Origin of the sequence: Pseudomonas sp. MWU12-2345, from assembly GCF_023242385.1 — a bacterium.
GTDB classification, from domain to species: Bacteria; Pseudomonadota; Gammaproteobacteria; order Pseudomonadales; family Pseudomonadaceae; genus Aquipseudomonas; species Aquipseudomonas gingeri_D.
In genome coordinates this window covers 1-50,826 of the sequence record NZ_JALLJA010000029.1, presented here as the reverse complement: position 1 = coordinate 50,826, position 50,826 = coordinate 1, and the positions used below count along the sequence as shown (strand labels likewise).

At 62.4% G+C, this 50,826-nt stretch carries 45 protein-coding genes and 1 pseudogene; 25 read left to right on the top strand and 21 right to left on the bottom strand.

Annotated elements, in window-relative coordinates; translation table 11 throughout:
* Window positions 1–99: 99 nt before the first annotated feature.
* From M5C71_RS32300 to M5C71_RS32280, 5 genes and pseudogenes are all read left to right on the top strand, one after another.
* The gene (locus M5C71_RS32300; protein WP_248769598.1) at window positions 100–1,920 is read left to right on the top strand and encodes a monovalent cation:proton antiporter-2 (CPA2) family protein; all 1,821 of its coding nucleotides are present in this window, start codon (window positions 100–102) and stop codon (window positions 1,918–1,920) included.
* 13 nt (window positions 1,921–1,933) lie between these two features.
* Window positions 1,934–2,056, top strand: a pseudogene (locus M5C71_RS32295) (phage antirepressor protein); the annotation flags it as partial.
* A gap of 283 nt (window positions 2,057–2,339) precedes the next feature.
* Window positions 2,340–2,804, top strand: a complete 465-nt coding sequence (locus tag M5C71_RS32290) for a mobile mystery protein A (protein ID WP_103497686.1) — start codon at window positions 2,340–2,342, stop codon at window positions 2,802–2,804.
* Window positions 2,795–3,382, top strand: a complete 588-nt coding sequence (locus M5C71_RS32285) for a mobile mystery protein B (RefSeq protein ID WP_248769597.1) — start codon at window positions 2,795–2,797, stop codon at window positions 3,380–3,382. Before M5C71_RS32290 ends, M5C71_RS32285 begins: the two co-directional genes overlap by 10 nt.
* A gap of 334 nt (window positions 3,383–3,716) precedes the next feature.
* Window positions 3,717–5,210 carry a YifB family Mg chelatase-like AAA ATPase gene (locus tag M5C71_RS32280; protein WP_248769596.1) on the top strand — a complete coding sequence of 498 codons (1,494 nt, stop codon included), beginning with the start codon at window positions 3,717–3,719 and terminating at the stop codon, window positions 5,208–5,210.
* Window positions 5,211–5,276: 66 nt separating this feature from the next.
* Here the strand turns inward: M5C71_RS32280 and M5C71_RS32275 are convergent, their stop codons facing one another.
* From M5C71_RS32275 to M5C71_RS32265, 3 genes are all read right to left on the bottom strand, one after another.
* Window positions 5,277–6,491: an aldose 1-epimerase family protein gene (locus M5C71_RS32275; RefSeq protein WP_248769595.1), complete on the bottom strand. Its 1,215-nt coding sequence runs from the start codon at window positions 6,489–6,491 to the stop codon at window positions 5,277–5,279.
* A 137-nt stretch (window positions 6,492–6,628) separates the two neighbouring features.
* Window positions 6,629–8,605, bottom strand: coding sequence for a methyl-accepting chemotaxis protein (locus M5C71_RS32270; RefSeq protein WP_152736683.1), 1,977 nt, complete (start codon window positions 8,603–8,605; stop codon window positions 6,629–6,631).
* A gap of 182 nt (window positions 8,606–8,787) precedes the next feature.
* A complete protein-coding gene (locus tag M5C71_RS32265; RefSeq protein ID WP_103497704.1) occupies window positions 8,788–9,708 on the bottom strand; it encodes a LysR substrate-binding domain-containing protein in 921 nt (306 codons plus the stop codon).
* A 152-nt stretch (window positions 9,709–9,860) separates the two neighbouring features.
* Here M5C71_RS32265 and M5C71_RS32260 point away from each other — a divergent pair, with 152 nt between their 5' ends.
* Window positions 9,861–11,264 carry a NorM family multidrug efflux MATE transporter gene (locus tag M5C71_RS32260; protein ID WP_152736681.1) on the top strand — a complete coding sequence of 468 codons (1,404 nt, stop codon included), beginning with the start codon at window positions 9,861–9,863 and terminating at the stop codon, window positions 11,262–11,264.
* A 24-nt stretch (window positions 11,265–11,288) separates the two neighbouring features.
* Here the strand turns inward: M5C71_RS32260 and M5C71_RS32255 are convergent, their stop codons facing one another.
* Complete coding sequence (locus M5C71_RS32255; RefSeq protein WP_248769594.1) at window positions 11,289–12,959, bottom strand: bifunctional diguanylate cyclase/phosphodiesterase; 1,671 nt, start codon at window positions 12,957–12,959, stop codon at window positions 11,289–11,291.
* Between the two features lie 266 nt (window positions 12,960–13,225).
* Between M5C71_RS32255 and rep the strand changes: the two genes are divergently transcribed.
* Window positions 13,226–15,235, top strand: a complete 2,010-nt coding sequence (gene rep, locus M5C71_RS32250) for a DNA helicase Rep (protein WP_100942151.1) — start codon at window positions 13,226–13,228, stop codon at window positions 15,233–15,235.
* A 55-nt stretch (window positions 15,236–15,290) separates the two neighbouring features.
* Window positions 15,291–15,860, top strand: a complete 570-nt coding sequence (locus tag M5C71_RS32245) for a xanthine phosphoribosyltransferase (protein WP_103499758.1) — start codon at window positions 15,291–15,293, stop codon at window positions 15,858–15,860.
* Window positions 15,861–15,874: 14 nt separating this feature from the next.
* Here M5C71_RS32245 and M5C71_RS32240 read toward each other — a convergent pair whose 3' ends face one another.
* Complete coding sequence (locus M5C71_RS32240; protein WP_152736883.1) at window positions 15,875–16,543, bottom strand: response regulator transcription factor; 669 nt, start codon at window positions 16,541–16,543, stop codon at window positions 15,875–15,877.
* A gap of 301 nt (window positions 16,544–16,844) precedes the next feature.
* Here M5C71_RS32240 and M5C71_RS32235 point away from each other — a divergent pair, with 301 nt between their 5' ends.
* The 7 genes from M5C71_RS32235 (at window position 16,845) to M5C71_RS32205 (ending at window position 23,986) form a co-directional block, all read left to right on the top strand.
* On the top strand, window positions 16,845–17,408 hold the full coding sequence (locus tag M5C71_RS32235; RefSeq protein ID WP_103499760.1) for a fimbrial protein: 564 nt from the start codon (window positions 16,845–16,847) through the stop codon (window positions 17,406–17,408).
* 61 nt (window positions 17,409–17,469) lie between these two features.
* A complete protein-coding gene (locus M5C71_RS32230) occupies window positions 17,470–18,240 on the top strand; it encodes a fimbria/pilus periplasmic chaperone (protein ID WP_103499761.1) in 771 nt (256 codons plus the stop codon).
* Between the two features lie 19 nt (window positions 18,241–18,259).
* Window positions 18,260–19,045 carry a fimbria/pilus periplasmic chaperone gene (locus tag M5C71_RS32225; RefSeq protein WP_248769593.1) on the top strand — a complete coding sequence of 262 codons (786 nt, stop codon included), beginning with the start codon at window positions 18,260–18,262 and terminating at the stop codon, window positions 19,043–19,045.
* Between the two features lie 136 nt (window positions 19,046–19,181).
* The gene (locus tag M5C71_RS32220) at window positions 19,182–21,776 is read left to right on the top strand and encodes a fimbria/pilus outer membrane usher protein (protein ID WP_248769592.1); all 2,595 of its coding nucleotides are present in this window, start codon (window positions 19,182–19,184) and stop codon (window positions 21,774–21,776) included.
* Between the two features lie 74 nt (window positions 21,777–21,850).
* A complete protein-coding gene (locus M5C71_RS32215) occupies window positions 21,851–22,795 on the top strand; it encodes a fimbrial protein (protein ID WP_177100806.1) in 945 nt (314 codons plus the stop codon).
* Between the two features lie 76 nt (window positions 22,796–22,871).
* Entirely contained in the window at window positions 22,872–23,405 is a 534-nt protein-coding gene (locus M5C71_RS32210) for a fimbrial protein (RefSeq protein ID WP_248769591.1), read from the top strand.
* Between the two features lie 59 nt (window positions 23,406–23,464).
* The gene (locus tag M5C71_RS32205) at window positions 23,465–23,986 is read left to right on the top strand and encodes a fimbrial protein (protein WP_248769590.1); all 522 of its coding nucleotides are present in this window, start codon (window positions 23,465–23,467) and stop codon (window positions 23,984–23,986) included.
* A gap of 30 nt (window positions 23,987–24,016) precedes the next feature.
* Here M5C71_RS32205 and M5C71_RS32200 read toward each other — a convergent pair whose 3' ends face one another.
* From M5C71_RS32200 to dadA, 6 genes are all read right to left on the bottom strand, one after another.
* A complete protein-coding gene (locus tag M5C71_RS32200; RefSeq protein WP_248769589.1) occupies window positions 24,017–25,939 on the bottom strand; it encodes an acetyl-CoA hydrolase/transferase C-terminal domain-containing protein in 1,923 nt (640 codons plus the stop codon).
* 145 nt (window positions 25,940–26,084) lie between these two features.
* A complete protein-coding gene (locus M5C71_RS32195) occupies window positions 26,085–26,504 on the bottom strand; it encodes a c-type cytochrome (protein ID WP_248769588.1) in 420 nt (139 codons plus the stop codon).
* Between the two features lie 183 nt (window positions 26,505–26,687).
* Window positions 26,688–27,236 (bottom strand): cupin domain-containing protein, encoded by a 549-nt coding sequence (locus tag M5C71_RS32190; RefSeq protein WP_100942162.1) that lies wholly within the window; start codon window positions 27,234–27,236, stop codon window positions 26,688–26,690.
* Between the two features lie 128 nt (window positions 27,237–27,364).
* On the bottom strand, window positions 27,365–28,438 hold the full coding sequence (gene alr / locus M5C71_RS32185) for an alanine racemase (RefSeq protein WP_248769587.1): 1,074 nt from the start codon (window positions 28,436–28,438) through the stop codon (window positions 27,365–27,367).
* Between the two features lie 86 nt (window positions 28,439–28,524).
* Entirely contained in the window at window positions 28,525–28,878 is a 354-nt protein-coding gene (locus M5C71_RS32180; protein WP_103497910.1) for a RidA family protein, read from the bottom strand.
* Window positions 28,850–30,154: a D-amino acid dehydrogenase gene (dadA, locus tag M5C71_RS32175; RefSeq protein ID WP_248769586.1), complete on the bottom strand. Its 1,305-nt coding sequence runs from the start codon at window positions 30,152–30,154 to the stop codon at window positions 28,850–28,852. Before dadA ends, M5C71_RS32180 begins: the two co-directional genes overlap by 29 nt.
* 159 nt (window positions 30,155–30,313) lie before the next feature.
* Here dadA and M5C71_RS32170 point away from each other — a divergent pair, with 159 nt between their 5' ends.
* Window positions 30,314–30,802 (top strand): Lrp/AsnC ligand binding domain-containing protein, encoded by a 489-nt coding sequence (locus M5C71_RS32170; RefSeq protein WP_017125528.1) that lies wholly within the window; start codon window positions 30,314–30,316, stop codon window positions 30,800–30,802.
* Window positions 30,803–30,804: 2 nt separating this feature from the next.
* On the opposite strand, the gene M5C71_RS32165 is transcribed toward M5C71_RS32170, so the two are convergent.
* Both M5C71_RS32165 and M5C71_RS32160 read right to left on the bottom strand, forming a co-directional pair.
* A complete protein-coding gene (locus M5C71_RS32165) occupies window positions 30,805–31,158 on the bottom strand; it encodes a YkgJ family cysteine cluster protein (RefSeq protein WP_103497907.1) in 354 nt (117 codons plus the stop codon).
* 170 nt (window positions 31,159–31,328) lie between these two features.
* Entirely contained in the window at window positions 31,329–31,574 is a 246-nt protein-coding gene (locus M5C71_RS32160) for a DUF1127 domain-containing protein (RefSeq protein ID WP_248769585.1), read from the bottom strand.
* Between the two features lie 182 nt (window positions 31,575–31,756).
* Here M5C71_RS32160 and M5C71_RS32155 point away from each other — a divergent pair, with 182 nt between their 5' ends.
* Together M5C71_RS32155 and M5C71_RS32150 are read left to right on the top strand one after the other, a co-directional pair.
* Window positions 31,757–33,190, top strand: coding sequence for a PLP-dependent aminotransferase family protein (locus M5C71_RS32155; protein ID WP_103497903.1), 1,434 nt, complete (start codon window positions 31,757–31,759; stop codon window positions 33,188–33,190).
* A 58-nt stretch (window positions 33,191–33,248) separates the two neighbouring features.
* Entirely contained in the window at window positions 33,249–34,802 is a 1,554-nt protein-coding gene (locus M5C71_RS32150) for a phospholipase D family protein (protein ID WP_248769584.1), read from the top strand.
* 104 nt (window positions 34,803–34,906) lie between these two features.
* On the opposite strand, the gene M5C71_RS32145 is transcribed toward M5C71_RS32150, so the two are convergent.
* Both M5C71_RS32145 and M5C71_RS32140 read right to left on the bottom strand, forming a co-directional pair.
* Window positions 34,907–36,058 carry an MFS transporter gene (locus M5C71_RS32145; protein WP_103497900.1) on the bottom strand — a complete coding sequence of 384 codons (1,152 nt, stop codon included), beginning with the start codon at window positions 36,056–36,058 and terminating at the stop codon, window positions 34,907–34,909.
* Window positions 36,059–36,295: 237 nt separating this feature from the next.
* Entirely contained in the window at window positions 36,296–37,789 is a 1,494-nt protein-coding gene (locus M5C71_RS32140; protein ID WP_103497899.1) for an aldehyde dehydrogenase, read from the bottom strand.
* A gap of 237 nt (window positions 37,790–38,026) precedes the next feature.
* On the opposite strand from M5C71_RS32140, the gene M5C71_RS32135 reads away from it, so the two are divergent.
* Window positions 38,027–38,389 carry a cupin domain-containing protein gene (locus tag M5C71_RS32135; protein ID WP_103497897.1) on the top strand — a complete coding sequence of 121 codons (363 nt, stop codon included), beginning with the start codon at window positions 38,027–38,029 and terminating at the stop codon, window positions 38,387–38,389.
* On the opposite strand, the gene M5C71_RS32130 is transcribed toward M5C71_RS32135, so the two are convergent.
* The 3 genes from M5C71_RS32130 to rpmB form a co-directional block, all read right to left on the bottom strand.
* Window positions 38,390–39,778 (bottom strand): hypothetical protein, encoded by a 1,389-nt coding sequence (locus tag M5C71_RS32130; protein WP_103497896.1) that lies wholly within the window; start codon window positions 39,776–39,778, stop codon window positions 38,390–38,392.
* A gap of 161 nt (window positions 39,779–39,939) precedes the next feature.
* Window positions 39,940–40,095: a 50S ribosomal protein L33 gene (gene rpmG, locus M5C71_RS32125; RefSeq protein WP_003177274.1), complete on the bottom strand. Its 156-nt coding sequence runs from the start codon at window positions 40,093–40,095 to the stop codon at window positions 39,940–39,942.
* A 12-nt stretch (window positions 40,096–40,107) separates the two neighbouring features.
* On the bottom strand, window positions 40,108–40,341 hold the full coding sequence (rpmB, locus tag M5C71_RS32120; protein ID WP_007921114.1) for a 50S ribosomal protein L28: 234 nt from the start codon (window positions 40,339–40,341) through the stop codon (window positions 40,108–40,110).
* Between the two features lie 450 nt (window positions 40,342–40,791).
* On the opposite strand from rpmB, the gene M5C71_RS32115 reads away from it, so the two are divergent.
* Window positions 40,792–42,381 (top strand): ABC transporter substrate-binding protein, encoded by a 1,590-nt coding sequence (locus M5C71_RS32115; protein ID WP_103497894.1) that lies wholly within the window; start codon window positions 40,792–40,794, stop codon window positions 42,379–42,381.
* Between the two features lie 62 nt (window positions 42,382–42,443).
* Here the strand turns inward: M5C71_RS32115 and radC are convergent, their stop codons facing one another.
* Window positions 42,444–43,118 carry a DNA repair protein RadC gene (gene radC, locus M5C71_RS32110; RefSeq protein ID WP_100942176.1) on the bottom strand — a complete coding sequence of 225 codons (675 nt, stop codon included), beginning with the start codon at window positions 43,116–43,118 and terminating at the stop codon, window positions 42,444–42,446.
* A 134-nt stretch (window positions 43,119–43,252) separates the two neighbouring features.
* On the opposite strand from radC, the gene coaBC reads away from it, so the two are divergent.
* The 4 genes from coaBC to argB all read left to right on the top strand — a co-directional run bounded on the left by coaBC (window position 43,253) and on the right by argB (window position 48,557).
* A complete protein-coding gene (gene coaBC / locus M5C71_RS32105; protein ID WP_103497893.1) occupies window positions 43,253–44,461 on the top strand; it encodes a bifunctional phosphopantothenoylcysteine decarboxylase/phosphopantothenate--cysteine ligase CoaBC in 1,209 nt (402 codons plus the stop codon).
* Window positions 44,462–44,466: 5 nt separating this feature from the next.
* On the top strand, window positions 44,467–44,922 hold the full coding sequence (gene dut / locus M5C71_RS32100) for a dUTP diphosphatase (RefSeq protein WP_100942178.1): 456 nt from the start codon (window positions 44,467–44,469) through the stop codon (window positions 44,920–44,922).
* A gap of 1,267 nt (window positions 44,923–46,189) precedes the next feature.
* Entirely contained in the window at window positions 46,190–47,587 is a 1,398-nt protein-coding gene (locus tag M5C71_RS32095) for a phosphomannomutase/phosphoglucomutase (protein ID WP_247263089.1), read from the top strand.
* Between the two features lie 64 nt (window positions 47,588–47,651).
* The gene (argB, locus tag M5C71_RS32090) at window positions 47,652–48,557 is read left to right on the top strand and encodes an acetylglutamate kinase (RefSeq protein ID WP_103497890.1); all 906 of its coding nucleotides are present in this window, start codon (window positions 47,652–47,654) and stop codon (window positions 48,555–48,557) included.
* Window positions 48,558–48,692: 135 nt separating this feature from the next.
* Here argB and M5C71_RS32085 read toward each other — a convergent pair whose 3' ends face one another.
* Together M5C71_RS32085 and pyrE are read right to left on the bottom strand one after the other, a co-directional pair.
* Window positions 48,693–49,250 (bottom strand): DUF4124 domain-containing protein, encoded by a 558-nt coding sequence (locus M5C71_RS32085; RefSeq protein ID WP_103497918.1) that lies wholly within the window; start codon window positions 49,248–49,250, stop codon window positions 48,693–48,695.
* A gap of 36 nt (window positions 49,251–49,286) precedes the next feature.
* Window positions 49,287–49,928 (bottom strand): orotate phosphoribosyltransferase, encoded by a 642-nt coding sequence (pyrE, locus tag M5C71_RS32080; RefSeq protein WP_152736668.1) that lies wholly within the window; start codon window positions 49,926–49,928, stop codon window positions 49,287–49,289.
* Between the two features lie 83 nt (window positions 49,929–50,011).
* On the opposite strand from pyrE, the gene M5C71_RS32075 reads away from it, so the two are divergent.
* The gene (locus M5C71_RS32075; protein ID WP_003176915.1) at window positions 50,012–50,791 is read left to right on the top strand and encodes an exodeoxyribonuclease III; all 780 of its coding nucleotides are present in this window, start codon (window positions 50,012–50,014) and stop codon (window positions 50,789–50,791) included.
* Window positions 50,792–50,826 lie beyond the last annotated feature (35 nt).

The following is a 50,826-nucleotide window of genomic DNA, read 5'->3' as shown; positions in this document are numbered from 1 at the left end:
ACCGCAGCGCACCCTGAGCTGATTCTTCCGACAATTTGCCCGCCAGGCTGCATGCTGGCGGGCTTGCATTGTATCTTCCAGAATCAAGGGAGCTCTCCCATGCCACATGAAGGCAGCCTGCTGCAGGCCTCGGTCATTCTCCTGATGGCCGCCGTCATCATCGTTCCCCTGGCCAAGCGCCTTCAACTCGGTGCCGTGCTCGGGTACTTGCTGGCTGGCGTACTCATCGGCCCACAGGCGCTGAAATTGCTGGGCAACGCGGAAAACGTCGCGAGCTTCTCCGAGATGGGGGTGGTATTCCTGCTGTTCATCATTGGCCTGGAGCTATCGCCCAAGCGCCTCTGGCTGATGCGCAAGGCGGTGTTCGGCGTCGGGCTGGCCCAGGTGCTGCTCACCGGATTGGTGATCGGCACGCTGGCCATCGTCGCCTTCGGCCAGACCCTCCAGGCGGCGGTCATCCTCGGCTTGGGCCTGGCACTGTCATCGACGGCACTGGGATTGCAGAGCCTCGCCGAGAGCCGCCAATTGAACAGCCCCCATGGTCGGCTCGCCTTCGCCATCCTACTGTTCCAGGACATCGCCGCCATCCCCCTCATCGCCCTGGTACCACTGTTGGCGGTCACCGGCGCGCAGGCCACCGGCGAAAGCGTCCTGGCCCACGGGCTGAAGGTGCTCGGCAGCATCGCCGTAGTGGTGGTGGGGGGTCGCTACCTGCTGCGCCCGTTATTCCGCGCCGTGGCTCGCACCGGCCTGCCGGAAGTCGCCACCGCCACCGCACTGCTGGTGGTGCTCGGTACCGCCTGGCTGATGGAACTGGCGGGAGTGTCGATGGCGCTGGGGGCATTCCTTGCGGGCCTGCTGCTGGCCGACTCGGAATATCGCCATGAGCTGGAGTCACAGATCGAGCCATTCAAGGGTCTGCTGCTGGGCTTGTTCTTCATGAGCGTGGGCATGGGCGCCAACCTGGCGCTGCTGTTCGAGAATCCCGGCCTGATCGTCGGCCTGACCCTCCTGCTGATCGCCCTCAAGCTGCCCTTGCTGATGTTCGTCGCACGCATGGCCGGTGGTCTGTCGCGCATCGCGGCACTGCGCCTGGGCCTGGTACTGGCCGCCGGCGGGGAGTTCGCCTTTGTGGTATTCAAGCTTGGCCAGAACCTGGGGCTGTTCGATGCCCGCACCTACGATACCCTGATCATGACCATCACCCTGTCGATGGCCGTCACTCCGCTGCTGCTGGCCTGCGCGCGAGGGCTGAAGACGCGTCCACAGCCGACCAGGGAGGTGCCGGAAAGTCTCAAGGCGATCCAGAGCGAAGGGCCGCGAGTGGTCATCGCCGGCATGGGTCGCGTCGGCCAGATCATTGCGCGGATCCTGCATGCGCAGGACATTCCCTTCGTCGCGCTGGACACCTCGATCGATACCATCGAGATGACCCGCAGCTTCGAGCACGCGCCGGTGTTCTATGGCGACCCCCTGCGCCCGGAAATCCTGAGTGCCGCCAAGGTCGGCGAGGCCGAATATTTCATCGTCGCCCTGGACGACCCGGAGAAAGCCGTGAAGACCGCGCAAGCGGTGCAGCGCCTGTATCCACAGGTCAAAGTCCTGGCCCGGGCCCGCAATCGACAGCACGTACACCAACTGCTCGATGCCGGTGCCGAGCCCGTGCGAGAGACCTTTTATTCGAGTCTGGAGATGACCCGCCGCACCCTGGAAGGACTCGGTATCTCCCCAACCCAGGCCGAGCACCGGATCCAGCAGTTCATGGCACATGATGAACAGGTGCTGGCCGCCCAACGGCTGGTACGCGACGACACCTCGAAGATCAGGCAGACCGCGCAGGAAGCCCGCCTGGAGCTGGCCCGGCTGTTCGAAAGCGATACAGGCGAGCCGGAACAGGCGGTGCCACTCGATGTCCGGTAGATCGGCGCAAATAAATCAGCCGTGGACCAGACGGCAAGATGTTCCCCATATGCTGCCGGAGGGAGAACAGCCACGTAGCACGCGAAACGCGCCGTGGTGGAAACGAACGTCACGCCTACTTCCATCGTTGTCGTAAGGTTGGGGCTCTGGGGTCTCCTCGATGCGCCGCAGGACTGCACAGAGCCACCGGCACCAGCTTTCACACCCAAGCCATTGTCAAAATTGTTAGCCTATAGGCATACATAAATCATAAAAATGTATGCCTATACGCATACAAAATCTTTATTTTTGTATGCCTATGGGCTATCAAAAACATTATTTTGTTAGCCTACAGGCTAACAAAAATGATAAATTGTTAGCCTATAGGCATACATAAATGCCTATTTTGACAGCTTATAGGCTGTCAAAAAGGAGATCTCATGCGTAATTCCTCACTCAGCAACCTGCGTCTGGCTCAGGTGGAACGGGCTCTCGAGCCCTTCGTAACCCTCAAAGGGAAAACTACCCCTCGTGGTGGCTGGCTGCGCTCGATTCGAGAATCCCTGGGCAGAACTGTACGCAGTCAGGCTGCTCTGCTCGGCGTGGCGCCCGCCACGCTTCAAAAATCCGAGCAATCGGAGGCAGATGACCGAATTACCCTCGGTCAACTGAGAAAACTGGCCAACGGGCTGGACTGCGAGCTGGTCTATGCACTGATACCGAAGAAGCCTTTGCATGACATGGTCGAAGAGCGCGCAGAATCGTTGGCCCGGAAAGAGGTCATGGGGGTTTCGCACATGATGGCCCTTGAAGACCAGCGCCCGTCCGACTCATTCATCGAACGCAAGGTAACTGAACGACGCCAGGAACTGCTGGCAGGAGCGTGGGCTCGACTATGGCGGTAGAACTCGAACTGAAACCCGGGCAAACCCCTCTCGACCATGACGAAGCCGCAGGTATCAAGCCAAAACACATCAGTACCCAGGGCGAGCTTGACGAGTGGGAAGCGGAAAACCTGCTCAAGGCCAGGCAGTGGCTGAATCGCCAGAAAAAGCTTGATGTGCTTAACGAACACTTCTGCCGCGACCTTCACAAGAAAATGTTCAGTGACACATGGAACTGGGCTGGCACATTCCGCAGAACTGAAAAAAATATCGGCTGCGATCCGATACAGATCTCGATCAAGCTGAATCAGCTTCTAGGCAATGTGGCGTACTGGGTAGAGAACAAGACCTTCACACCTGATGAGATAGCGGCTCGTTTTCATCACCAGCTCGTGTCGATACACCCCTTCCCAAACGGAAATGGCCGCCATGCTCGTTACATGACCGATGCTCTTCTCAGGCAGTGCGGTTGCCTTGATTTCTCCTGGGGTAATGGGAATCTGGTTTCAACCAATGAGGTCCGTGATCGCTATATCCGGTCCCTCCGTGACGCCGATGCCGGCGATTACGCCCCACTTATGGTCTTCGTACGTAGTTGAGCCCCCCCTTGGGAACTACGTATCAAGCGCAGTGAGCGCCGGCCCGCTGTTGCCATCACTACCAAGAGAAAAAAGATTCCAATACAATTTCTTCGCAGCCCTGGCCATTCCACTCCCGGGTTACTGAAACGGTGAAGAACCTAGGTATATATGGCCCCGCTATGCGGGGCCTACTCGTTTCTGACGACCTCGCTGGCCGATGCTAACCCTGCTTCCCGCCCCCCACGAACAGACATCGAATCGTCTGGACACATAAAAGCCCCCAAGCCCCTCCCCCGCTCAACTAATCTTCCAGAACCGCAGGAAGCGGCCCCTTCGCGTTCAAGGAAAGAACATGTCCCTGGCCATCGTCCACAGTCGCGCCCAGGTGGGCGTGGAAGCCCCCGCCGTCACCGTCGAAACCCATCTGGCCAACGGCTTGCCGATGCTGACGCTGGTCGGGCTGCCCGAAACCGCCGTGAAGGAAAGCAAGGACCGGGTCCGCAGCGCGATTCTCAATTCGGCCCTCGATTTTCCGGCACGACGCATTACCCTGAACCTCGCTCCGGCGGATCTGCCCAAGGACGGAGGACGCTTCGACCTGGCAATTGCCCTCGGTATCCTGGCCGCCAGCGTGCAGGTGCCCGCCCTGACACTGGACAACCTGGAATGCCTGGGCGAACTGGCCTTGTCCGGCGCCATTCGCCCGGTGCAAGGCGTGCTGCCGGCGGCACTGGCCGCTCGCGCCGCCGGACGTACGCTGGTGGTGCCACAAGCCAACGCCGAGGAGGCCTCGCTGGCCTCCGGGCTGACGGTGATTGCCGTCGACCATCTGCTGCAACTGGTGGCCCATCTCAATGGACATGCGCCGATCAAACCCTTCGAATCCAACGGCCTGCTGCACTTGAGCAAGCCCTACCCGGATCTGAGCGAAGTGCAAGGCCAACTCGCCGCCAAACGCGCCCTGCTGATCGCCGCCGCCGGGGCGCATAACCTGCTGTTCAGCGGCCCACCCGGCACCGGCAAGACCCTGCTCGCCAGCCGCCTCCCCGGATTGCTACCGCCGCTGGACGAACAGGAAGCCTTGGAAGTCGCGGCCATCCAATCGGTCGCCAGCCATGTGCCGTTGAGCTGTTGGCCCCAGCGGCCTTTTCGCCAACCGCATCACTCGGCCTCGGGACCCGCGCTGGTGGGTGGAGGATCGCGGCCACAGCCCGGTGAAATCACCCTGGCCCATCACGGCGTGCTGTTTCTCGATGAACTGCCGGAATTCGACCGCCGGGTATTGGAGGTCTTGCGCGAACCGTTGGAGTCCGGCCATATCGTGATTTCCCGCGCCCGCGACCGGGTGCGCTTCCCGGCACGCTTCCAGCTGGTGGCGGCGATGAATCCCTGCCCCTGTGGATATCTTGGCGATCCCAGTGGACGTTGCCGCTGCACCCCGGAACAGATCCAGCGCTACAGCAACAAACTCTCCGGCCCGCTGCTGGATCGCATCGACCTGCACCTGACCGTGGCTCGCGAAGCCACGGCGCTCAGCCCCAGCCGGCAAGACGGTGACAACACCGCGCAGGCCGCCGCCAGAGTCGCCGAAGCTCGACAACGTCAGCAACAGCGCCAGGGATGCGCCAACGCGTTTCTCGATTTACCGGCATTGCGCGTGCACTGCAAGTTATCCACAGGCGATGAAAAATGGCTGGAGACAGCGTGCGAACGACTGACGCTTTCTCTGCGGGCAGCCCATCGGCTGCTCAAGGTAGCGCGCACTTTGGCGGACCTGGAGCAGGTGGAAAATATCGAGCGCGGACACTTGGCCGAAGCACTCCAGTATCGGCCAGCGTCCCAATAGACAAGAGATCGCTTGAACAAGGCCAAGCCGAAACATTGCGTTATCGGCCAGCCCATCCCAACCGGGTTATTCCTTGCTCAAATCCACCAACGGCGTGCCCCGCACCTCCGTCTTGCGCCCGTCCTGAATCTGCGTCACCCGCTGCACCGCCTTATCCACAGCCGCCTTGTCCGCCAGCAGACTGTAGCTGATCTGGAACTGGCGTTTCTGCCCGGCCTCGATGGTCGGCACCAAGCCCAGCGGGCGCTGGTAATGGCGGTTATAGGAGAAGCTGGTTCCCGGCTCCAGCCCGGTGACATAACCCTGCCCCTGGGTATCGGTGTTTTTCCACAGGGAGAACACCGGCAACTGTTGGGTATTGAACCCGAGCGAAACCCCGAGACTGCCGGCCTTGTTGTGCAACACCGCCAAGGTGTCGCCCTTGGCATCGGCATACGGCACGACGTTGTAGACGGTCTCGTCATAGTCCTTGGTCGGCGCGCGATAGGTCTGCCAGTCCGGCAGGTCGCCCTTGGCCTTGTCGTTGAACGGCGAGACCTGCTTCACCGGCGCCACGAAGCGCGCGCCCTGCTCCAGGAACGGAGTGCTGAAGTTGCTGTGGTACAGCGCCTGGTATTCCTTCGGATAATCGCCGTTGTTGGTCAGCGTGTCGTTGAGCGCAAAACTCACGCTGCCCGGCACCGTCAACAGTTCGGTAACCACCGAGAAGTCGACCTTCTTGAACGCCTGCTCCTTCAGCTCGCCTTGCAAACGAATGGCATAAGGCGGCTTTTCATCGATATGCAACGTGACCTTGCTGGCCGGAATATTCGCCGCCCGCCCGTGCAAGGTGAGCAGTTCACCGTTATCGAGCCCCGGATGCCCGACCCACTCATAGCCGCAACGCACCACCAACTCGTTGAAGCCCTCCAGCCAGCCCAGGCCGCCACGGCCGTTGAGCTCGATAAAGGCCGGGTTGACCACTTCCTTGACCGGCGAGTCCCAGCCCAGGCGCACATTGCCCACGGACGCGTGCAGGACGTTCATGCCCCGCGTCGGGACCACCGAGAGTTTCATCGTGCCGTTGTCGATATCGACGATGCTGACCCCTTCCTGGCGGCCGCCATGCAAGGTGCGCATCGTCACGGAAAAAGGTTTGTCGGTCTTGATCCCCAGTTGTTGGCTGGTGATCTGCCGGTTCTGCGCGGGCGTGTCGCTGTCGAGCAGCACGTAGTCCCAGGCCATGGCGTGGGAAGCAGCGGTCAGGGCGGTGACACCGAAGAGCAAGCGGAGGGAAGTCATGGGCGGTCCTTGTTGGAATTGTCCGACTTTTATAGCGCTGATGAAACGATTCAGCAAGTCGACCAGAAAAATTCCCGTCAGCTCGATGAGCGCATGTACTACCACCCGTATTTCAGCGCCTGTGACGAGGCGCCGCCTCAGCGAAACTGATCCACTTCCTGGCGCAGCTCCGTAGCCAGGGTCTCCAGCTCCCGGGCCGTGAGCGCCAGGTTGGAGACGACTTCGCGCTGCTCGCTATTGGCCAGGGCAATACCCTGCAGGTTGCCGCTGAGCTGGGTCGCGGTGTTGCTCTGCTCCTGCGTTGCACTGGTGATGACGGCGAACTGCTGCCCGGCCGACCGGCTCTGCTCGTCGATCTGCGCCAGGGCCGACGCCACATTGGCATTGCGTGACAGGCCTTCCTGCATCAGCCGATTGCCCTCTTCCATGGTGCTGATGGCGTGGCCGGTCTGTTGCTGGATGCTCTGGATCATTCCGGAAATCTGGTCGGTGGCTTCACGGGTACGCCCCGCCAGGCTGCGCACCTCATCGGCCACCACGGCAAAGCCGCGACCTTGCTCGCCGGCACGGGCCGCTTCGATAGCCGCGTTCAGCGCCAGCAGGTTGGTCTGGTCGGCAATCGAGGTAATCACCCCGACAATCCCGCCGATTTCCTCGGAACGTTGCCCCAGGGCGTTGATCACCTCTGCCGTGCCACCGAGGGAGCCGGCGATCTGCTCCAGGGAGGCCGAAGCCTCCTCCATGGCGGTGCGACCGATTCGTGTCTGCCGGGCATTTTCCTGGGCCAGCCGCTCGGTATTGCCCATGTTGTCGGCGATATTCAGCGAGGTGGCACTGAACTGCTCCACGGCACCGGCCATGCTGCTGATCTCGCCGGATTGCTGTTCGATCCCTTCATAGGCTCCGCCAGACAAACCGGTGAGCACATGGGCACGCGCGCTGACCTCGGCAGCCGCCTTGCGAATGTGCTCGACCATGGAGGACAACGCCTGCCCCATCTGGTTGAAACTCTCGGCCAACTGGCCGATCTCGTCATGGCTGGACACGTTCAACCGTACACTCAAATCCCCCGCCCCCAGGGCTTGCGCCTGGCGTACCAGATCGCCCAGGGGCCGCAACTTGCTGCGCAACAGCCAGATCGCCGCGCCGACCGCCAGCAGCATCGCCAGCAGGCTGCCGATCACCAGTTGAATGCCGACGCTCCAGGTCACGGCGCGGATCTCGGCCTTGGGCATGCTCGCCACCACGGTCCACGGCCCGCCGTCAAAGGTCGCCGCGACGCTGTAGAAGTCCTCGTTCTTGTCACTCCAGAAGCGCCCGTGGCCCGGTTGCCGGACCAGATCGACAATCACCGGGATCGCCTGTGCAGGGTCCGTCACCCCGGCTGGCGGCACCAGCCAATGCTTCTGCTCATCGAGCAAGGCCAGGGAGCCGGCCGTGCCGATACGAAAGCGCTTGAGGTTGTCGAACTGCGCATTCTGCGCATCGGTGTAGTCGAAACCGACGAACAATACCGCAATCACCTTGCCGCCGGCATCGCGTACCGGTGTGTACTGGGTCATGTAGGATCGGTCGAACAGCAGCGCCCGCCCGACGTACGCCTGGCCCGCCAGCAAACGCTGGTAGGCCGGATGCTGGTGATCGAGCAAGGTGCCGATGGCGCGACTGCCGTCCTGCTTGGTCAGGGAAGTGCTGACCCGGACGAAGTCCTCTCCACTGCGCACGAACAGGGTCGCGACACCCGCGGACATCTGTTTGAACGCATCCACCTCGGTAAAGTTGTTGTTCAGCAGTTCATTGCCCAGGTACAAGCCCGGAGCTTGCACGCTGCCCACGGCGATCATTTGCTCGGGGCGCACGCTCATGCCACTGCTGAAACGCTTTTCGAACAACCCACTCAGGCGCTGGGTACTGTCGCGCAGGGTGCTGTGGAAAGTGTTCAGTTGATCAGCGAGCAAACGCGCTTCACTGGCCAGGTGCTCTTCACGGGTGTCGAGGTTGGCGGAATCCAGCGAACGCAGGGCAAACACGGTGCTGCCACTGATCACCAACGCCAGGATAACGGCGAGCGCCAGCCCCAGTTGCGAGGCGATTCGAGCACGGGGTCGAGACATGGTACGGCTCCTGACCGGGCGGCGAATCCTGTGGAGACTGTCAGACCGCGCGGAAACATTTCCAATGAACAAAGTATGAGCAAACCGTTTTTTGACGCCGGTTCCCTGTCGGTAGATTCGGCGGCGCCGACGAATACTTGAGTCATTTGGGCGGATATCAGTGGCCCCCCAAAAACAGCGTATCAGCCCAGACGCTCGACTTCGGGCAAGACCATGGCCGCGACCTCACCCTGGAGGAAATCACTGAGCCGCCGCAGACGCTCCCCACCCGGTCGGGTTTTCGGCCAGACCAGGTAATATTTCTCACCGCTGTCGACGGCGGTCGGCCACGGCAAACTCAGACGCCCCTGGGCTACATCCTCGGCCACCATCAGCAAGTCGCCCATGGAAACCCCATAACCCCGCGCAGCGGCAATCATCCCCAGCTCCAGGGTATCGAACAGTTGGCCGCCCTTGAGGGAGACCCGTTCGGACAGCCCCATGCGCCCCAGCCAACTGCGCCAGTCGCGCCGATCGGGCGTCGGGTGCAGCAGCTCGACGCTGGCCAGACGCTCGGCATCCCAAGGCTGCTCATTGAGCAGCGTAGGTGCTCCCACCGGAATCAACCACTCGGAAAACAGGTAGCTGGCCTCCCAGTCGGGCGGGAAATGGCCGTTGCTGAGCAGCACCGCACAATCGAACGGCTCCTGGTTGAAGTCCACGCTGTCGATATCCATCCAGGCGCTGGTGAGCTGCACCTCATTGCCTTGCTGCAAATGCCGGAAGCGGCTCAGCCGCGCCAGCAGCCAACGCATGGTCAGGGTCGAAGGGGCCTTCATGCGCAGGATGTCGTCTTCGGCGCGCAAGGTATTGCAGGCCCGCTCCAGGGCACCGAAGCCCTCGCGGATACCCGGCAGCAGCAAACGCGCGGATTCGGTCAGTTGCAGATTGCGCCCGTTGCGCTGGAACAGCCGGCAGGCGAAGTGCTCTTCGAGCGTACGAATATGTCGGCTGACCGCACTCTGGGTAATCGACAGTTCCTCCGCCGCCCGGGTAAACGAGCTATGGCGTGCCGCCGCTTCGAAAGCGCGCAAGGCATACAAGGGAGGCAGACGACGGGACATGGGAAGCGCTCCGATAACGCAATGCGCCAACCCTAGCAGAAAGCGCCTTGCATGAGTTTTTATCATGCGAGCAATCGGTTTTATCCCTTTGTGCAAATGCCCGGGAACCCTGAGAATCAACGGTCCTCACTGCCTTGCACCTGTCGAGCCTGATGATCATGAAGCATTCAGCACGCACCGAACTCTGGGCCATCCTGCGGCTATCCGGGCCGCTGATCGCCTCGCAGTTGGCGCATATGCTGATGGTGCTGACCGACACCCTGATGATGGCCCGGCTCAGCCCCGAGGCCCTGGCCGGCGGCGGCCTGGGGGCGGCGAGTTATTCGTTCGTGTCGATTTTCTGCATTGGCGTGATCGCGGCGGTCGGCACCCTGGTCTCCATTCGCCAGGGCGCCGGCGATATCGAAGGCGCCACCCGCCTGACCCAGGCCGGGCTCTGGCTGGCCTGGGCAATGGCCCTGCTCGCCGGCCTGCTGCTGTGGAACCTCAAGCCGGTGCTGCTGATGTTCGGCCAGACGCCGAGCAACGTGCACGCCGCCACGCAGTTCCTGACCGTGCTGCCGTTCGCCCTGCCCGGCTACCTGAGCTTCATGGCCCTGCGCGGTTTCACCAGCGCCCTGGGCCGCGCCACCCCGGTGATGGTGATCAGCCTGTGCGGGACCCTGGCCAACTTTGCCCTCAACTACGCCCTGATCACCGGGATGTTCGGCCTGCCCAAGCTGGGCCTGGTGGGGATCGGCCTGGTCACCGCGCTGGTCGCCAGCTGCATGGCCCTGGCGCTGGCCTGGCATATCAAACGGCATCCGGCGTACCGCAACTACCCTTTGCTGCGGGGCCTGTCGCGACCCAACTGGCAGTATCTGCGCGAGCTCTGGCGCCTGGGCCTGCCGATTGGCGGCACCTATGCCGTGGAAGTCGGGTTGTTCGCCTTTGCCGCGCTGTGCATGGGCACCATGGGCAGCACGCAACTGGCGGCGCACCAGATCGCCCTGCAGATCGTTTCGGCGGCCTTTATGGTGCCGGCGGGGATTTCCTACGCCATCACCCTGCGCATCGGCCTGCACTATGGCGCCGGGCAATTGCTGGACGCACGCCTGGCCGGCCGGGTCGGTATCGCCTTCGGCGCGGCCGCCATGCTGGCCTTTGCCGCGCTGTTCTGGCTGGCACCGAATCAATTGGTCGGGCTGTTCCTGGATCGCAACGACCCGGCGTTCCAACCGGTCATCGAACTGGCCGTCAGGCTGCTGGCGGTGGCCGCCTGGTTCGAGCTGTTCGACGGCACCCAGACCATTGCCATGGGCGCGATCCGGGGCCTGAAAGACGCCAAGACCACCTTCCTCGTCGGTCTTGCCTGCTACTGGCTGATCGGCGCTCCGGCGGCGTGGTTGCTGGCGTTCGACTTCAACGGCGGACCGACCGGTGTCTGGTGGGGCCTGGCGCTGGGCCTGGCCTGCTCGGCGGTGAGCCTGACACTGGCGTTTGAATGGCGGATGAAGCGGATGCTCGGACGCCATACGGCGCAAAGCCCACAGCCTGGCGTCATGGATGCAGCCTGAGTCGACAGGCTGCCTCCAGCGGCGTCAAACCACTTCCTGCACCGCCGGCTGGGCGGCGTCAAAGGTCAGGTATTCCACCAGTTCAGCCAGCGGCAACGGCTTGCTGATCAGGTAACCCTGGACCTGGTCACAGCCGAACTCACGCAGCAAAGCCAGTTGCCCTGGCGTTTCCACCCCTTCGGCCACCACTTCCAGATGAAGGTTGTGGGCCAGGTTGACCATGGCATGCACCAGCTTGCGGTTTTCTTCGCGCTGCTCCATGCCGCCGACAAAACTCATGTCCACCTTGAGCAAGGCAATCGGCAGGCTGTTGAGGTGCACAAAGGAAGAAAACCCGGTGCCGAAGTCGTCCAGGGAAAAACGCACCCCCAGCCGCCTCAGGGCATCCATGGTCTGCTTGACCAGGTCGCTGCGACGCATCACCGCGGTTTCGGTGAGTTCAAATTCCAGCCATTGCGCCTCGACACCGCGCTCGCTAATCAACCGGCTCAAGGTCGGCAGCAACTGGCTGTCCTGGAACTGCCGGAATGACAGGTTGACCGCCATGTGCAACGGCGCCAGGCCACGCTCGCGCAGGGCCTGCATATCCCGCAGCGCCCGGGAAATCACCCAGTAGCCCAACGGCACGATCAGGCCGCTTTGTTCGGCCAGGGGCACGAACTCGCTGGGCGGCAGCAACCCGCGCTCGCCATGGCGCCAGCGTACCAGGGCTTCGAGCCCGACGATCTTGCCGCTGCCCAGATCGAGGCGCGGCTGGTAGTGCAATTCCAGTTCATCGCGGCGCAGGGCCCGGCGCAGTTCGCTTTCCAGGTCGGCGAGGCTGCGGGCGTTGCGATTGATCCGTTCATTGAAGATATGAAAGGTGCAGCCCTGGGTGCTCTTGGCCTGCTGCATGGCGATATGCGCATGCCACATCAACGGGTCGGCCCCGGCGTTGGCACGGGTATGGGCGATGCCCAGGCTGCAACCGATCAGCAGGCTCTCGCCGTCGACCCAGTAAGGTTCGGCCATGGCCTCGACAATCCGTTCGGCCACCCTCCCGGCCCGTTGGGGCGCGCGACGGGTGTCGATCAGCAGGGCGAATTCATCGCTGCCCAGGCGCGCCAGCTGGTCACCGGCCTCGAGCTGGCTCTTGAGCCGCGCGACCACCTGCAGGATCAGCCGGTCGCCGGCCTGGTGACCCAGGGCGTCGTTGGCATGGCGGAAATTGTCCAGGTCCAGGTGCCCGAGGGCCAGGCCGCGCCCCTCATTCTCGGCCAACCGCGCCGCCAGCAGGGTCTGGAACCCCTGGCGATTGGCGATACCGGTCAGCGGATCCTGCTCGGCCAGGCGTTGCAAGGTGTTTTCCAGCACGCCCCGTTCCCGCACATGACGCAGGCAGCGGCGCAAGGTCGGCGCATCGAGGCCCTGGCGAACCAGCCAGTCACTGACGCCCAACGGCGCGATCAAGGGTTCTTCGTCCAGCAACAGGATGGTCGGCAGGTGACAGCGTCCCGGCGCCGGCTGCAGGTTCGGCACCGTCAACAACAGTGCCGTGCGGTCAGCCTCGAACAGGCGGCTGACCACCTCCCAGGACGGCGCATGGATCAGCACGGCCGAATCTCCCAACGGAGCCAGACACTCGCGCAACAAGGCCGCCCACTCCGGCTCATCGGCCAGTAGCAGCAAACGCAAGGGTTCCACAGGCGTAGACAAGCTGACTCCCTAGACTCTGCAAATAACGTTGACGATCAACATTGCGACACGCTTCAGGGCGACTCTAAATACGAATGATTATCAAGTGCTTTGCTGTGTAGCACAAAGGTGAACAATAGCTGTAATTACGCCGCGCATCCTGCGTGAAAGTAACAAAACCGGCAAATTTAGATAGCGCGGCACGTCACAGTGTCGGAGAGTCGCGGCAGAATCCCTCCAGCCTGTTAAAATGCCCGCCCTTTTCGCAACAGACTCCTGACTCCGTCATGTCCCGACTCAATCCCCGGCAGCAAGAAGCCGTGAACTACGTCGGCGGCCCTCTTTTGGTGCTCGCCGGCGCCGGCTCCGGCAAGACCAGCGTGATCACCCGCAAGATCGCCCATCTGATCCAGAACTGCGGCATCCGCGCCCAGTACATCGTCGCCATGACCTTCACCAACAAGGCCGCGCGGGAAATGAAGGAACGTGTCGGCACCCTGCTCAAGGGCGGCGAAGGCCGTGGCCTGACGGTGTCGACCTTCCACAACCTGGGGCTGAACATCATCCGCAAGGAGCATGCGCGGCTGGGCTACAAGCCGGGTTTCTCGATCTTCGACGAGGCCGACGTCAAGGCCCTGATGACCGACATCATGCAGAAGGAATACTCGGGCGACGACGGCGTCGACGAGATCAAGAACATGATCGGCTCCTGGAAAAACGACCTGATCCTGCCGCCCCAGGCCCTGGAGAATGCGCGCAACCCCAAGGAGCAGACCGCGGCCATCGTCTACACCCACTACCAGCGCACGCTCAAGGCGTTCAACGCGGTGGACTTCGACGACCTGATCCTGCTGCCGGTGAAGCTGTTCGAGGAACATGCCGACATCCTCGAAAAGTGGCAGAACAAGGTCCGCTACCTGCTGGTGGATGAATACCAGGACACCAACGCCAGCCAGTACCTGCTGGTGAAAATGCTCATCGGCACGCGCAACCAGTTCACCGTGGTCGGCGACGACGACCAGTCGATCTACGCCTGGCGCGGCGCGCGGCCGGAAAACCTGATGCTGCTCAAGGACGACTACCCGTCCCTGAAAGTGGTGATGCTGGAGCAGAACTACCGCTCCACCAGCCGTATCCTGCGCTGCGCCAACGTGCTGATCTCGAACAACCCCCACGAATTCGAAAAGCAGTTGTGGAGCGAAATGGGCCACGGCGACGAGATCCGCGTGATCCGTTGCCGCAACGAGGACGCCGAGGCCGAACGCGTGGCCATGGAAATCCTCAGCCTGCACCTGCGCACCGACCGGCCCTATAGCGATTTCGCCATCCTCTACCGGGGCAACTACCAGGCCAAGCTGATCGAGCTGAAGCTGCAACACCACCAGATTCCCTATCGCCTGTCGGGGGGCAACAGCTTTTTCGGCCGCCAGGAAGTCAAGGACCTGATGGCCTACTTCCGCCTGATCGTGAACCCGGATGACGACAACGCCTTCCTGCGGGTGATCAACGTTCCGCGCCGGGAGATCGGTTCGACCACCCTGGAAAAACTCGGCAACTACGCCACCGAACGCAAGATCTCGATGTACGCCGCCACCGACGAAATCGGCCTGGGCGAACACCTGGACAGCCGCTTCACCGACCGCCTGGCGCGCTTCAAGCGCTTTATGGACCGGGTGCGCGAGCAGTGCGCCGGCGAAGACCCGATTGCCGCGCTGCGCAGCATGGTCATGGACATCGACTACGAAAACTGGCTGCGCACCAACAGCTCCAGCGACAAGGCCGCGGACTACCGGATGGGCAACGTCTGGTTCCTGATCGAAGCGCTGAAGAACACACTGGAAAAAGACGAAGACGGCGATATGACCGTCGAGGATGCCATCGGCAAGCTGGTGCTGCGGGACATGCTCGAGCGCCAGCAGGAAGAAGAGGACGGCGCCGAGGGCGTGCAGATGATGACCCTGCATGCGTCCAAGGGGCTGGAGTTCCCCTACGTGTTCATCATGGGCATGGAGGAGGAAATTCTCCCACATCGCTCCAGTATCGAAGCCGATACCATCGAGGAAGAACGGCGCCTGGCCTACGTCGGCATTACCCGTGCCCGTCAGACCCTGGCCTTCACCTTTGCCGCCAAGCGCAAGCAGTACGGCGAGGTCATCGACTGCGCGCCGAGCCGTTTCCTCGATGAGTTGCCACCGGACGACCTGGCCTGGGAAGGCAACGACGACACGCCGACCGAAGTGAAAGCCGTACGCGGCAATTCGGCGTTGGCGGATATACGCGCGATGTTAAAGCGCTAGAATTGAGCATTTTTTAATCTATCTTCAGCGCAAAAGCGCTATTCGAGGACGTTCCGTGGAAGCACTGCACAAGAAAATTCGCGAAGAAGGCATCGTGCTTTCCGATCAGGTCCTGAAGGTCGACGCCTTCCTGAACCACCAGATCGACCCGCAGTTGATGAAACTGATCGGTGACGAATTCGCCGCGCTGTTCGCCGACTCGGGCATTACCAAGATCGTCACCATCGAGGCCTCGGGGATTGCCCCGGCGATCATGACCGGGCTGAACCTCGGCGTGCCGGTGATTTTCGCCCGCAAGCACCAGTCCCTGACCCTGACGGAAAACCTGCTGTCGGCAACGGTGTATTCCTTCACCAAGCAGGTGGAAAACACCGTGGCGATTTCCCCGCGCCATCTGACCAGCAGCGATCGCGTGCTGATCATCGACGACTTCCTGGCCAACGGCAAAGCGTCCCAGGCGCTGATCTCGATCATCAAGCAGGCCGGCGCGACCGTGGCCGGCCTGGGCATCGTCATCGAGAAATCCTTCCAGGGCGGCCGCGCCGAGCTGGATGCCCAGGGTTATCGCGTGGAATCCCTGGCCCGGGTCAAGTCCCTGGCCGGTGGGGTCGTCAGCTTTCTCTGAGCCGAGCCCGGAAATCAGAGGCCTATCGCGCTCGAGTCCCGCAGCGAACCGGATAACTTGAACAGTTCGCTGTCGGTCTTGATCCCCAGCTTGCGGTAGGCCGACTGTTTCTGCGTGCTGATGGTATTGGCGCTGCGGGAGAACTTGGCGGCAATCCCGTTCACCGACATGCCATCCAGGAAGCAGCGCAACACTTCCCGCTCCCGCGGCGAAAGAATCTCATCGTGCGCACAGCCGCACGTGCGCTCGGCGGCGACCGACACCTTGCACAACGCCGCCTCCGACACCCCCACCTCCCGGGCCATGGCCGGGTGCAGGTAGATCTTGCCGCGGGCCACGGTACGGATGGCGGCCGCCAGTTCGTCCAGGCGCTGGGACTTGCCGAAGAAGCCCCAGCTTCCCGCCTGCAGCGCCAGCGACACCGTCGCCGGCGTATATTGCGCCGACAGCACCAGGGTCCGACACTCGGGATAACGTACCCGCAGCGCGCGGATCAGGTTGACGCCATCGATCTCCAGCGGACCGAGCATGAAATCGACGACCACGACATCGGGCCGTCGCTGGGCCAACGCGGCGAACAGTTCCCCACTCGTGGAAAAGGAACCGATGATCTCAAGATCGGACTCCTTGGATAACCACAAGGCCGTGCCCACCCTTATCACCTCATGGTCATCCAGCAGCATGACGGTGCGGGGACCAGGAAATACGCTACTCATCTTGGATCAGACCTCCTGAACGATAGAGCCAGGCCGGCAACGGGAGGGGCCCGGCTAAGACCTACAGAACTTTCAGACTTATAGCAGCCAGCACCGGGAGCACAAACGACAAACCATTCGAGAAATCACGAAACTGCCAGGGTTCGAGTTATCTCGATATGTCGGAAGTTTGGTTTGCACGAGAGTGATAACCCTCATCCGACAGGCTAGTACCTTCCCTGCCAGCCTGTCGGAAGAGACATCAACTGAAACCATTCAAGGTAATCCGATGAAAATCTCTCAAGTCTCTGCCGCCGTTTCCCTTGCCCTCGCCGCCCTGATCGCCCTGCCGGCTTCCGCAGCCAACGACGGCATCATCAACTTCAACGGCTTGGTGACCGACGTGACCTGCACCATTGAAGGCGAAGCGCCAGGCGGCGGTACCGTGGTCAAGAACGTCGACCTGGGTGGTGTGCCCGCCTCTCTCCTGACAAACGCCGGCGATCGTCGGAACCTCACCGGCTTCACGATTCGCGTGGGCGCTCCAGGCGAAACGGCCTGTACCAACGGCCGCACCGCCATGGTCGCATTCGATCCGAGCAGCCCGGCGATCGATGTCGCCACCGGCCGCCTGAACATCGATGCAACCGCGAACGCCGCCAGCAACGTCCAGGTCGAGGTGACCAAGCGCGACGGCACACCGATCCACGTCTACAGCGAAAAATCCGAAGGCGTGGTCATCGCCAACAACCAGGCACTCATTCCCCTGGCCGCCCAGTACTACGCCACCGGCGCCGCGGGCGAAGGCGAGGTCGCCACCCGGGTCGGCTTCATGGTCGAGTACGCCGACTAAGCATCATCCAATGGACCTGCGCCCTGTCGTGGGTCCAGCCTTCAACACGAGAGCTTCGCCAATGAACAACCTGACTCGTTCGGGCATGGTCATCTGTGCCCTTCTGACGGCATCGCTGCACGCTACGTCCTCGTTTGCCGCCGTGATCATCCATGGCGCGCGCGTGATCTATCCCGCCGAACAACAGGAAGTCGTGGTCCGACTGGAGAACAAGGGCGAACGCCCCGCCCTGGTCCAGCTCTGGCTCGACGACGGCGACAAACGTGCGACACCCGCAACCGCGAAGGCACCCTTCACCGCGCTACCGCCGATGCTGCGCATCGAACCGAAAAAGCAGCAGGCCCCGCGCCTGCGTTATACCGGCGAGCCGTTGCCCACGGACCGCGAAAGCCTGTTCTGGCTGAATGTGCTGGAAGTGCAGCCGACCGCAGCCGACGCCAAGGACAAGAACCTGCTGGAGCTGTCGTTTCGTTCCCGTCTGCGGGTGTTCTTCCGACCCGAGGGGCTGCCCTATTCGAAGGCCGCCGCAGCACCGAAGCTGAGCTGGAAGCTGGTGCGCCACGAAGGCGGTCACGCCCTGGAAGTCGTCAACCCGACGCCTTATCACGTCTCCCTGGGCTCGGTCGAACTGGTGGGCAAAGGTGGCAACGAACGTTATCCGAAAGCCCCGAACAAGGAGGCCAACGACAGCCTGTTGCTGCCGGCCGGCGATATCAAGCGCTTCGCCCTGCCCGCCCTGCGGACCCCGCCCCCGGGAGCACTGAAGGTCGAGTTCAGCGCCATCAGCGATTTCGGCGCACGGGTCAGCCATACCGCCGACATCCCCTCTTGAACCGGACCGACGATTGCCCATGAACACCCTCAGATCCCAGCACACCGCCCGTTTCACTCGCCTCGCCGCCCGGCTCGTCCTGGCGACCCTGACGTTGATCACCTGCTTCACGGTGCAGGCCAGCGTCGTTATCACCGGCACCCGCGTGGTGTATCCGGCGAACCAGAAGGAGATGAGCATAAGGTTCGAGAACAAGAACCAGAAACCGGCGCTGGTGCAGGTCTGGCTGGACAGCGGCGATGAGGAGGTGACGCCGGAACGGGCCAAGGTTCCGTTTGTCGCCACGCCACCGATCTTTCGGATGGAGCCGGACAAGCAGCAGGTCGTGCGCCTGACCTACACCGGTGAACCGCTGCCCAAGGATCGCGAGAGCCTGTTCTGGCTGAACATGCTGGAAGTCCCGCCCAAGGCCCCAGATTCGGAGCAGAGCAACCAGCTGCAACTGGCGTTCAAGACCCGCATCAAGGTGTTCTTTCGACCCCAGGACCTGCCGTACGAGGCGGTACAGGCCACCGAAAAACTGCGCTGGACGCTGGTGAAAACCGAACAGGGGCCGGTCCTGGAAGTGCATAACCCGACGCCCTACCACCTGAACTTCGATTCGGTGGAGCTGCTGGCGGCGGGCCAACGCCATGCCAAGCCGGTCGGTGAGACGGCAGTCGCGAACATGGTCAATCCGCAGGCCAGCAACCGTTTCCCCCTGCCCAGCCTGAAGTCGACGCCGAGTGCCGGCGCCCAGGTCGAATTCCAGGTCATCGACGACTACGGCGCCCGCCACACGCACAAGGCCCAGGTCATGCTTTGACGGGCTGAATCCAAAACCGGCGTCCCTCGAACGCCCACCCGTAACGACACCTCCGGCCCCGTCGCGATCCACAACGCGCGACGGCAGGGAACGGCTTGCCCGAATCCGGCAATACACAAGGTTTGGAACGTTAGTGATGAGATCGAAGACACAACCTGTAGCCGGCGGATCGCACCCTGCGCGCAGCCGCCTGGCCCACGTCATTCACAGCCTCCTGCTGCTGGCCGCCGGCAGCGTCCTGGCCGCCGACGAGGTCGAGCAGGTGGAGTTCAACCCGGCCTTCTTTCCGGGAGGTGGCGGGCAGATCGACATCTCGCGCTTCAACGAAGGCAATGTGGTCCTGCCGGGACATTATCGTGCCGATATCAGCGTCAACGGCGGCTGGATCGGCCGCGACGAACTGACTTTCGCCGGTGTCGAGGGCCAGAAAAACGCGCAGCTGTGCCTGGATCGCGCCCTGCTGATCAGGCTCGGGATCGACCTCGACGGGGTGGCACAAAAGGCCGCCGACGCTGGCGAAACCGTTCCGCCGCCGTTACCGAGTACACCGGCCTGCGGCGATATCAGTACCTATCTACCCGGCGCCAGCGCCCGCTTCGATGCCGGCGAAAGCCGCCTGGACCTGCAAGTCCCGCAGATCTACCTGTCACGCAAGGCGCGCGGTTATGTCAGTCCCGAGCACTGGGACACCGGCGTGAACGCGGCGTTCGTCCGCTACGACGCCAACGGCTTCATGAACAACAACCAGGGCCGCTCATCGTTCTCCAACTCCCTGCGGCTGAACACCGGTCTCAATCTGGAGGGTTGGCACCTGCGGCACAACGGCGCCTACAGCAGCAACGATGCCGGCAGCAGCTACCAGAGCAGCGCCACCTATGTGCAACGGGAACTGCCCGGGCTGCAATCGCAATTCATGACCGGCGAGATCTACACCACCGGCGAGTTGTTCGACAGCCTGCGCATGCGCGGCGCCAGCCTGGCCACCGACGATCGCATGCTGCCCGACTCGCAGACCGGCTATGCGCCCATCGTCCGTGGCGTGGCCGAGACCAACGCCCGGGTCAGCGTACGCCAGCGCGGCATCCTGCTCGACGAAACCACGGTGGCCCCCGGGCCGTTCGTGCTCGATGACCTGTTCCCCACCGGCTACGGCGGCGACCTGGAAGTCACCGTCACCGAGGCTGACGGGCGCCAGCGGCAATTCATCGTGCCTTTCGCTTCCGATGTGAAACTGCTCCGACCGGGTTACAGCCGCTACTCGTTGAGCGTGGGCGAAATGGCCGAGCTCGGCGTCAACAGCAATCCCTGGCTGAGCCAGGGCACTTTCCAGTACGGCCTCAACAACCTGCTGACCGGCTATGCCGGGGCCCTGGCCTCGGAAGGCTATAACTCGCAAATCCTCGGCACCGCCCTCAACACCCCGGTGGGAGCGATTTCGCTGGATCTGACCACCTCCCATGCCGAGCTGCCGGGGAATGGCAAGCGCCGGGGCCAGAGTCTGCAGGCCCGCTACAACAAGAACTTCGCCGACACCGGGACCAACTTCGCCCTCGGGGCCTTCCGTTACTCCACCGACGGTTTCCTCACCGCGCGGGATACCGCGCGACTGCGCGAACTGGCCCGCGACGGCGGCAACCTGGACAATATCAGCCGGGTACGCGAACGCCTGGATATCAGCATCAACCAGAGCCTGGAGCGGGGTTCACTGTTCCTTACCGGCTCGTCGCAGAACTACTGGAACCGCAAGGGCGGCAGCCTGAGCTTCAGCGCCGGCTACAGCAGCAACTGGCAACGCCTGAACTACACCCTTAGTGCCCAGCGCACCCGCGACCTGCTGACCGAGCGCAGCAGCAACCAGATCGACCTCACCGTCAGCCTGCCGCTGGGCTACTCGAACCGTGCGCCCAACCTGTCGAGCACGCTGACCCACGGCGACCGGCAAAACAGCATCCGCACTGGCCTCAGCGGCACCTGGGGCGAACGCAACGAGATCAACTACGGCGCTTCGGCCAGCCACGCCGACAATGGCATCGGCAACAGTTTCAACGCCGACCTGCAGTACCGCAGCCGCTACGCCCAGGCCTCCACCAGCTACAGCCAGGGCAACGGCTACCACTCGCAATCCCTGGGCCTGTCCGGCGGACTGGTGGCCCATGCCGACGGCCTGACCCCGGAACTGGGCGACACCTTCGGCCTGGTCAACGCGCCCGGAGCCAAGGGCGCCTGGGTCGGCGGCAATAACGCGCAGGTGGACGATAACGGCTACGCGGTGGTGCCACACCTCACGTCGTACCGCCAGAACGTGGTCGAGCTGGACCCCAGGGACATGTCCCACGACGTGGAGCTCAAGTCCGCCTCGCACAACGTCGCGCCCCGGGCCGGTTCCGTGGTGGTGATGAAGTACGAGACCAGCAGCGGGCGGGCCTTGATCATCAATGCCCTGCGCGAGGATGGCAGCCCGTTGCCCTTCGGTGCCGATGTGTTCGATGAAAGCGGCGTCAGCACAGGCGTGGTCGGGCAGAGCAGCAAGGCGTTTGTCCGGGTACCGCGCGATAGCGGCCAACTGACGGTCAAGTGGGGCTCGGCCAGCACGGACGTCTGCCGGATCACCTATGACCTGGGCACGCTCGCCGACTCGAACGGTTTACGTCAGATGGATGGTGAATGCCGGGCCGCCATGACCGATACGCCTCGGTCGGGTCCGTCGGATACCGCTGCGGATGAGGCTTGATCATGGTCGCCCATACCTGCTCCGCAAACGCCCCTGCCGACAGATTCCAGCCCCTACTTCACGCGAGAAAGAAAATGAAACGCCCCCTCCAGTCAGTTTGCGCATTGCTGATCCTTTCACTGCCGGTGGCGGCTCAAGCGGCGTGCAACTATTACCCAAACAACCCGCGCAACGGCGCGACTTTTCCAGCCACCATCAGCGTGCCGTCAAGCCTGGCAGTGGGAGCCCTGATAGCAAGAGCCTCCTTTGGTGGTACATACCCCAGCGGCGTCAGCACCTGCAGCCCTCCCATCATGCAGCAAACAACCGGGCGATATACAACCGCCGATTCGGTGACGCTTCCTGGTGTGGGAGGTGTCTATCGAACCAATGTTCCAGGGATTGGCATACGGGTCTATGCGACGCTCAGGGGAGGGACCCCCTACTTGCTGCCCCTCCACAGCAGCTCGACTTCACTGACCTATACAAGCTTTGAACACACCATCGTGACGATGGAGGCCCAGTTCTACAAAATAGGGAACGTATCAAACGGTACGGTCCCCGGCGCTAACCTCATGGTGAACAGCTGGGATGGGCGCACCATCCACACGGTTCTACTGAACAACCCCGTCAGCTTCGTCACCCCCACCGCCACCTGTGACCTCGCCGCTGGCGACGTCAGCCGCGTGATCGCACTGGACCCCGTGCGGATCTCGAACTTCACCGGCATCTCGATCGGCACCAAGAGTTTCGACCTGACCGCCAACTGCAGCAATGCCTCGAACGTCACCTTCAGATTCACCGGCACGCCGGATCCCGGAAACTCCGCGCTCTTTGCCAATAGCACCGGTTCGGCTCGCGGTGTTGCGCTATGGCTGCATACACCGGGCCAGACGGTAAGCAACAACAGTACTCGCACCGTCGCGGTTTCAGGCAACCGGGCCGTGCTGCGCATGGGCGCGGAGTACCACAAGACCACCGGCACCCTGACCAAAGGCACGCTGGTGAGCACCGTCACCGTCAACATCACCTACAACTGAGCCAACAGACCGCTCGCGGCAGCGCTCGTCGAATGCAATGCGTCAATCAACGCTTTACCTGACAAGGATACCTGTAATGAAAAAACCTCTTTTCGTATTGCCCCTACTGGTTGCCGCTGCAACGATCACCGGCACGGCTCAAGCTGTCCAGACCGGCAGTCTGCGGTTCACAGGTGAGATCCAGGGTGGCACCTGCCACCTGGCCACCGGCGATGTCAGCCGCTTGATCGAGCTGCCTCCGGTCAAGGTCAGCGATTTCGATAGCGCCACTTGGGCCGGGCTCAAGACATTCGACCTGACCGCCAACTGCGACTCGGATATCAGAAGTGTCACCTTCACCTTTAACGGCACATCGGACGCCTTAGCGCCTGAACGCTTCGCCAATACCGGCACCGCCCGCGGCATCGCTACCGTGATTCAATCGCGCATCGGGGGAACTGCCTACAACTTCCCTGCCAACGGCAACCCTACCGCTCGCTCGCGAACCATTTCAACAACCGCCGGCCGTGCGGTACTGCCCATGGGCGCGCACTACATAAAGACCGTCCTCTTCGGCGTCTCCAAAGGCACGCTGATCACCACGGCCTCCGTGACCATTACCTATAACTGACGCCACAAGCCTTACCAGGCCGCCACCTTCCGTCGGCCCGCCAGAACGGACAACACCCGATGAAGACCTACCTGATACCCCTGGCGCTGGCGCTCGCGACCATCGCCCCGGCTTCGGCCACGGAAACCCTGAACCCGGGCAATCTGCGCTTCGAAGGCACTGTCGAGGGCGGCACCTGCAACCTGATTGCCGATGACATCGAACGCGCCATATCCCTGCCACCGGTCAAGATCGATGACTTCGCGGGCGTCGACTCCGCAGGCCACAAGCCCTTCGAGCTGAGCGTCCGCTGCGACGCCGATATCACCAGCGTCACCTTCACGTTCCATGGCACGCCGGCCTCCTCGGATGGCGCCCGCTTCGCCAACACCGGCGATGTCAGCGGCCTGGCGCTGTGGCTGTACTCGCAGCTGGGGGGCGTGCGACAGACCATCCGCGCCGACGGCAACGACAATACCCGCACCCTGACGCCGAGCGGCGGCCAGGCGGTGCTGCCACTGGGGGCGGCCTACTGGAAGTCCGGCGCGGTCAGCGAAGGCAAGCTGGAAAGCCTGGCGACGGTGGACGTCACCTACAACTGAGGCATGCGCCCTGCGCCAAGGCCTTGTCCGCTAGCCGGCAGTGGCCTGCAGTCCCGCCAGCAACAGGCGCTGGTACAACTCGTCACGCAGGCCCTGGGGCTGCGCCAGCCCCATGCGCTCCAGATGTGCCGGAAACGCCGACGGCTCGGGCGCGTCGAACGTCGCCTTGCCCAACTCAAGTGCCTCGGTGAGCTTGAATTTGCTCTTGAGCCAGTTCAGCGCCCGCAGCAGATCCCGCTCCTCCACGCTGAAATCACAGCCCAGCGGATACTCCGGGAACAACTGCGGGTGACGCGCGCGAATCGCCTGCAAACGTTGCGGGCTGTTATCGGCAAACCGCGAATCGAGACGGAAATTCCCCGGCAGCTTGCCGACTTTTTGCGCCTGCTCGATCAGCTCCGACTGAAAGCGCGAATCGGCGATATTCAGCAACGCCTCGATGACCTGGACGTCGGTCTTGCCGCGTAGATCGGCAATGCCGTACTCGGTCACCACGATATCCCGCAGATGCCGGGGGATGGTGCAATGCCCATACTCCCAGACGATGTTCGAACTGACCTCGCCGCCCGACTCGCGCCAGCTGCGCAGGATCAGGATCGAGCGCGCGCCCTCCAGCGCATGCCCCTGAGCCACGAAGTTGTACTGCCCGCCGACACCGCTGAGCACTCGACCGTCTTCGAGCTGATCCGCCACCCCCGCGCCCAACAACGTCATGGTGAAGGCGCTGTTGATAAAGCGTGCGTCGAGACGCTGCAGGCGCTTGAGTTCTTCCTGGCCAAACAGCTCGTTGATATAGCTGATGGCGGTCATGTTGAACTCGCCCAGCTTGTCCCGGGACAGCTCGTGCAGGCGCTGATAAAAACTGCGCGGGCCGAGAAAGAAGCCGCCATGCACCGCAATGCCGCCCGTCTGCCGGGCACTGTCGAGGGTTCCGGCATTGGCCTGGCGTTGCTGCTCAAGGTCGGCGTAGACCTTGCGCCGCACGATACCCGCGTCCACCAGCACCAGCAGGCCATTGACGAACATCTCGCTGCAACCGTAAAGCCCCTTGGCAAACGACTCGATGCCGCCCTCCTTGTCGAGCAGCGCTTTCCAGGGGGACAGGTCGATATCCGCCAGCAAGGCCTGGTAACCCTCGTTGTCCGCCTGACGGGCCAGCAAGGCACCGGTCAAGGCATCGCCCATGGAGCCGATGCCGATCTGCAAGGTGCCACCATCGCGCACCAGGGTGCTGGCGTGCAGGCCGATAAAGTGGTCCTGGGTGTCCACCGGCATATTCGGGGTGGAGAACAGGGTGCTGCGTTCCGGCTCGTCGATCAGCAGGTCGAAGGCATCACGGCTGAGTTCGGAATCCCCGGGCATATACGGCAGATCGCTGTGAACCTGCGCCAGCACCAGGATGGTTTCCCCGGCGGCGCGGCGGCGGGCGATCATCGGCAGCAGGTCGAGGGTAATGTCCGGATTGCAGCTCAGGCTCAGATGCCCGGGATGTTCCGGCGCCTCGGCCACCAGTTGCGCGATCAGGTTCAGGCCGGCGGCGTTGATATCGCGGGCGGCATGGCTGTAGTTGCTGCTGACGTAGTCTTGCTGGGCCTGCGTGCTGTGCAACAGGCTGCCGGGCTGCATGAAGAACTGCTGGACGTGGATATTCGGCGGCAGGCTGTCCCGGCGCAGGTCGGCGAGGAAATCCAGTTCGGGGTAGTCGCCGAATACTCGTTCGACAAAGGGTTCGAGGAAACGCCGCTGCAAGCCGTCGCCCAGGGATGGGCGACCGAGACTCAAGGCCGTATAGATCGTCAGCCGCCGCTCCGGCAATTGCCTGATGCGCTGGTAGAGCGCGTTGATAAACCGGTTGGGTTTGCCCAGGCCCAACGGGCTGGCCATGTGGATATGTGCCGGCAGCCGTGCCAGCACCTCATCGACCGCACGTTCGATAGAACAGGATTGCACCATCGGATCCTCCTCGCCTTTCCGTGAATTGAGGTTCGACCGAGCTTGCCGGGAATTTGCTGAAAATGACAGCCCACAGACACAGGATCGGGTTTTCACCAGATGCAAAAAAGCCGCTCGTAAGCGGCTTTTTCAGAGACGATCGGTCTTATTTCAACCCAGACATTTTCTCGATCGCACCTTTGAGCTCGTCATCGGAGCAATCGGCGCAGGTGCCTTTTGGCGGCATCGCGTTAAGGCCGGTGATGGCCTTGGCCAGCAGGCCACTGAGGCCGCCTTGGTGATCGGCGCGATCTTTCCAGGCCGCGGCGTCGCCGATTTTCGGCGAACCCAGCAAGCCGGTGCCGTGGCAGGCGTTGCAATGTTTGGCAATCACTTCATCCGGCGCCTTGGCACCACCGCCACCGCCCACGGTAGCCGCCACTTCCATGCCTTTACACTCTTCGCCCTGGACACACACCTTACCCACCGGCTCCAGGCGCTTGGCAATGTCGTCATTGATGGTCGAAGCCTGAGCGCTGATGGCCCACAGGGCGACTACGGTTGCTGGTACGGCCAGCATTTTCATAATTGGATTCACGCGTACACCCTCAATGGTGGCTAATCACGCCCGCAACCACGGTTTCGCAGGCGGCGTGAGTATAACGGTTCGATTGCCACTGCGAAACAACCCTAATAGTCACAAGGGTATTAGCAAGTGGCCAATCAATACTACCGGGCGCCTTGAAATCCCTGACCTGACGCCTCTCTGTTAAAAATTCGCCGGTGTCGCTGCGCTGATTAGTCGCGCGGGGGTATCGAACGGGTTGCGGAAGCGATGCGGCTTGGTGCTTTCAAAATAGTAGCTGTCGCCCGCTTCGAGGACGAAAGTTTCTGCACCCACCACCAATTCCAGTCGGCCTTCCAGCAAAATGCCAGTCTCTTCGCCCTCATGGGTGAGCATTTCCTCTCCGGTATCGGCACCTGGAGGATAGATCTCATTGAGAAAAGCGATAGCACGGCTGGGATGAGCACGACCGACCAGCTTCATGGTCACGGCACCATCGGAGATATCGATCAGCTCGTTGGCCTTGTAGACGATCTGGGTCGGTTTTTCCTGGAGGATTTCTTCGGAAAAGAACTCGACCATGGACATGGGAATGCCGCCAAGCACCTTCCTCAGCGAACTGATCGAGGGGCTGACACTGTTTTTCTCAATCATTGAAATGGTGCTATTGGTGACGCCCGCGCGTTTGGCGAGTTCACGCTGAGACAGACCTTTCAGTTTACGGATGGATTGCAGTCGTTCACCGACGTCCAATACGGCAGCCTCCCAGGGATTCAGGCGATGTTGTAATTGAGCGATATCATGGCATAGCGTTCAGTATTTACAACACTCAGGGCCGAATCCTGGTCGGCGGGACGATCTGTGGCGCGGCGGGTTGCCCGTTAGCTCCCGGTGTAGAGCAGTGGCACCCGGCGCAGGTTGCAGAAGATCTGATAAGGAATGGTCTCGGCCCGGGCCGCGACCTCGCTGGCCAGGATGTTCTTGCCCCACAACTCCACCGTCGAGCCCAACCCGGCCTGGGGCACGTCGGTCAGATCGATGCACAGCATGTCCATCGACACCCGGCCCAGCAGTTGGCTCGGCTGGCCCGCCACCAGCACCGGCGTGCCGGTCGGTGCGTGACGCGGATAGCCATCGGCATAACCCATCGCAACCACGCCAACCCGCGTCGGCCTGGACGTCACGAACAGGCCGCCGTAGCCCACCGGCTCACCCGCCGGCAGCTCGCGCACGCTGATGACTTTCGACTCCAGGGTCATGACCGGCTGCAAACGCGCGGCGACAGGGTTTTCTTCTTCGAAAGGCGTCGAGCCGAACAGCAGGATGCCGGGACGTACCCAATCGCTGAAAATCTGCGGCCACCCGAGCACCGCCGGAGAGTTGCGCAGGCTGACCTCAGCCGACAAACCCTGGCGCGCGGCCTCGAAGGTCGCCACCTGTTCGGCGCTGCGCTGGCTGCCCAGCTCATCGGCGCGGGCGAAGTGGCTCATCAGGACGATTTTCGCCACTTTGCCGCTGGCCTGCAGGCGCTGGTAAGCCGCCTGATAATCGGCCGGTTCCAGCCCCACCCGGTGCATGCCCGAGTCGAGTTTGAGCCAGACATTGATCGGCTTGGCCAACACCGCCTGCTCGATGGCCTCCAGCTGCCAGAGCGCATGCACCACGCACCAGAAGTCGTGCTCGACGATCAGTGGCAGTTCGTCGGCCTCGAAAAAGCCCTCCAGCAACAGGATCGGCGCGCGAATACCCCCGGCCCGTAACTCGAGGGCCTCCTCGATACAGGCCACGGCAAAACCATCGGCCTCGGCTTCCAGGGTCTGGGCACAGCGCAGCGCGCCATGACCATAGGCATCGGCCTTGATCACCGCGAGGGTTCGGGCACCCGAGACTTCGCGGGCCAATTGGTAGTTGTGACGCAGAGCTTGGAGGTCGATCAGGGCACGGGCAGGACGCATGGCGGCAAACTTCTGGACGGTCAACGGGGAAAAAAACCGGTGCGAAAAGCAGTGAGACCGCCATCACACCGGGAGAGGGATCGTACTTAAGGCAGAGCGGCCACGACCGACAGCTCGACCAGGATTTCCGGTTCGCACAGCTTCGACTCAACCGTGGCACGGGCCGGCGCGACGCCTTTGGGCAGCCACTTGTCCCAGACCGAATTCATCCCGGCGAAGTCGGCATCGATGTCTTTCAGGTAGATCGTCACCGACAGCAACCTGCTCTTGTCGGTACCCGCCAGATCCAGCAAACGCTCGATATTGCCGAGGGCTTCACGGGTCTGGGTTTCAATCCCGGCGCTCATGTTGTCGCCAACCTGCCCCGCCAGATACACGGTACCGCTGTGAACAACGATCTGGCTCAGACGTTCATTGGTGAGCTGGCGCTGGATTGCCATGTTTTGCAGTCTCCTGGGGCGTTTTGCCGTAACGGGAAATATCGAGGCCTTCGGCACTGATCTGCGGCTTTTTCTTCGCCATCAGGTCAGCCAGCAGGCGACTGGAGCCACAAGCCATGGTCCAGCCGAGCGTACCGTGACCGGTGTTCAGGAACAGATTGCGGAATGAGGTCGCCCCCACGATCGGCGTGCCGTCGGGAGTGGTCGGACGCAAACCGGTCCAGAAACTGGCTTGCTCGAGGTCGCCGCCCTGAGGATAAAGATCGCCGACGATCATCTCCAGCGTTTCGCGCCGTTTCGGATTCAGCGACAGGTCAAAACCGGCGATTTCCGCCATGCCACCGACGCGGATGCGGTTGTCGAAACGAGTGATCGCGACCTTGTAGGTTTCGTCAAGGATAGTCGAAGTCGGGGCCATGGCCGGGTTGGTGATCGGCACGGTCAGCGAATAGCCCTTGAGGGGGTAGACCGGTGCCTTGATCCCCAGCGGCTTGAGCAACTGCGGCGAATAACTGCCCAGCGCCAGTACGTAGCGGTCGGCGGTTTCCAGCTTGCCGTCGATCCACACGCCGTTGATGCGGTCACCCGCATGGTCAAGCCGTTGAATGTCCTGGCCGAAGCGGAATTCCACACCGAGCTTGATGGCCATTTCGGCCAGGCGGCTGGTGAACATCTGGCAGTCGCCGGTCTGGTCGTTCGGCAGGCGCAGGGCGCCGGCGAGGATATCGGTGACGCTGGCCAGGGCCGGTTCGACCCGGGCAATGCCGGCGCGGTCGAGCAATTCGTAAGGGACGCCGGACTCTTTCAGTACCGCGATGTCTTTTGCCGCGCCATCGAGTTGCGCCTGGGTGCGGAACAACTGGGTGGTCCCCAGGCTACGGCCTTCGTAGGCAATCCCGGTTTCGGCGCGCAGTTCGTCGAGGCAGTCACGGCTGTATTCGGACAGACGGACCATGCGCTCCTTGTTCACCGCATAACGACTGGCGGTGCAGTTGCGCAGCATCTGTGCCATCCACAGGTACTGGTCGATATCGGCGGTGGCCTTGATCGCCAGCGGTGCGTGACGCTGCAGCAGCCACTTGATGGCCTTCAGCGGCACGCCCGGGGCGGCCCAGGGCGAGGCATAACCGGGCGAGACCTGGCCGGCGTTGGCGAAACTGGTCTCCATGGCCGCGGCCGGCTGACGGTCGACCACCACCACTTCGAAACCGGCCCGCGCCAGATAATAAGCACTGGTGGTACCAATGACGCCGCTACCCAATACCAGAACTCGCATGTGTCTATTCCTCAATCCGCGGCCAGGCGCCGATGTTTAATGTTCAAAGCCAAGATGCGTGCAGTGTAAAAAACAATAGCCAGTGCTTTTCACTATATAAGTGCCTATATTTGGCGAGAATTCTCGGCACTATCGCTTTTGACGGAGGGGCATTCCCTAATGAGAACCAACCATCAGACCAAGCGCGAGCTGGACAAGATCGACCGCAATATCCTGCGCATCCTGCAGGCCGACGGGCGCATCTCGTTCACTGAGCTTGGCGAAAAGGTCGGACTGTCCACCACGCCCTGCACCGAGCGGGTTCGCCGGCTGGAGCGCGAAGGCATCATCATGGGCTACAACGCCCGGTTGAACCCGCAGCACCTCAAGGGCAGCCTGCTGGTGTTCGTCGAGATCAGCCTCGACTACAAGTCGGGCGACACCTTCGAAGAATTCCGACGTGCCGTGCTGAAATTGCCCCATGTGCTGGAATGCCACCTGGTCTCGGGGGATTTCGACTACCTGGTGAAAGCACGGATTTCCGAGATGGCTTCCTACCGCAAGCTGCTCGGCGACATCCTGCTCAAGCTGCCCCACGTTCGGGAGTCCAAGAGCTATATCGTGATGGAAGAAGTGAAGGAGAGCCTGAACCTGCCGATTCCGGATTGAGCCTAGACCAGTACCTGACGCGTGGTAGCGATGTATTCGTGCACCTGCTGCTCGGCCCGTGGATGAATCATCTCCACGGGACGTCGGCCATTGGGGCAAGGCAACGTCGGCGTCGTGCCGAACAAACGACAGATCAGCGGGCGCTCGTCATACACCGTGCAGCCGTTCGGTCCCAGGTGCACGCAATTGAGCTCGTCCAGCGCCGCTTCCTGCTCGGCGGCGGTCTTGCGCGGCAGGCGGGCCATCTCCTCGGACGAAGTGGTCACCGGCCCGCAGCAGTCGTGACAGCCCGGCACGCAGTCGAACGACGGAATTTGCTGACGCAGAAAGCGGATTTTCTGACTGTTGCAACTCATCGAACGACGACCGGAAAGAAGAACAAGCGCGTATTTTGCCTGAAAAAACCACTCCCGGCAGCAAACCTGCTCATCTGAAGGAACGCGGTCCCCTGTAGGAGCCGGCTTGCCGGCGATCAGGCCCTTGAGTCATGCGCCCGCGGGCAAGCCGGGCTCCCACAAGTTTCGCGTCAAGAACGCCAGAACGGTTTCAAACCTTCTTTCCGGGCCTGCTCCGAGCTCAATCCGATATCGCTCAGTTCCTCGGGCGTAAGTGCAAGCAAGGTCTTGCGGGTACGCAGACGATGCCAGAACAGACCCATGGCACCGAAGGCCGGAGCGCCGCCACGGGCGGAAGACGCCATGACTACCCGCTCGTGCTCGATCACCAGTTCCTGACTGCGCAACACCAGACGCACATCGCTCATGCCGTTCATTACCTCTGCTCCTTTGTTACTCGGTTGCCATGAGTACATAGAATGGGTGAGCGGCCAAAACCATTACAGATTCAATCAATTTTTATTAATTCAATACAGATCTCGCCAAAGCGCGACTGAATCCTGTATTTTCTCCCTATCTGTACCGTCCAACGCTTTCCACCGTCGCCGAGAACTGCGCCATGACCCTCTACGTCAACCTTGCCGAATTGCTTGGAACCCGCATAGAACAGGGTTTCTATCGCCCCGGAGACCGCCTGCCTTCTGTACGGGCGCTGAGCGTGGAGCACGGTGTCAGTTTGAGTACGGTGCAGCAGGCCTACCGCGTCCTGGAAGACAGCGGGCTGGCCCAACCAAAACCCAAGTCCGGCTACTTCGTACCCGTAGGCCGCGAACTACCGGCGTTGCCGGTCATCGGCCGACCGGCACAACGCCCTGTTGATATCTCGCAATGGGAACAGGTGCTGGAACTGATTCGCGCCGTCCCTCGCGAGGACACCGTACAGTTGGGCCGCGGCATGCCCGACATCGACAGCCCGACCCTGAAACCGCTGCTGCGCAGCCTGGCGCAGATCAGCCGCCGCCAGGACATGCCCGGCCTGTCCTACGACAATATCCACGGCAACTTCGGGCTGCGCGAACAGGTGGCGCGCCTGCTGCTCGACTCCGGCTGCCAGCTCGGCCCCCAAGATCTGGTGATCACCACCGGCTGCCACGAGGCCCTGTCCACCAGCATCCGCTCCATCTGCGAGCCGGGGGACATCGTCGCGGTGGACTCACCCAGCTTCCACGGCGCCATGCAGACCCTAAAGGGCTTGGGTATGAAGGCCCTGGAAATCCCCACCGACCCGATCACCGGCATCAGCCTCGACGCCCTGGAACTGGCCCTCGAACAGTGGCCGATCAAGGCCATACAGTTGACCCCCAACTGCAACAACCCGCTGGGCTACATCATGCCGGAGTCGCGCAAGCGCGCCCTGCTGACCCTGGCCCAGCGCTTCGACGTGGCGATTATCGAAGACGATGTGTATGGCGAACTGGCCTACACCTACCCCCGTCCGCGCACCATCAAGTCCTTCGATGAAGACGGTCGCGTGCTGCTCTGCAGCTCCTTCTCCAAGACCCTCGCCCCGGGCCTGCGCATCGGTTGGGTCGCACCCGGTCGTTACCTCGAACGGGTGCTGCATATGAAGTACATCAGCACCGGCTCCACGGCCCCGCAGCCACAGCTGGCCATCGCCGACTTCCTCAGAAACGGGCACTTCGAGCCGCATCTGCGACGCATGCGCAGCCAATACCAGCGCAACCGCGACCTGATGATCGACTGGATCAGCCGTTATTTTCCCGCCGGCACCCGCGCCAGTCGCCCCCAGGGCAGCTTCATGCTCTGGGTCGAACTGCCCGAAGGGTTCGATGCCCTGCGCCTGAACCGGGCGCTGCAGGACCAGGGCGTGCAGATCGCGGTGGGCAGCATCTTTTCCGCCTCGGGCAAATACCGTAACTGCCTGCGCATGAACTACGCTGCCAAGCCGACGCCACTGATCGAAGAGGCTGTGCGCAAGGTCGGCGCGGCCGCGATCAAATTACTGGCACAAAACGAGAGCAGTATCGATTGACCTTTACCCGCCGGATAGCGTCCATATGCCGACACCTACCGACCCGGGGCGATGACCATTGAAAGCCTGCTTGCTGCTCATTGCCCTGCTGTTGAGCGGATGCGCGACCCTGGATGCTCCACGGCTTCCCAGCCAGGCCCTGGCGGCGAGCGAATCGAGCTTCGGTCGTTCGATCCAGGAACAGGCCGCACCCTGGCAGGGGCGCTCGGGCTTTCGCCTGCTGCCCAACGGCAGCGAGGCGTTCAGGGCCCGGGCCGAATTGATCCGCAATGCCCAGGTCAGCCTGGATTTGCAGTACTACATCGTCCATGACGGCCTGAGCACCCGCATGCTGGTGGATGAACTGCTCGAGGCCGCCGATCGCGACGTACGGGTGCGCATCCTGCTGGACGACACCACCAGCGACGGGCTCGACTCGGTCATCGGCACCCTCGCCGCCCATCCGAATATCCAGATTCGCCTGTTCAATCCGCTGAACCTGGGCCGCAGCACCGGTGCCACGCGTACCCTGGGCCGTTTGTTCAACCTGTCGCAACAACATCGGCGGATGCACAACAAGCTGTGGCTGGCCGACAACAGCGCGGCCATCGTCGGCGGCCGCAACCTCGGGGACGAATATTTCGGCGCCCAGCCGGACCTGAACTTCACCGACATCGACCTGCTCGGCTTCGGCCCCGTGGCCGAACAACTCGGACACAGCTTCGACCAGTACTGGAACAGCGCCCTGAGCGCGCCCATTGGCGACTTCCTCTCAAACCCACCGTCCGCGGTGGAACTGGCCAAGGCCCGACAACAGCTCAAGGACTCGCTGGGCAGCTATCGCCAGCACAATACCGCCCTGTACCTGAAGCTTCGGGCCTACAAGAGCGAGCCGCACATGGATATCTGGCGCCGTGAGCTGATCTGGGCCTGGAGCGAGGCGCTGTGGGACGCACCGAGCAAGGTTCTGGCCAGGGACGAGCCTGATCCACGCTTGTTGCTGGCCACACAGTTGGCGCCGGAACTGAAGAACGTCCATACCGAACTGATGATGATTTCCGCCTACTTCGTGCCTGGTCAACCGGGGCTGGTCTATCTGGCCGGGCGCGCCGATGCCGGGGTCTCGGTCAGCCTGCTGACCAATTCGCTGGAGGCCACCGACGTGCCTGCCGTGCACGGCGGTTACGCGCCTTACCGCAAGGCGTTGCTGGAACACGGCGTGAAACTCTTCGAACTGCGGCGCCAGCCCGGGGAGCGTGGCGGCAGCGGGCCGCACCTGTTTCATAGCGCGTCCTACAAAGGCTCGGACTCCAGCCTGCACAGCAAGGCGATGATTTTCGACCGGCAGAAATCCTTTATCGGTTCATTCAACTTTGACCCGCGCTCGGTACTGTGGAACACCGAAGTCGGCGTCCTGGTGGACAGTCCGGAGCTGGCGGAACACGTTCGGGCCCTGGCCTTGCGCGGCATGGCCCCGGCCCTGAGCTACCAGCCGCGCCTGGAGCAGGGACAGATTGTCTGGGTCACCGAGGACCACGGGCAGCTCCACGAGCTGCACCACGAGCCGGGCAACTGGTGGCGTCGGTTCAACGCCTGGTTCGCCAACCATATCGGATTGGAGCGCATGCTCTGAAGGTTCACGAGGCCTGACCTGTGGGAGCAAGCTTGCTCGCGATCAGCCGGCAGGCTGATGTTTCGGCGGTGCCCGGAAGCCCGTCATCGCGAGCAAGCTTGCTCCTACAGGGAGGTGGCCGACTGTGCCGTGCCGAAGGCCCCTTGGCGCAACAGCAACACCAGCAGGCCCAAGGCCCCGGCCGCCATGAACAACGGCAAGGCATGCCCGCTGATCCACTGGCTGCCCGCACCCGCCACCAACGGCCCGATCAGGCAGCCGATGCCCCACAACTGCGCCACATGGGCGTTGGCCCGCACCAGCGCGTCGTCGCGATAACGCTCGCCGATCAGGATCAACGACAAGGTGAACAGCCCGCCCGCGCTGGCACCGAACAGCACCCACAGCGGCCAGATCAGCAAGGTGTCGAGCAGCAGAGGCACCGCCAGGCTCGACAACATCAGCGCCAGGGCGCAACCGATGAACAACGCGCGCCGGGACAGCCGATCGGCCAAGGCGCCAATCGGCAACTGCAACAAGGCATCGCCCACCACCACGGTGCTGACCATCGCCAAGGCGATATCCGCCGTGAAGCCTTGGCGCAGGCAGTACACCGGCAACAAGGTCAGAATCATCGCCTCGAAAGCAGCAAACAGCGAAATGGCCCAGGCAATGGCCGGCAAACCCCGGCAGAAGCCCAGCAAGTCCGCCAGGGTGACGCGATTGGACTCCGTGGTTGGCGCACCGCTGCGCCCCAGCAACAGGAATGGCGCGACCACCAGCAAGCCCACGCCAACCCAGAAGCCGTAATCACCTTCCGTGCCCACAGCGGCCAGCAGCAGCGGGCCGGACAGTTGGCTCAGCGCATAGGTGCTGCCATAAAGCGCCACCAGGCGTCCGCGCCATTGTTCGACCACCAGTTGATTGATCCAGCTTTCGCCGAGGATGAAGACGATGGTCAGGATCACCCCGATCATCAGGCGCAGCACCAGCCACACCGGGTAGCTGGGCAGCAGCGCCAGCAAACCGATAGACAGGGCTCCCGCCCATAGGCAGAGGGCCATCAACCGGGCAGTGCCGAAGCGCGCCGCCAGATGGCTGGAGATACTGGCACCGAGCAAGACCCCGATGGCCGGCATCGCCGCCATCACGCCAATGGCAAAAGAGCCATAACCCCAGCTTTCCAGCCGCAGGGACACCAACGGCATGCTCACGCCCAGTGCCAGCCCGACACTGAGTACCGAAGCCAGCACGGCGAAATAAGTCGCCCAACGCATGTTCCACGCTCCTGTGGATAGTTTCTGTTCAAGACGACACAGCCGGACTTCCTTGCGGAGAGTCCGGCTGTGTTTATTGGGGATACCCGATCACAGACACAAAATTCTGATCAACCCCCGACCTGTAGGAGTTGGCTTGCCAGCGATGAGGCCCGCAGACCTTGCATTGCCCTTACAGACGCCATCGCCAGCAAGCCGGCTCCCACAAGTTTCGCTGCGGTCTCAAGAGCCGAGGCGTTACAACTTGATCCAGGTCGCCTTCAGCTCGGTGTACTTGTCGAACGCATGCAGCGACTTGTCACGGCCGTTACCCGACTGCTTGAAGCCGCCGAACGGTGCGGTCATGTCGCCGCCATCGTACTGGTTCACCCACACGCTGCCGGCCCGCAGGGCCTTGGCGGTCAGGTGCGCCTTGGAGATGTTCGCGGTCCAGACCGCTGCCGCCAGGCCATAGGGCGTGTCGTTGGCAATGCTGATCGCCTCTTCCACGCTGTCGAAGGCAATCACCGACAGCACCGGGCCGAAGATTTCTTCCTGGGCGATCTTCATCGCGTTGCTCACGCCATCAAAGATGGTCGGTTCGACGTAGGTACCACCGGTTTCCTGCAGGGTCCGCTTGCCACCGGCCACCAGCTTGGCGCCATCGGCATGACCCGATTCGATATACGACAGCACGGTGTTCATCTGCTGGGTATCCACCAGGGCACCGACATTGGTCTCCGGGTCCAGCGGGTTGCCCGGCTTCCAGGCCTTCAGCGCTTCGATCACCAGCGGCAGGAAGCGGTCCTTGATCGAACGCTCCACCAGCAGGCGCGAACCGGCGGTGCAGACTTCGCCCTGGTTGAAGGCAATGGCGCTGGCCGCGGATTCGGCGGCGGCCTGCAGGTCCGGAGCATCGGCAAAGACGATGTTCGGGCTCTTGCCGCCGGCTTCGAGCCAGACGCGCTTCATGTTGGACTCGCCGGAGTAGATCAGCAGTTGCTTGGCGATCTTGGTCGAACCGGTGAACACCAGGGTGTCGACATCCTGGTGCAGGGCCAGGGCCTTGCCGACGGTATGACCGTAACCCGGCAGCACGTTCAGCACACCCGCCGGAATACCGGCTTCAACCGCCAGGGCGGCAATGCGGATCGCGGTCAGCGGGGACTTTTCCGAAGGTTTGAGAATCACCGAGTTACCGGTGGACAACGCCGGCCCGAGCTTCCAGCAAGCCATCATCAACGGGAAGTTCCACGGCACGATGGCCGCGACCACGCCCACCGGCTCACGGGTCACCAGACCCAACTGATCGTGGGGAGTAGCAGCCACTTCGTCATAGATCTTGTCGATGGCCTCGCCGCTCCAGCTCAGGGCCTGGGCCGCGCCGGGTACGTCGATATGCAGGGAGTCGCTGATCGGCTTGCCCATGTCGAGGGTTTCCAGCAAGGCCAGCTCCTCGGCATTGACCTTCAGCAACGCGGCAAAACGAATCATCGCCGACTTGCGCTTGGCCGGGGCCAGGCGCGACCAGACACCGGAGTTGAACGTCGCGCGGGCACTCTCGACCGCACGCTGGGCATCGGCCGCATCGCAACTGGCGACGCTGGTCAGCAGGCGGCCATCGACCGGGCTGATGCACTCGAAGGTCTCATTCGAGACCGCCGCGGTGTATTCACCATTGATGTAGGCACGGCCTTCAATCTTCAGCTCACGGGCACGTTGTTCCCAGTCAGCACGAGTCAGGGTGATCATTCGAGTGTCCTCCTCTTATTGAAATACTGGAACCGTGCGCTCTTGCGCCAGCACCGTTCGGAATTCTGCCCAACGAGCCTCGATTCAGGCCCATGGCACCCACCACCCTAAACCAGCGGCACCTGAAGTTTCAATATATTTGACAAAGACTCGTCAAACGCCGTTGCCATGTTCGTTTTAATAAACATAGACTCGGTGCTTGCGACCCAAGGCCCGTCACCGCAGAGGAAGAGCACCATGAGTATCCAGGACATCGTCGATTTCAGCGAAGCCACCACCGTACCGGAACGCTTTCGCCCGGCAGAGGAGAAAGTGTTCAAGGGCGATCCCGAGCAAACCATCTACAACCACTATGGCAGCCCCTGCGGGCAGATGAATGCCGGCGTCTGGGAGGGCGCGGTGGGCCAATGGACGGTGAACTACACCGAACATGAATACTGCGAAATCGTCCAGGGCGTCTCGGTGCTGCGCGACGCGGACGGCAACGCCAAGACCCTGCGCGCCGGCGATCGTTTCGTGATCCCGGCGGGCTTCAAGGGCACCTGGGAGGTGCTGGAGCACTGCCGCAAGATCTATGTGGTGTTCGAGCAGAAAGCCTGATCAGACCTGGACGCACCAGATACGCGGATCCTGGGCAGGCTGGGCCGGGTAGGGAATATCCACCTTGATGTCATCGCGCTCGAAACGCATCCGACTGTCAGCGGTTTTCTCGAACTCGTCCCTGGTCAGGGCCAAGATCCAGTAAAGATCCAACTGACCACAATCCTCGCTCACATGGGTAGCGACCGTCGCTGCCCTGAGGTCAATGCGGCCATCGCTCAAGACGAAGGCGGCATCAATCCCGACTTCAATTTTCTCGGGCTGTGTAGCCAGACGGTAGGAATGCGTGGGATTGAAGCTCCCTTGCATAACCTGGTTCGGCACCAGCAAACGCTTCCCTGCCGGGTCGTTGAAACGCGGCAGGAACGAATCGAAAACTTGCGCTGTCTGTCGATTGGACTCGGCAATGACCTCCCGAATACGTCGCCCCATCAACTCGTCAGGGGGAGTATCCAGAGGCGGCACCGAATCCAGCAGCATCGCTACGGGCGTTTCTCCCCGGGCGACGCGCGGCAGCCAGTCCACACCCTGCTGCTCAAGCAGATAGCCGGCTAAAGCACCCAACGCATAGCTTTCATGATCGGCAGCCAGATAATCATCTCGCGCCAGCAGGCTCAGTTCCTCAAGCATGAGTACCGACCACTCATGGGAGAGTGGACGCGCGCCCAGCACCAGCGGCCGAACAATCGCCTCCACATAACGCGCACTACCTTCGGAACGATCAGTGCCATGAATGTGCTTCAACTCGTCGGCATACCCGCTTGACCATTGGCGATACCAATAACTGGCCCGCCGCAAAGCATCGGCCCGCCCCTGAGCCGCCGCCAGCAGGTGACGGATCAACTGGTTGCGATGCATGCGCGGCTCGGCGGCGGCAGGGTACAAAGTGCTGCGATCCGATCCCGGGGAGAATGCCCAGCTCTTTTCGTCCTCGGCGTAAAAATGAAAGGCTTCGTGGGTTGCCAGACTGAACACATCGGGAATCGCTCGCGGATCTTCCAGCCGCTGCAGTTCGTCCGCCGGCAGTTCCTTTCCCAGACCGATAAAGACAGACGGACGCCCCCGCCAGAGGATCTTGTCGAAGGATTTGTATTCGTAGGAAACCCCAAGCGTCCTGACCGCCTCCATATCGATCTCGCTCCCCCCCTGCGCGTTCATCAGCCAGGCCCGCTGCCCGTCGCTGGTCAACAACTGGACATCCGCAAACACACGGGTGATTTCATTGAACGCGGCCAATGCGGACCAGCCGATCCGAGTGGCCTCGATCATCCTGCGTACGTAGGCATCGGTACTGGTTTCGGCCTTGGCCGACTGAGCCGCCGAAACCGCAATACTCCCCGCTGCCAGGACCACCAGCAGCAGAATTCCAAACATCCTCGCAATCATCATGAGCGTTCTCCACATCCGCATCCTTTCGGTGTTCACCCCAGTCTAGGAAAGGCGCAACGGGAAAAATGTAGGAATCAGCCATGCAATAGGCAGGAGCCGGCCGAAAAAAGGCGAAAAAAAACCCCGAACCAGTCGGGGTTTTTCTCGAAAAACAAAATCAATTACTTGATTTTGCCTTCCTTGTAGATCACGTGCTTACGAACAACCGGATCATATTTCTTGATCTCGATTTTGTCCGGAGTAGTGCGCTTGTTCTTGTCAGTCGTGTAGAAATGACCAGTACCGGCGCTCGAGATCAAACGAATCAATTCACGCATGATTTAGCTCCCTTATACCTTGCCATCGCGACGAAGTTCGGCCAGCACGACATCAATGCCGCGCTTGTCGATGATACGCATGCCCTTGGCGGATACGCGCAGACGCACAAAACGCTTCTCGGACTCGACCCAGAAGCGGTGATGCTGCAGGTTCGGCAGGAAACGACGACGGGTTTTGTTGTTTGCGTGGGAAATGTTATTCCCAGTCACCGGACCCTTACCGGTAACTTGACAGACTCTAGACATGCCTCAGCCCTCTAAAACCACATGCCCAACCCGGCATGGGTTGGCCGCTTAATCTCTCAGTCATTTGGCGCCAGGCGCCGCGTTTCTTTAAGGGTCTTACCGGCTACACCTACAAGCGAAGGAACCGGGCCCCTAGAAAAGAGCGCTGCTTTATACCAGAAAGACTCAGGTGCAACAACATCAAGTGTGATTAAAACCTCGACGGTGCACCGTCAATGACCGGCCAGGACGCCAGCAACCTGGGCTGGCGCCCTGAAAGGCCGCTCGTCGCACAACACCGGCCAGCGGCGCAAAAGGCCCGGCAAACCGTGCGGTGAAAATATCGGGGGAAGCAGGCAAACTGAAAAATCCGCTAAAAACGGGATAGTCAATTACCGTCCATACCTCTAGGGTAGGACTTTTCCAGACTGCACTCGCAGATGGGACAACGACCTGCAAAGGATACTGAATATGCGTCTCGCTGCCCTACCGCTATTGCTCGTCCCCTTCCTCGGGGTATCGGCCCAGGCCGCCACCACCCTGAGCGTCTGCACCGAAGCCAGCCCCGACGGGTTCGACGTGGTGCAGTATAACTCGCTGAGCACCACCAATGCCTCGGCCGACGTGCTGATGAACCGCCTGGTGGACTTCGACGCCGACAGCGGCAAGCTGGTGCCCAGCCTCGCTGACAGCTGGACCGTGTCCGACGACGGCCTGGTCTACGAGTTCAGGCTGCATCCGGGGGTGAAATTCCATCACACCGACTACTTCAAGCCGACCCGCGACCTGAGCGCCGCCGACGTGCGCTTCAGCTTCGAACGCATGCTCGACCCGGCCAACCCATGGCACCAGATCGCCCAGAGCGGCTTCCCCCACGCCCAGTCGCTGCAACTGCCGAGCCTGATCAAACGAATCGAGGCGGTTGATCCGCTGACCGTGCGCTTCACCCTCGACCACCCCGACTCGACCTTCCTCGCGGCCCTGAGCATGGGCTTCGCCTCGATCTATCCGGCGGAATACGCCGACAAGCTGATGGCCGCGGGCACCCCGGAAAAACTCAACAGCCAGCCCGTCGGCACCGGCCCGTTCGTGTTCGGCCGGTTCCAGAAAGATGCCTCGATCCGCTACAGCGCCAACCCGGACTACTTCGCCGGCAAGCCGGCGGTCGACAACCTGGTCTTCGCCATTACCCCCGATGCCAACGTCCGCCTGCAGAAGCTGCGGCGCAACGAATGCCAGATCGCGCTCTCGCCCAAGCCCCTGGATGTCACGGCTGCCAGTAAAGAGCCGACGCTCAAGGTGGAAAGAACCGCGGCCTTCATGACCGCTTTCGTAGCCATCAACAGCCAGCATCCCCCCCTGGACAAACCGGAGGTACGCCAGGCGATCAACCTCGCCGTCGACAAGACCAGCTACCTCAAGGCCGTGTTCGAAGAAACCGCCGAGGCCGCCAACGGGCCGTACCCGCCCAACACCTGGAGTTACGCCAAGGACCTGCCCGGCTACGCCCATGACCCGGAAAAAGCCAAGGCCCTGCTGGCCAAGGCCGGGTTCAAGGACGGTTTCCAGACCACCATCTGGACACGTCCGTCGGGCAGCCTGCTCAATCCCAACCCGAGCCTCGGTGCCCAGCTGTTGCAAGCCGATCTCGCCGAAGTCGGCATCCAGGCGCAGATCCGCGTGATCGAATGGGGCGAACTGATCCGCCGGGCCAAGGCCGGTGAGCACGACCTGTTGTTCATGGGCTGGGCTGGCGACAACGGCGACCCGGACAACTTCCTGACCCCACAATTCTCCTGTGCGGCGGTGAAATCGGGCACCAACTTCGCCCGCTACTGCGATGCGGGCCTGGACAAGCTGATCAGTGCCGGCAAGACCACCAGCGAGCAAGGGGTGCGCAGCAAGCTGTACGAGCAGGCCCAGGCGCAGATCCAGCAACAGGCGCTGTGGGTGCCGCTGGCGCATCCGACGGCCTTCGCCTTGCTGCGCAAGAACGTCCAGGGCTATGAAGTGAGTCCGTTCGGGCGGCAGGATTTTTCCAAGGTCAGCCTCAAGCCTTGAAACCGGCACACCCTCTGCAGGAGCCGGCTTGCCGGCTCCTGCAGGGGATCGTTCCCGGACCGCTACATCCAGCCCCGCTCCATCATCGACAAGGGCTCGCCCTCGCCGACGATAAAGTGATCGAGCACACGCACATCGACATATTCCAGTGCCGTTTTCAGCCGCTTGGTCAGCACGTGATCAGCCTGGCTGGGCTCGGCAACCCCCGAAGGGTGGTTGTGACACAGGATCAACGCCGCCGCATTGTGCGCCAGCGCCCGCTTGACCACCTGCCGAGGATAGACACTGGTGTTGTCGATGGAGCCGTGAAACAGCGGCTCGAACGCCAACACCCGGTGCTTGCTGTCGAGAAACAGGCAGGCGAACACCTCATGAGGCTCATGACGCAGCATCGCCTTGAGGTAATCGCGGACCGCCCGCGGGCTTTCCAGCACCGAGTCGCGGCGCAGGCGCTCGGCCAGATGCCGTCGGGCCATCTCCAGCACTGCCTGCAATTGTGCAAATTTGGCCGGCCCCAGGCCCAACTGGCGACCAAACGCCTGCTGGTCGGACTCCAGCAGATTGCGCAGGCTGCCGAACCGACTCAACAGGTGCCGGGCCAGGTCCACCGCGCTCTTCCCGGAAACCCCGGTACGCAGAAAGATCGCCAGCAACTCGGCGTCCGACAGGCTCGCCGCCCCCTGCTCCAGCAATTTCTCCCGGGGCCGCTCCGCCGCCGGCCAATCACGAATACTCATTCCACCTCCCTGTCCTTGTGGCGCCGCTGTTCCCTGGCGGTCGCTGTGTTATCTTAGCCCATCATTTTTACCCCTGATCTGGCCTGGGGAGGCGTCGTCAGGGGGTCGCCATCACCGGACTAAAAGGCAGGTCTATGCAGCGGCTGTATCGGAAACGCATCGTTCTCGGCGTCGGCGGCGGCATTGCTGCCTACAAGAGCGCCGAGCTGGTTCGCCGACTCCTCGACCAGGGCGCCGAAGTGCGCGTGGTCATGACCCGTGGCGGCAGCGAGTTCATCACCCCCCTGACCATGCAGGCGCTGTCCGGGCATCCGGTGCACCTGGACCTGCTCGACCCGGCCGCCGAAGCCGCCATGGGCCATATCGAGCTGGCGAAATGGGCCGACCTGGTGCTGATCGCCCCGGCCACCGCCGACCTGATCGCGCGCCTGGCCCAGGGTATCGCCAACGACCTGCTGACCACCCTGGTGCTCGCCACCGACGCCACCGTGGCCATCGCCCCGGCGATGAACCAGGCCATGTGGCGCGACCCGGCCACCCAGGCCAACACCCAATTGCTGCAAAGCCGCGGCCTGAAAGTCTTCGGCCCGGCCTCCGGCAGCCAGGCCTGCGGCGACGTCGGCCTGGGGCGCATGCTCGAAGCCACGGACCTGGCGCAATGCGCCGCCGATTGCTTCCAGCACCTGGCCATGACCGGCAAACACGTGCTGATCACCGCCGGCCCGACCCAGGAAAACATCGATCCGGTGCGCTACATCACCAACCACAGCTCCGGGAAAATGGGCTTCGCCCTGGCCGAAGCCGCGGTGGAAGCCGGTGCCCGGGTGACCCTGATCACCGGCCCCGTGCACCTGCCGACCCCGGACCGGGTGACCCGCATCGACGTGGTCAGCGCCCGCGACATGCTCGCCGCCTGCGAAGCGGCCATGCCTTGCGACCTGTTTATCGCCTCGGCAGCGGTCGCGGACTACCGCCCGGAAGTCGTTGCCCCGCAAAAACTCAAGAAAGACCCTACGAACGGCGACGGCCTGCTGCTGCAGATGGTGCGTAACCCGGACATCCTGGCCACCATCGCCAGCCGCGTCGACCGTCCGTTCAGTGTCGGTTTCGCCGCCGAAACCGAACATCTGCTCGACTACGCCGCGCGCAAGCTCAAGGACAAGAACCTCGACCTGATCGTCGCCAATGACGTGGCCAACCCCAGCATTGGCTTCAACAGCGAGGAAAACGCCTGCAGCGTGATCGACCGCGAGCTCCACGCGACGCTGTTTGCCCAGACCAGCAAGGGCAAGATTGCCCGCCAGCTGGTTTCCTTTATCGCCGAACGACTGAACCAGGTTTAATTTTCATGCACGCTTTGCAAGCCAAGATCCTCGACCCACGCATCGGCGGCGAATTCCCGCTGCCGCAGTACGCCACGCCCGGCTCCGCCGGTCTCGACCTGCGCGCCATGCTCCAGCAGGACACCGTACTGGAACCGGGCCAGACCTTGCTGATCCCCACCGGCCTGTCGGTGTACATCGGCGATCCGGGCCTCGCCGCCCTGATCCTGCCGCGCTCCGGCCTGGGCCACAAACACGGCATCGTGCTGGGCAACCTGGTGGGCCTGATCGACTCCGACTACCAGGGCGAACTGATGGTGTCCTGCTGGAACCGCGGCCAGACCGCCTTCAACATCGTCGTCGGCGAGCGGATTGCCCAACTGGTGCTGGTGCCGGTGGTCCAGGCGCACTTCGAACTGGTTGAAACCTTTGACGAAAGCCAACGCGGTGCCGGCGGCTTCGGGCATTCGGGCAGCCATTGACCTAAGCTGGTCCAGGCCCGGTCCGAACGGTGCGCGTTGAATTTCAGGATGACCCTCTCGGAGGCAGTATTTGAAAGGCTTCAAGCGCAGTGCAAAGACCGCCGGCGGTCATGAAAGCAACGGCCATGCGCCTCCAGGCGACGCCACCAGACCCCTGTTACCGGGATTGCAGATTGCCTTGGGCGGGTTGGCCCTGGCCGCCGCGCTCCTGTGGCTTGGCGTAGTCGCGCCCTGGAACCAGGCGCTGCGCGGCAGCCTGGTGCAGACCCCGGGTGCCGTCGCGGCCGCGGGCCTGAGCCAGGCCAGCAGCGACCTGATCGCCCAGACCGAGGCGACGGCCCTTGATCCTTCGCTGCTCAAGGCCCTGCAAAGCCAGAACGCCGACCAGGTCAAGGCCGCGGAAGCCGGCTTGCGCTTCGCCAGCGGCCTGGTGGACGCGCAACTCTACCTGCCCGGCCAGGCCCAACCGAGCAATGACCGCGCCGCGCCGCTGAATTTCTCGGCGCTGGACCTGATCACCCGCGCCGAGCGCGGCACCCGACCCGCACCGGAAGCCTACAAGATCGGCCAGCGCTGGCTGGTCTACAGCGTGGCCTCACTCAAGGCACCCGCCGCCACCCAAAGCAGCGGCACCCTGCTGCTGGTCTTCGACCTGCAACGCCTGCTCCAATCCCTCAGCACATTCCACCCGGAGACCGGCGAACTGCGCCTGACGCAAAGCGTCCTCGGCAGCCCGGAACAGGTGCTGGACCAGCGCGGAACGGCGGCAACCGACGAAAGCGTTGCCTTTGGTACCGGCAACCCCAACTGGACGCTGAAATTCAGCCCAGGCCCCTCGCTCAAACTGTCCTATCCCCTGAGCGCCTACGCCCTGACAGCCCTCGCCGCCCTGCTCGCCCTCGGCGGCGCCCTGCTGGGCACCTACCTGCCGTACAAACGCCTGCAGAACCGTCTCGACGGCGATGCCCGACAGCTGGAGCAACTGTTTCGCGAACTCTCCGGCGGCAAAGCCGTCAAAGCCTTCAGCTTGAGCCTGCCGGCCCTCAATGGGCTGGCCCAGGAACTGGCGCGCTTTTCCTTGCGCAATGGTCATCCCGAGCCTGTCGGCAGTGATCCAGGCACCGCGATCCGCAGCGCCCCCGCGCCGATCCAGTCCACGACGCCAAGTACCGTCTGGGCCGATCCGCTGTTCCAAGACACCGACATTCTCGATATCGATATTCTCGACGAACACCAGGATTTCCTGGGAACGGAGCCCACCCACACCATGAACAGCACCGCACCTGCCATCCCGAGTTTCCCTGACAGCATCTTCCGCGCCTACGACATCCGTGGCACGGTCCCGGAGACCCTGAACGGCGAAACCGCCTACTGGATCGGCCGCGCCATCGGCGCCCAGAGCCTGGCCCAGGGCGAGCCCAACGTGTCGGTCGGCCGTGACGGTCGCCTGTCCGGGCCGGAGCTGGTCCAGCAGTTGATCCAGGGCCTGCACGACAGCGGCTGCCACGTCAGCGATGTCGGCCTGGTGCCGACCCCGGCGTTGTACTACGCCGCCAACGTGCTGGCCGGCAAGTCCGGGGTGATGCTCACCGGTAGCCACAACCCGTCGAACTACAACGGTTTCAAAATCGTCATCGCTGGCGACACCCTGGCCAACGAGCAGATCCAGGCCCTGCACACCCGCCTCAAGAACAACGACCTGAGCAGCGGCAAGGGCAGCGTCGAGAAAGTCGACATCCTCATCCCGTACTTCGAGCAGATCCGCAACGACATCGTGCTGGCGCGGAAACTCAAGGTGGTGGTCGACTGCGGCAACGGCGCCGCCGGGGTCATCGCCCCCAGGCTGATCGAAGCCCTGGGCTGTGAAGTGATCTCGTTGTTCGAAGAGGTCGACGGCCACTTCCCCAACCACCACCCGGACCCGGGCAAGCCCGAGAACCTGGTGGACCTGATCGCCAAGGTCAAGGAAAGCCATGCCGACCTTGGCCTGGCCTTCGACGGCGACGGCGACCGCGTCGGCGTGGTGACCAACACCGGCAGCATCGTCTTCCCCGACCGCCTGCTGATGCTGTTCGCCAAGGACGTGGTGGCGCGCAACCCTGGCGCGGACATCATCTTCGACGTCAAGTGCACCCGCCGCCTGACGCCCCTGATCCGCGAATACGGTGGTCGCCCGGTGATGTGGAAAACCGGTCACTCGTTGATCAAGAAAAAAATGAAGGAAAGCGGCGCCCTGCTCGCCGGCGAAATGAGCGGCCATATCTTCTTCAAGGAACGCTGGTTCGGTTTTGACGACGGTATCTACAGCGCCGCGCGCCTGCTGGAGATCCTCAGCCAGGAGAAATCCAGCGCCGAGGAGCTGTTCGCGACCTTCCCGAACGATATTTCCACGCCGGAAATCAATATCAATGTGACCGACGAGAGCAAATTCAGCATCATTGATGCACTGCAACGCGACGCCGACTGGGGCGATGCCAACCTGACCACCATCGACGGTGTGCGGGTCGACTATCCCCAGGGCTGGGGCCTGGTCCGCGCCTCCAACACCACCCCGGTGCTGGTCCTGCGCTTCGAAGCCGACAGCGAAGCCGAATTGCAGCGCATCAAGGACGTGTTCCACGCCCAATTGAAACGTGTTGCGCCTGATCTCCCACTACCGTTCTGACCTCTGGAAGGTGTAAAAGCGTAGTCTTTGCACCGTCCGACCACTTGTTCCACCGGAGCCCTGAATGACCCTCGAACGCGATGCCGCTGCCAATACCGCCAAGGTTCTTTCCGAAGCGTTGCCTTACATCCGCCGATACGTCGGCAAGACGCTGGTGATCAAGTACGGCGGCAACGCCATGGAAAGCGAAGAGCTGAAAACCGGTTTTGCCCGCGACATCGTGTTGATGAAAGCGGTGGGGATCAACCCGGTGGTGGTCCACGGGGGTGGCCCGCAGATCGGTGACCTGCTCAAGCGCCTGTCCATCGAGAGCCACTTTATCGACGGCATGCGCGTGACCGACGCCCAGACCATGGACGTGGTGGAAATGGTTCTCGGCGGCCAGGTAAACAAGAGCATCGTCAACCTGATCAACCGTCACGGCGGCAGCGCCATCGGCCTGACCGGCAAGGACGCCGAGCTGATCCGCGCGAAAAAGCTCACCGTGACCCGCCAGACCCCGGAAATGACCCAGCCGGAAATCATCGACATCGGCCAGGTCGGCGAAGTGGTCGGGATCAACACCGATCTGCTGAACCTGCTGGTCAAGGGTGATTTCATCCCAGTGATCGCACCGATCGGCGTGGGTGCCAATGGCGAGTCCTACAACATCAACGCCGACCTGGTGGCGGGCAAGATCGCCGAGGCCCTGAAAGCCGAGAAGCTGATGCTGCTGACCAACATTGCCGGCCTGATGGACAAGGAAGGCAAGGTCCTGACCGGCCTGAGCACCACCCAGGTGGATGGACTGATCGCCGACGGCACCATCTATGGCGGCATGCTGCCGAAGATCCGTTGCGCACTGGAAGCGGTACAGGGCGGGGTTGGCAGCTCGCTGATCATCGACGGTCGCGTGCCGAACGCGGTGCTGCTGGAGATCTTCACCGATACCGGCATGGGCACCCTGATCAGCAATCGCAAGCGTCACTGATCAAGCCGAAGCACGGACTCGAAAACGCAATACCCCCTGTAGGAGCCTGGCAAGCCAGGCTCCTACAGGGATCGTGTCGGCCGTCGCTACGAGCGAGGGTCAAGGCAGTATTTACAGGCTCGTGCCGACCACACCTCAGTGCGTCAGCTGCTCCACCCGCGCCCGATCCACCGCGAAGTCCTGCTGCGCCTGGACCCGTGCCGCCTGGTAGCGGGCAATATCGGCCCTCATCCGCGCCTGCTCATCCCGTAGCCCCGCGAGTTGCCCGAGCAATTGCGGCGACACCTCGTGCCCCGCCCGCTCCTGCTCCGCCGCCTGGCCTTGCAAACTGGCCTGCTGCGCCAACAAGGCGTTGAGGTTGGTCTGGATACTCGCAATCATCGCGTCCAGCTCAGCGAGTTTCCGAGCCTGGGCCTTGTCGACCTCGCCGACGCTGGAATAACGCTGCAACAGCTGCGCATTGGCATCGGCCTGGGCTTTCTGCGCCTGCAAGCGCGCCAACTCCTCGGCCGTCGGCGCCGGCGCAATCGTCTGCACCACCCGACCGCGCGAGTTCAGCACCTGATAACCCTTGCCCGCGTACTCCGGGGGAACCTGGCGGTCGAGCACCGTGACGCCCTTGCCATCGACATAGCGATACAGCAGCACGCCGGATGCGTCCTCGGCCTGAACGGCAAAGGACACACAGAGCATCAGGGGCAACCACCGATACCCACGGCGCAAGGGAGGTCAGATTCCGTATTGCGCGCGATAAGCCTCAACCGCAGGCAAATGCTGCTTGAGCTGCTCATCGTCGGCCAGGAACTGCAGGACCTGGGTCAGGGACACGATGCTGACCACCGGGATCGCGAAGTCACGCTCGACTTCCTGGATCGCCGACAGCTCGCCGTTGCCGCGTTCCTGGCGGTTGAGTGCGATCAGCACGCCGGCAGGCTTGGCGCCCTGGGCCTGGATGATCTGCATCACCTCGCGGATCGCGGTGCCGGCGGTGATCACGTCGTCGATGATCAGCACATCGCCGGCCAGCGGCGCGCCGACCAGGCTGCCGCCTTCGCCGTGGGCCTTGGCTTCCTTGCGGTTGAAACACCAGGGCAGATCACGCCCGTGATGCTCGGCCAGGGCCACGGCGGTGGCCGCCGCCAAGGGGATACCCTTGTAGGCCGGGCCGAACAGCACGTCGAACGCAATGCCGCTCTCGACGATCGCCGACGCATAGAAACGCCCCAACTGGGCCAGGGCCGAACCGCTGTTGAACAGACCGGCATTGAAGAAGTAAGGACTGGTACGTCCCGACTTCAGGGTGAACTCACCGAAGCGCAAAACCCCGCGATCGATGGCAAAACGAATGAAGTCGCGTTGATACGCCTGCATGAAAAAAGCCCCAAATACCACGGATTTAGCTAATTAGGTAGACCTTGGGGTATCATACACGCACGTGATTTTTGGGGCCATTTATGCGGATCATCAGTGTGAACGTCAATGGTATTCAGGCCGCAGTCGAGCGTGGTTTGCTCAGTTGGCTGCAAGCTCAGAATGCCGACGTCATCTGCCTGCAGGACACCCGCGCCTCCGCCTTTGAACTGGACGACCCAGCCTTCCAACTGGATGGCTACTTCCTTTATGCCTGCGATGCCGAAGTCCCCGCCCAGGGTGGCGTGGCTCTGTATTCGCGGTTGCAACCGAAGGCTGTCATCAGCGGTCTCGGTTTCGAGACGGCAGACCGCTACGGGCGCTACCTGCAAGCCGATTTCGACAAGGTCAGCATCGCGACCTTGCTGCTTCCCTCGGGGCAGAACGGCGATGAAGACTTGAACCAGAAGTTCAAGCTTATGGACGACTTCGCCCGCTATCTGGACAAGCAGCGGCGCAAACGTCGCGAATACATCTACTGTGGCTCGCTGTACGTCGCGCAACAGAAGCTGGATATCAAGAACTGGCGCGACAGCCAGCAATCCCCGGGCTTCCTGGCGCCGGAACGGGCCTGGATGGACGAGATTGTCGGCAACATGGGCTATGTCGATGCCCTGCGCGAAGTCAGCCGCGAAGGCGACCAGTACAGCTGGTGGCCGGATAACGAACAGGCCGAGATGCTCAACCTCGGCTGGCGTTTCGACTATCAGTTGCTGACCCCGGGCCTGCGTCGCTTCGTCCGTAGCGCACGCCTGCCGCGCCAGCCGCGTTTCTCGCAGCACGCGCCGCTGATCGTCGACTACGACTGGACACTGACCATCTAAGGGTCTTTTCGCAGCGACAAAAAAGCCGACTTTGC

Bases quoted from the DNA above. Each gene is read 5' to 3' on its own strand.
- M5C71_RS32300 (WP_248769598.1), top strand. From the start codon at position 100: ATGCCACATGAAGGCAGCCTGCTGCAGGCCTCGGTCATTCTCCTGATG.
- M5C71_RS32290 (WP_103497686.1), top strand. From the start codon at position 2,340: ATGCGTAATTCCTCACTCAGCAACCTGCGTCTGGCTCAGGTGGAACGG.
- M5C71_RS32285 (WP_248769597.1), top strand. From the start codon at position 2,795: ATGGCGGTAGAACTCGAACTGAAACCCGGGCAAACCCCTCTCGACCAT.
- M5C71_RS32280 (WP_248769596.1), top strand. From the start codon at position 3,717: ATGTCCCTGGCCATCGTCCACAGTCGCGCCCAGGTGGGCGTGGAAGCC.
- M5C71_RS32275 (WP_248769595.1), bottom strand. From the start codon at position 6,491: ATGACTTCCCTCCGCTTGCTCTTCGGTGTCACCGCCCTGACCGCTGCT.
- M5C71_RS32270 (WP_152736683.1), bottom strand. From the start codon at position 8,605: ATGTCTCGACCCCGTGCTCGAATCGCCTCGCAACTGGGGCTGGCGCTC.
- M5C71_RS32265 (WP_103497704.1), bottom strand. From the start codon at position 9,708: ATGTCCCGTCGTCTGCCTCCCTTGTATGCCTTGCGCGCTTTCGAAGCG.
- M5C71_RS32260 (WP_152736681.1), top strand. From the start codon at position 9,861: ATGATCATGAAGCATTCAGCACGCACCGAACTCTGGGCCATCCTGCGG.
- rep (WP_100942151.1), top strand. From the start codon at position 13,226: ATGTCCCGACTCAATCCCCGGCAGCAAGAAGCCGTGAACTACGTCGGC.
- M5C71_RS32240 (WP_152736883.1), bottom strand. From the start codon at position 16,543: ATGCTGCTGGATGACCATGAGGTGATAAGGGTGGGCACGGCCTTGTGG.
- M5C71_RS32235 (WP_103499760.1), top strand. From the start codon at position 16,845: ATGAAAATCTCTCAAGTCTCTGCCGCCGTTTCCCTTGCCCTCGCCGCC.
- M5C71_RS32230 (WP_103499761.1), top strand. From the start codon at position 17,470: ATGAACAACCTGACTCGTTCGGGCATGGTCATCTGTGCCCTTCTGACG.
- M5C71_RS32225 (WP_248769593.1), top strand. From the start codon at position 18,260: ATGAACACCCTCAGATCCCAGCACACCGCCCGTTTCACTCGCCTCGCC.
- M5C71_RS32220 (WP_248769592.1), top strand. From the start codon at position 19,182: ATGAGATCGAAGACACAACCTGTAGCCGGCGGATCGCACCCTGCGCGC.
- M5C71_RS32215 (WP_177100806.1), top strand. From the start codon at position 21,851: ATGAAACGCCCCCTCCAGTCAGTTTGCGCATTGCTGATCCTTTCACTG.
- M5C71_RS32210 (WP_248769591.1), top strand. From the start codon at position 22,872: ATGAAAAAACCTCTTTTCGTATTGCCCCTACTGGTTGCCGCTGCAACG.
- M5C71_RS32205 (WP_248769590.1), top strand. From the start codon at position 23,465: ATGAAGACCTACCTGATACCCCTGGCGCTGGCGCTCGCGACCATCGCC.
- M5C71_RS32200 (WP_248769589.1), bottom strand. From the start codon at position 25,939: ATGGTGCAATCCTGTTCTATCGAACGTGCGGTCGATGAGGTGCTGGCA.
- M5C71_RS32195 (WP_248769588.1), bottom strand. From the start codon at position 26,504: ATGAAAATGCTGGCCGTACCAGCAACCGTAGTCGCCCTGTGGGCCATC.
- alr (WP_248769587.1), bottom strand. From the start codon at position 28,438: ATGCGTCCTGCCCGTGCCCTGATCGACCTCCAAGCTCTGCGTCACAAC.
- M5C71_RS32180 (WP_103497910.1), bottom strand. From the start codon at position 28,878: ATGGCAATCCAGCGCCAGCTCACCAATGAACGTCTGAGCCAGATCGTT.
- dadA (WP_248769586.1), bottom strand. From the start codon at position 30,154: ATGCGAGTTCTGGTATTGGGTAGCGGCGTCATTGGTACCACCAGTGCT.
- M5C71_RS32170 (WP_017125528.1), top strand. From the start codon at position 30,314: ATGAGAACCAACCATCAGACCAAGCGCGAGCTGGACAAGATCGACCGC.
- M5C71_RS32165 (WP_103497907.1), bottom strand. From the start codon at position 31,158: ATGAGTTGCAACAGTCAGAAAATCCGCTTTCTGCGTCAGCAAATTCCG.
- M5C71_RS32160 (WP_248769585.1), bottom strand. From the start codon at position 31,574: ATGAACGGCATGAGCGATGTGCGTCTGGTGTTGCGCAGTCAGGAACTG.
- M5C71_RS32155 (WP_103497903.1), top strand. From the start codon at position 31,757: ATGACCCTCTACGTCAACCTTGCCGAATTGCTTGGAACCCGCATAGAA.
- M5C71_RS32145 (WP_103497900.1), bottom strand. From the start codon at position 36,058: ATGCGTTGGGCGACTTATTTCGCCGTGCTGGCTTCGGTACTCAGTGTC.
- M5C71_RS32140 (WP_103497899.1), bottom strand. From the start codon at position 37,789: ATGATCACCCTGACTCGTGCTGACTGGGAACAACGTGCCCGTGAGCTG.
- M5C71_RS32135 (WP_103497897.1), top strand. From the start codon at position 38,027: ATGAGTATCCAGGACATCGTCGATTTCAGCGAAGCCACCACCGTACCG.
- M5C71_RS32130 (WP_103497896.1), bottom strand. From the start codon at position 39,778: ATGATGATTGCGAGGATGTTTGGAATTCTGCTGCTGGTGGTCCTGGCA.
- rpmG (WP_003177274.1), bottom strand. From the start codon at position 40,095: ATGCGTGAATTGATTCGTTTGATCTCGAGCGCCGGTACTGGTCATTTC.
- rpmB (WP_007921114.1), bottom strand. From the start codon at position 40,341: ATGTCTAGAGTCTGTCAAGTTACCGGTAAGGGTCCGGTGACTGGGAAT.
- M5C71_RS32115 (WP_103497894.1), top strand. From the start codon at position 40,792: ATGCGTCTCGCTGCCCTACCGCTATTGCTCGTCCCCTTCCTCGGGGTA.
- radC (WP_100942176.1), bottom strand. From the start codon at position 43,118: ATGAGTATTCGTGATTGGCCGGCGGCGGAGCGGCCCCGGGAGAAATTG.
- coaBC (WP_103497893.1), top strand. From the start codon at position 43,253: ATGCAGCGGCTGTATCGGAAACGCATCGTTCTCGGCGTCGGCGGCGGC.
- dut (WP_100942178.1), top strand. From the start codon at position 44,467: ATGCACGCTTTGCAAGCCAAGATCCTCGACCCACGCATCGGCGGCGAA.
- M5C71_RS32095 (WP_247263089.1), top strand. From the start codon at position 46,190: ATGAACAGCACCGCACCTGCCATCCCGAGTTTCCCTGACAGCATCTTC.
- argB (WP_103497890.1), top strand. From the start codon at position 47,652: ATGACCCTCGAACGCGATGCCGCTGCCAATACCGCCAAGGTTCTTTCC.
- M5C71_RS32085 (WP_103497918.1), bottom strand. From the start codon at position 49,250: ATGCTCTGTGTGTCCTTTGCCGTTCAGGCCGAGGACGCATCCGGCGTG.
- pyrE (WP_152736668.1), bottom strand. From the start codon at position 49,928: ATGCAGGCGTATCAACGCGACTTCATTCGTTTTGCCATCGATCGCGGG.
- M5C71_RS32075 (WP_003176915.1), top strand. From the start codon at position 50,012: ATGCGGATCATCAGTGTGAACGTCAATGGTATTCAGGCCGCAGTCGAG.